General features: G+C 39.2%; 33 protein-coding genes (2 of these 33 running past the window's edge). 23 read left to right on the plus strand and 10 right to left on the minus strand.

Translation table 11 applies throughout. The features are described from left to right. The 22 genes from ACYQ3L_RS05250 to ACYQ3L_RS05355 form a co-directional block, all read left to right on the plus strand. Window positions 1–653, plus strand: partial view of a sialate O-acetylesterase gene (locus ACYQ3L_RS05250; RefSeq protein ID WP_379993800.1) — the 3' end only. Its footprint begins 787 nt before the window's first position; only the last 653 of its 1440 coding nucleotides appear in the window; the start codon falls outside the window, past its left edge; its stop codon occupies window positions 651–653. A gap of 30 nt (window positions 654–683) precedes the next feature. Continuing rightward, a complete protein-coding gene (locus ACYQ3L_RS05255; RefSeq protein ID WP_379993799.1) occupies window positions 684–2408 on the plus strand; it encodes a hypothetical protein in 1725 nt (574 codons plus the stop codon). Window positions 2409–2417: 9 nt separating this feature from the next. Beyond that, window positions 2418–4793, plus strand: a complete 2376-nt coding sequence (locus ACYQ3L_RS05260) for a hypothetical protein (RefSeq protein ID WP_379993798.1) — start codon at window positions 2418–2420, stop codon at window positions 4791–4793. A gap of 312 nt (window positions 4794–5105) precedes the next feature. After that, window positions 5106–7655 (plus strand): Kelch repeat-containing protein, encoded by a 2550-nt coding sequence (locus ACYQ3L_RS05265; RefSeq protein WP_379993797.1) that lies wholly within the window; start codon window positions 5106–5108, stop codon window positions 7653–7655. Window positions 7656–8222: 567 nt separating this feature from the next. Beyond that, window positions 8223–11375, plus strand: coding sequence for a SusC/RagA family TonB-linked outer membrane protein (locus tag ACYQ3L_RS05270; RefSeq protein ID WP_379993796.1), 3153 nt, complete (start codon window positions 8223–8225; stop codon window positions 11373–11375). A gap of 18 nt (window positions 11376–11393) precedes the next feature. Further along, on the plus strand, window positions 11394–13529 hold the full coding sequence (locus tag ACYQ3L_RS05275) for a RagB/SusD family nutrient uptake outer membrane protein (protein ID WP_379993795.1): 2136 nt from the start codon (window positions 11394–11396) through the stop codon (window positions 13527–13529). 17 nt (window positions 13530–13546) lie between these two features. Further along, entirely contained in the window at window positions 13547–14317 is a 771-nt protein-coding gene (locus ACYQ3L_RS05280; protein WP_379993793.1) for a DUF3823 domain-containing protein, read from the plus strand. A 101-nt stretch (window positions 14318–14418) separates the two neighbouring features. Further along, complete coding sequence (locus ACYQ3L_RS05285; protein WP_379993792.1) at window positions 14419–16185, plus strand: hypothetical protein; 1767 nt, start codon at window positions 14419–14421, stop codon at window positions 16183–16185. 166 nt (window positions 16186–16351) lie between these two features. Next, the gene (locus tag ACYQ3L_RS05290) at window positions 16352–20560 is read left to right on the plus strand and encodes a GH92 family glycosyl hydrolase (RefSeq protein WP_379993791.1); all 4209 of its coding nucleotides are present in this window, start codon (window positions 16352–16354) and stop codon (window positions 20558–20560) included. A 57-nt stretch (window positions 20561–20617) separates the two neighbouring features. Beyond that, window positions 20618–22510, plus strand: a complete 1893-nt coding sequence (locus ACYQ3L_RS05295; RefSeq protein WP_379993790.1) for an MGH1-like glycoside hydrolase domain-containing protein — start codon at window positions 20618–20620, stop codon at window positions 22508–22510. A gap of 204 nt (window positions 22511–22714) precedes the next feature. Further along, a complete protein-coding gene (locus ACYQ3L_RS05300) occupies window positions 22715–26296 on the plus strand; it encodes a glycoside hydrolase family 2 protein (protein WP_459952359.1) in 3582 nt (1193 codons plus the stop codon). A 66-nt stretch (window positions 26297–26362) separates the two neighbouring features. Then, window positions 26363–28687, plus strand: a complete 2325-nt coding sequence (locus tag ACYQ3L_RS05305) for a glycoside hydrolase family 31 protein (RefSeq protein ID WP_379993788.1) — start codon at window positions 26363–26365, stop codon at window positions 28685–28687. Window positions 28688–28691: 4 nt separating this feature from the next. Next, entirely contained in the window at window positions 28692–30980 is a 2289-nt protein-coding gene (locus ACYQ3L_RS05310; RefSeq protein ID WP_379993787.1) for a GH92 family glycosyl hydrolase, read from the plus strand. A gap of 13 nt (window positions 30981–30993) precedes the next feature. Then, window positions 30994–31962, plus strand: coding sequence for a family 43 glycosylhydrolase (locus tag ACYQ3L_RS05315; RefSeq protein WP_379993786.1), 969 nt, complete (start codon window positions 30994–30996; stop codon window positions 31960–31962). Between the two features lie 393 nt (window positions 31963–32355). Then, window positions 32356–33354 carry a malate dehydrogenase gene (locus tag ACYQ3L_RS05320; protein WP_379993785.1) on the plus strand — a complete coding sequence of 333 codons (999 nt, stop codon included), beginning with the start codon at window positions 32356–32358 and terminating at the stop codon, window positions 33352–33354. 114 nt (window positions 33355–33468) lie between these two features. Next, entirely contained in the window at window positions 33469–33621 is a 153-nt protein-coding gene (locus ACYQ3L_RS05325) for a hypothetical protein (protein ID WP_379993784.1), read from the plus strand. Window positions 33622–33661: 40 nt separating this feature from the next. Then, complete coding sequence (locus ACYQ3L_RS05330) at window positions 33662–34024, plus strand: DUF1304 domain-containing protein (RefSeq protein WP_379993783.1); 363 nt, start codon at window positions 33662–33664, stop codon at window positions 34022–34024. Between the two features lie 103 nt (window positions 34025–34127). Then, complete coding sequence (locus ACYQ3L_RS05335) at window positions 34128–34607, plus strand: glutathione peroxidase (RefSeq protein ID WP_379993782.1); 480 nt, start codon at window positions 34128–34130, stop codon at window positions 34605–34607. A 3-nt stretch (window positions 34608–34610) separates the two neighbouring features. Beyond that, a complete protein-coding gene (locus ACYQ3L_RS05340) occupies window positions 34611–35042 on the plus strand; it encodes a pyrimidine dimer DNA glycosylase/endonuclease V (protein ID WP_379993781.1) in 432 nt (143 codons plus the stop codon). A 25-nt stretch (window positions 35043–35067) separates the two neighbouring features. Then, entirely contained in the window at window positions 35068–35532 is a 465-nt protein-coding gene (locus tag ACYQ3L_RS05345; RefSeq protein ID WP_379993780.1) for a TspO/MBR family protein, read from the plus strand. 116 nt (window positions 35533–35648) lie between these two features. Continuing rightward, complete coding sequence (locus ACYQ3L_RS05350; protein WP_379993779.1) at window positions 35649–36413, plus strand: SDR family oxidoreductase; 765 nt, start codon at window positions 35649–35651, stop codon at window positions 36411–36413. 31 nt (window positions 36414–36444) lie between these two features. Further along, entirely contained in the window at window positions 36445–37353 is a 909-nt protein-coding gene (locus ACYQ3L_RS05355; protein WP_379993778.1) for a helix-turn-helix domain-containing protein, read from the plus strand. 341 nt (window positions 37354–37694) lie between these two features. On the opposite strand, the gene ACYQ3L_RS05360 is transcribed toward ACYQ3L_RS05355, so the two are convergent. The 8 genes from ACYQ3L_RS05360 to ACYQ3L_RS05395 all read right to left on the minus strand — a co-directional run bounded on the left by ACYQ3L_RS05360 (window position 37695) and on the right by ACYQ3L_RS05395 (window position 53378). Beyond that, window positions 37695–38222 carry a ParB N-terminal domain-containing protein gene (locus ACYQ3L_RS05360; protein ID WP_379993808.1) on the minus strand — a complete coding sequence of 176 codons (528 nt, stop codon included), beginning with the start codon at window positions 38220–38222 and terminating at the stop codon, window positions 37695–37697. Window positions 38223–38359: 137 nt separating this feature from the next. Then, window positions 38360–39664, minus strand: coding sequence for a DUF3440 domain-containing protein (locus ACYQ3L_RS05365; RefSeq protein WP_379993777.1), 1305 nt, complete (start codon window positions 39662–39664; stop codon window positions 38360–38362). Beyond that, entirely contained in the window at window positions 39661–40062 is a 402-nt protein-coding gene (locus tag ACYQ3L_RS05370; protein ID WP_379993776.1) for a phospholipase D-like domain-containing protein, read from the minus strand. The genes ACYQ3L_RS05365 and ACYQ3L_RS05370 overlap by 4 nt, the downstream gene beginning before the upstream one ends. A 9-nt stretch (window positions 40063–40071) precedes the next feature. Further along, entirely contained in the window at window positions 40072–41655 is a 1584-nt protein-coding gene (locus ACYQ3L_RS05375) for a DEAD/DEAH box helicase family protein (RefSeq protein ID WP_379993775.1), read from the minus strand. 281 nt (window positions 41656–41936) lie between these two features. Continuing rightward, on the minus strand, window positions 41937–43136 hold the full coding sequence (locus tag ACYQ3L_RS05380; RefSeq protein WP_379993774.1) for a cation:dicarboxylate symporter family transporter: 1200 nt from the start codon (window positions 43134–43136) through the stop codon (window positions 41937–41939). A 64-nt stretch (window positions 43137–43200) separates the two neighbouring features. After that, on the minus strand, window positions 43201–44850 hold the full coding sequence (locus ACYQ3L_RS05385; RefSeq protein ID WP_379993773.1) for a RagB/SusD family nutrient uptake outer membrane protein: 1650 nt from the start codon (window positions 44848–44850) through the stop codon (window positions 43201–43203). Between the two features lie 41 nt (window positions 44851–44891). Next, the gene (locus tag ACYQ3L_RS05390; RefSeq protein WP_379993772.1) at window positions 44892–48014 is read right to left on the minus strand and encodes a SusC/RagA family TonB-linked outer membrane protein; all 3123 of its coding nucleotides are present in this window, start codon (window positions 48012–48014) and stop codon (window positions 44892–44894) included. Window positions 48015–48557: 543 nt separating this feature from the next. Further along, window positions 48558–53378: a RecQ family ATP-dependent DNA helicase gene (locus tag ACYQ3L_RS05395; RefSeq protein WP_379993771.1), complete on the minus strand. Its 4821-nt coding sequence runs from the start codon at window positions 53376–53378 to the stop codon at window positions 48558–48560. Window positions 53379–54626: 1248 nt separating this feature from the next. Between ACYQ3L_RS05395 and ACYQ3L_RS05400 the strand changes: the two genes are divergently transcribed. Beyond that, entirely contained in the window at window positions 54627–55988 is a 1362-nt protein-coding gene (locus ACYQ3L_RS05400) for a M28 family metallopeptidase (protein ID WP_379993770.1), read from the plus strand. Between the two features lie 130 nt (window positions 55989–56118). On the opposite strand, the gene ACYQ3L_RS05405 is transcribed toward ACYQ3L_RS05400, so the two are convergent. Together ACYQ3L_RS05405 and ACYQ3L_RS05410 are read right to left on the minus strand one after the other, a co-directional pair. Beyond that, window positions 56119–56871, minus strand: coding sequence for a LytR/AlgR family response regulator transcription factor (locus ACYQ3L_RS05405; RefSeq protein ID WP_379993769.1), 753 nt, complete (start codon window positions 56869–56871; stop codon window positions 56119–56121). 5 nt (window positions 56872–56876) lie between these two features. Then, window positions 56877–57671: the 3' portion of a sensor histidine kinase gene (locus ACYQ3L_RS05410; protein WP_379993768.1), read on the minus strand. It continues 183 nt past the right edge of the window; the window shows 795 of its 978 coding nt (coding positions 184–978); its start codon lies off the right edge, out of view; the stop codon is at window positions 56877–56879.

Genomic DNA, 57671 nt, shown 5'->3' on the forward strand with positions numbered 1-57671 from the left:
AAGGATTCCTTTGGTATCAGGGCGAAAGCAACCGGGATAACGCGACCCTTTATAAGAACCTGATGGCCGCTTTTGTAAACGACCTTCGTTCGAAATGGCAAGTCGGTGAGTTTCCTTTCTATTATGTGCAAATAGCCCCGTTCAATTACGAAGGAGCGAATGGAACATCGGCAGCCCGTTTAATGGAAGTACAGATGCAAAACCTTCAGGATATACCCAATTCAGGAATGGTAACCACTCTCGATATTGGGAATCCGGTATTTATACATCCGGTAGATAAGATAACAGTTGGTAAAAGGCTTGCACTATGGGCATTAGGCCAAACGTATAATAGAAAAGGCTTTGGCTATAAGCCTGCGATCTATAAATCTATGGAGATTGCCGGAGAGAAAATATACATTAATTTCGATAATTCACCAAGAGGGCTTTATCCTATGTGGACACAGATAAAAGGTTTTGAAATAGCTGGAGAAGACAGGGTATTCTATCCCGCAAAAGCAGAAATTGAGACTAAATCATGTCGTTTGGCTGTATCAAGTGAAAAGGTAACTTCACCGGTTGCTGTCAGATATGCTTACAGGAATTATGCGGAAGCGGGTGTTTTTGGTGTTGATGGTATTCCCGTTGCACCTTTCAGGACTGATGATTGGTAAGAATACAATATAAAAGAGAGCAATATTGAAATGATCATAAAGAAACTTCAGGCACTATGCTTGTTACCGGTACTGTTTTCCATAAACAGTCTGGCTATAGGCGATGGGGTAAGAGGATGGATTATCCTTTCTGATAATATGGATAATGCTGTCAAAACAATAAAGGCCGCTAAAGAGTATAATATCAATCAGCTTCAGCTTTCTCATCAGATTATTCATGATCTGAGGGAAGTCAAAGATAAAACAGTATGCGCCCGCGTCAATAATCTTGCCCGTATTGCACACTCCGAAAACATTGATGAGGTATTAGTCTGGGATCATAGCTTCTATGCTTTAAACTATTATCCCGATTGTTTCAAAACAGGGCCGGAAGGGACAATCGATCTTGATAATGCTGGATTCTGGGAATGGTACAAAGAGGATTATCGCCGGATGATGGACCTTGTACCCGAGATCGACGGGCTTGTTTTGACTTTTATTGAAACCGGGGCATATGCCGAAAGGCAATATTCTGTAAAAATGCCGACCCCGGAAGAAAAATTAGCTGCCGTGGTAAACGCTGTAGCCGATGTAGTGATCGGGGAAAAGGGGAAAAAACTATACATCCGTACATTTGCTTATTCAGAAGAAGAATATGCCGGGATCGTGGGGTGTATTAAGCATATCAAAAATGAAAAAGTCGCTTTAATGATAAAGGAAGTTCCCCATGACTTTTTTCTAACCCATCCGAACGATCCGTTTATAGGAAGGCTTGACAGACCTGCGATCGTAGAATTCGACACAGGTAATGAGTATAATGGGCAGGGAGTTATCGCGAATACATGGGCAGGGTATGTTATGAATCGGTGGAAAGATTTTATAAACCGGCCGAATGTTGCCGGATATGTTGCCAGGACCGACCGTTATGGAACTACAAAAATAGCAGGAACTCCCAATGAAATATTATTATATGCATTAAAGCGTACAACGGAAGACCGGTTTATCTCAGAGGATCAGGTCTATGATGAATTTATCAGATCAAGATATGGAGAAGAAGTTTTACAGCCGCTTAAGAGTGCTTTTAAGAAATCCTTTGATATCATAACGTCAATCCTTTATACTCTTGGGACTAATACTGCGGATCACTCTTCCCTGAATTATGAATTTAACAAATGGAGTTATAGCCGGCACGTATCGGGAAGGTGGATAGATCCCCCGCTTGTTTTCGTTAAACATGATGTTAACAAAGAATTCCATTATTGGAAAGATGTAATCAATCATATAGCTCCTTCGCGATACAAAACCATGGATTCTCCATTGTGTACCGAAGCAAAACATGTATTGGATCAGGGATGGATAATTTCTTCTGAACAAATGGACAGTACATATTACAACTATATACTGACTGAAAAACAATATGGGGTCAAACTTGCATCACAAGCATTGGCCGAGGTAGAAAAAACAAAAAATATATTGCCTTCAAAAGATTATGAAGAACTGTATCAACTTTTTAATCGGACCTATCTTACTGCCCGTCTGCATGAAGCTGTTTGCACGGCATACTATGGAAACAGGATTTTTAAGAGAGAAAAGGAGTATCATCCGATGAATTTAAAAGAACGGGTCATTTCCTCCCTTGATAGCATACAAAAGATATCGGAAGAAATGAGATTACTGAAAAATACCTATCCTGTAGGCCAATATGACTGGTTGGGAGATGCCGGTAAAGCGTTACAATATAGAGACTGGATTCAGGTGGAATTGTCGGATGAATAAATTATGTAAATGAAAAAGAATATATTGACTATCTTCTTATTTATATCCTGCTGTATGTCTGCCCAGAAAAATATTTATCCGGGAGCAGATGAAAAAAGCTTGTCTCGCGCGCAATATTTTACATGGATCAATAATACAAACGAAGGTCCGGCCGAAGGGCAGACTCTCATAAATCTGGATTTTTTCGAATGGCTAAGAAAAGAGTATGGAATGTCTTTAGATATATATGCGTTTGATGCAGGACTAATAGATGGGAAAAATTTTTATGGGACAATGGATTCTGATCGTTTCAGAAGAAATTTCCCGAACGGATTGACTCCCGTTTATGAAAAAGCCGGATTAAATGATATCCGTTTAGGACTCTGGGGTGGCCCCGACGGATTTGGTGATACTCCCGCAGAAACATCGAAAAGAAAAAATATGCTGATTTCATTATGCCGGGATTATAACTGGGCTTTATTTAAGTTCGATGCGGTATGCGGTCCGTTAAGGAAAGAGAAAGAAGACGACTTCATCGATATGATGGAACAGTGCAGGCTATATTCTCCCGACTTAATACTATTAAACCATCGTTTGGGGCTGGATAAGGCAAAACCATATGCTACCACTTTTCTCTGGGAAGGACGTGAATCATATATTGATGTGAATTCCAGGAACAATACAACGGCCATCCATAACCGGGTAGGTAATATGGAAAGGGGGCTTGTCCCCGGATTGAAAAGGCTGACTGAGGATCATGGGGTATGCCTTTCTTCCTGCCTTGATTATTGGGCCGATGACCTAATCTTACAAGCCTTTGGCCGCTCATTGATTTTGGCTCCGCAAATATATGGCAATCCGTGGTTACTGTCGGATAATGAATTTCCTAAGCTGGCAAGGATATATAATCTGCATAGGAAATTTTCTAAAATTCTGGTGAATGGGATAAAGCTTCCCGGCAGCTATGGAAAGGATGCGGTTTCGAGGGGTGATGAAAAGACAAGATTGATAACCCTGAAAAATTTAGGATGGACAGCCAAAGAGATTACTGTTACATTAAATGACGAAATAGGCTTAAGTAAAAGCCAGTGGGTAAAAGCCAGACTGTTCCATCCTGTAGAAAGTATCCTGGGTACATTCAACTATGGTGCTTCTTTAAAAGTATTGGTGCCGCCCTTTCGTTCATTGTTACTATTTGTATCGTCATGTAATGAATTTAGCGAACCGGGAATTTCCGGGGTCGATTTTGAAATTGTGAAAAATGTTCCGGGTCAGCCTCTTGTGATACGTCTTTTAGGATTTCCAGGATCGTCAGCCGATATAAAAATGAATAATATCGCCAAAGCAAAAAGGGCTGAAATTGAGGGTGAAGATGTTTCCTATATGAAAACAGGCAAATCAGTGAGAATTAAGTTCGATGGGGATAAACTGAAAAATCATTATCATAGAAAATTAGCGGATATGCAACCTCTTGATATTCCGTCAGATGTATCCCGTATGTATGAAACGGCTGTGTTTGCGGCTGATAATAATGCTATGGAGGTACGCTCGTTATATCGGTCGGGTCAGACGGGCATACCACAGGTAAAAGCCGCCCGTGACGCCTTTTTTAATCAATCAGCTTTCGTTAATCGTGGAATATGGGATAAACAGTTGTTCGATGGAGATATGAATACGGGCTTCTGGGCATCGGGACGACGCGGAGATATAAGGGTAAAGGGTGGTTGTTTCCGCTTGGATATGGGTGAATCCTTATTTGTTGACAGTATCGTTTTAAAAGTTAACAATGAATATGAACTGCAGCCATTCTTGGTTGATGAAGGGCAATTTGCATACATATCATCTGACCTCAACAAATGGAAATCGATCACATTTCTGGCAGGGACTACAATGAATATACAGATAGGGGAGGAAATGCGGTTCCTGAAAATGAGCCCTTTCCCTGATGCGATCTCTGAAATAGAGGTGTATAGCAATGGCCGGAAAATTTCATCTGAAAAATTCAGGGCGAGCAATCTTTTTGCTGATTCTAACGTAATGAAATGTGCAAAAGTCTGGCAGGCAAACTTCCGGTTGGATGAGATCGCAAAAAATAGCTATTTAGTTTTAGCTGTTAATGGGAAACATGGTGTAGAAGGAGCTTATGCTGTTCTGAAAATCGGTGATAATTATATTGGAGCGCCTTCCCGTGCTGTTTCTTTTCCTGCTAATCCTTGGGAAAATAAGGTATCAGAATCTGAATCGAATTATAGTTATTTTTTCCCTTTAACAAAAGATATGGTAAATAAACGGATTGAGGCTTTTGTTATGGGGTATAATACCAATGGGTTAGACCTTGTGCCGCAGATTTGGATAACATCTTATCCTGTCCCATATTCGGAAAAGACAATGGTTATTTATCGCTGATGCCGGATAAGTGTTAAAAGGGTGACTTCTCATAGAAGTTTCACTTCTGATGTGTAATTTTAGCAGTTGTAAGATGATAGCGTGTATCGGGGTGGAATCAGTTAACCAAAGAAAAAGGACAGAAAAACATGGTTTTATTGCAATGTCGTAGAATTCAGGTAGCAATACTCAAAATTTAATACCTTAAACTGCTGAGCATAATTGTATTATATGCTTCTTGTCTAATTTGGGTATAATATTCACCGGACCTTAAATATCCTAAAAAATAAAACATAAATAAAGATGCAGGAAATTATAAACATATATGTTTGTTTGAAAATTAGAATTATAGTGTTCTGCATATTTATCAGTCTTTTTGCTCCTGCTGTTTTCTCCCAGGAGCCTCAATATGGATTAAAATTCAATTCAAACACCTATGAGCCTGAAATGCGTACCGGCTTAAATCTCAGTCCGGATGATTATCTGTCTTTTTCTGATGGATTTTCTATGGCATTTAATGCGAAATTCCATTTCAAGGATATACACAACTATGGCTATATATTTAGAATAATTAATGAAAAAGGAAATAGCATAGACCTTATAATGGGAGATATTAATGTAGTTTTTTCCATGCTTTCGGGAGATATTGTATGTAGCAATACATTAGCTGAGGTGGATATGATTCCTGAACAATGGATGCCGATCCGGCTGAACATAGATATCGGGAATGAAGAATTGGAAATAAAGATAGGGAAATATGTAAAGAAATGGAATACGCCCGAAATCCGGAAGTTCTGTGATGTGAAAATCATGTTTGGAAAAACCGATTATCTGAAAAAACAGGCGATTGATGTGCCGGATATGACCATCAAGGATTTGGAAATAAGAGATATGTCAAAAAAACTACAATATTCATGGAAACTTTCTAAGCATACTTCCGGGGGAGTCTATGATGATGTAAAATATTATTTTGCTAAATGCGAAAATCCTAATTGGGTTTTGGATTATAATGGAACCTGGGAAAAAAGAATAACTTTTACAACAGGGATAAGTCCTTATTTGACATACGATTTTGATAAAAATATTGTGACCGTTGCTGATCAGCGTTCATTTTATATTTTTACTGTAAAAGATAATCTGTTCGAAAAACATACGGTAAATAAAAAACTTTCCTATAAAATGTCATCCAACCAGATGATCTACAATCCGCTGGACTCTGGTTTCTACGCGTATAATTTAATAAAAGAAGACAGTGCCAAAGAATTTGTCCGCTTCAATCTTGATAAAAGGGAATGGGGTGCAACTACGGTACATGAGCATACTACTGATTACAGGCACCATAACAGATACTTCTCTCCTAAATATAACCGTTTATATATATTTGGAGGATACGGGCATCTGAAATATAAAGGAGGCGTATTTATTTATGATGTCAAGGATAAAACCTGGTCCAAAACAGTACTGAAAGGAGATAGTATAGCACCCAGATATTTAGGCGGGATGGGCGAAATAGATGAAGACCATCTGTTGCTTTTTGGCGGTTATGGAAGTGAAACCGGAGATCAGGCTCTTCAACCCCAGTTTTATTATGATTCTTATATTATCAATTTGAAGACAATGGAGGCCAAAAAGATCTGGACATTGGAAAATCCTCTCGAAAATTTTGTTGTTTCAAACTCATTGGTTGTAGACTCTAAAAATAAATGTTTTTATGCTTTAGGTTTTCCCTCTATGAAATATAATTCTCATATTTCATTATATAAGTTTTCATTAGAGAAACCGGAATATGAGATTATGGCCGATCAGATTCCTATTAAATTTAAGGATGTATTTTCATATGTGGATTTATTTTATGACGTATCTGATAAAAAACTTATTGCGGCTACTGTTTCACCGATAGCTGATACTACCTCCAATATATCGATCTATTCATTGGCATTCCCTCCCTTGAAAAATTCAGATTTATATCAATCAGAAACGAAGGAAACGAACATATCTTTATTTATCTTGCCATTACTCTTCTTTATCTTTTTACTTTCCGCTTTGTATTTTGTGTGGAGAAAAAGGAAGAATATCAATACGGAACAGCATCAGATATTAGACGAAAAGACAGAATTTCCGGTGCCGCATACCGGAGTAAATATGGTGAGGATATTGCCCAAAAAGTCAATAATCCTGTTTGGCGGGTTTCAGGTGGTTGATAAGCAGGGAATTGATATAACGTCTGATTTTAAGCCTTTGTTGAAAAATCTCTTTTTACTTATATTTCTACATACAATCAAAAATGGTAAAGGGATTTCTTTCACAAGATTGAAAGATATCTTATGGTTTGATAAAAGTGAAGAGAGTGCCAATAACAATCGTGGCGTTGCATTAAGTAAAATCCGGCAGATATTGGATAATGTGGGGGTAATAAGCTTTAACAAAAAAGGGATATATTGGAGTGTCGAATTTGGAGATGATGTCTACTGCGATTATTATGAAGCGCTTATTCTGATGGAAAAAATAAAGGGAAATGATGTAACTATCAGTGATATCAAAAGACTTCTGTCAATTGTTTCAGCAGGAGAACTCCTCCCCAATCTGCAAACAGAATGGATAGATGCCTTCAAATCGGATTTTTCGAACGAATTGGTCGATCTGATCCTGCAGTTAATCCGGCAAAAGAATATAGTATTTTCAGATTCTCTTCTTATCGAAATGGCTAATGCTTTATTCATCCATGATCCGTTAAATGAGGATGCTTTAAAACTAAAATGCTCAGTGTCTGTAAAGATGGGCAAAAATGGATTGGCCAGAAATGCTTATAATGCTTTTGTCAAAGAATACGCTGTTCTGTTCGGAACGGAGTATAAATATTCTTTTGAGCAGGTAATAAGTTGAATAAAAATATATGACGTAACGTAGACCTTTCTTTTTTTAATATATATAGTTCCCCATAACTTCAAATAGTTGTTTCCTTCCGGCTTTTTTAGGGGTCTCATCTGATCCGGGAGGATATTCACCTTTCTTCCGGTATCCTCTCTATACAGATTTTTATATAATCTGTATATGGAATTATGGGCTTCCTTTCAAAATACATTGTGTATGTGATTGCTGTGTAATTTGTTGTATGTGCGAACTTTATATCGATAATTGATCCGGGATTATATCAATTAATTTAATAAAAAAATAAGATTTTTTTCAATTAATGATTAATTAAGGAAAACGGTAAAGGTTCAAATTCAAATTTGTATCTCCATCAGAATGTTTTTAAACGTTTAATTATACTATGAAAAAAATCTATTTTATTCTAACTCTGATAAGAATGCCATGCCTGATCCTCCTAGATGACAGTAAACCGAAATCTGTAAAATTCTATTTATTATTTGTTACCTTATAAAATTGTAATTTATGAATATTCATTTATCTAAAAAGTTAGTGAAGAACAAAGTCTCGTTTTTTAAAGATATGAGAACTTTACTTCGGGTTTTTATGATATTATTGCTATGCATTGGATGTATTCAAGTAGCAAGTGCACAAAACAATACCAGAAAAATCACGGGAAAAATTGTTGATGAGAGTGGGGAGCCTGTAATTGGAGCTACAATTACAGTAGTAGTATCCGGAAAATCGACCGGGACAATAACCGATGTAGACGGCCATTTTTCGTTGGATGCTACTCCTAATACTACTTTAACCGTTTCATATATAGGATATTTAACCAAAAAGGTTAATGTAGAAGAAAAGAATCACTATGAGATTGTGTTAAGTGAAGATACCCAGCGGTTGGATGAAGTAATCGTTGTTGGATACGGGACTCAGAAAAAAGCGACGTTAATGGGCTCGGTTGCTGCTGTCGACAATAAAGAGTTGATAACAACCAAAAGCACTAATATACAAAATATGTTAACCGGTAAATTACCGGGTGTTAGGAATATTCAGAAAACTTCCGAGCCGGGGCAATTTACCAATCAGTTTGATATCCGCGGACTCGGATCCCCTTTACTGGTTGTGGATGGTGTGCCCCGCGGAGATTTACCACGTATGGACCCTAATGATATAGAAAGTATCTCTGTTTTGAAAGATGCATCGGCCGCAATCTATGGTGTACGTGCGGCAAATGGGGTTATATTGGTCACTACGAAAAAAGGAGAGAAAGGAAAAGCAAAAATCGAGTATTCGGGATATTATGGCATACAGACTCCTGCCGAGAGATTGGTTCCGCTCAATTCCAGGGATCGGGCCATATTATATAATGAGACAACGATGCGTAATCTCACCAATCCCATATTGACTTATAATGATGAATATTTTGCGAAACTGGCAAAGGGAGAAATGCCTGATACCGATTGGTATAGTGCAATACTGAAAAATACGGCACCACAGCAGCAGCAAAATCTTTCCATTAGCGGGGGGGCCGAGAAAATGGATTACTATATCAATTTTGGCTATACCGATCAGGGTAGTTTCTTTAGAACCAATTCTGCCAGTTACAACCGTTACAACTTGAGGACAAATGTAAATGCACAGATAACCAAAGATCTCAAAGGCGGTGTCAAGTTAAATATGATCATGGACGAAACCAACCGGCAGAATATGTCGAGCTGGGAAGTTTTCAAAATGTTATGGCGTTCTCGTCCGACTGACCCGGTATATGCTAATGATACGGAACCATATTTCTATCATCCCGATGTGGAATTTAATCCGGCAGCGGTAATTCATCCGGAATTAGCAGGTTATGTAAAGGATAAAAAGAATATCTTCCAGTCCAATATGTATCTGGAATATACAGTTCCGTTTATCAAAGGTCTGTCGGCTCAGGCGATGTTCAGTTATGATAAAACCTTCAATGATAATGCCAATTTTAAGAAAGAGTATAACGAATATCGTTACAATGCCGTAACAGAAAAATATGAAGATGGTTGGTTACGAAACAGCAAAACCAATTTGACGCGTTCATATAGTACCAGCTATACAACCCTATGGAATGCGCGGCTTAATTACGATAACACATTTGCCGAAACACATCATGTAGGGGCCTTGTTGCTATATGAAGAAAATTATAGCCAGGGCTATGATTTCAGAGCATCCAGATATTTTGAAATACCTATTCCATACCTTTTCGCGGGTAATTCCGAGAATCAGGAAGGAACAGGGAGCGGCTTGTCCGAAAGTGCATTGAGGGCATTGGTCGGCAGGGTAAATTATGATTACAAAGGAAAGTATATGGCTGAATTCTCTTTCCGGTATGATGGTTCATCCAAATTTCCGAAAGGTAAACAATGGGGGTTCTTCCCGAGTGTGTTGCTGGCGTACCGTATTTCGGAAGAGCCTTTTATCAAGGATAATTTCCTCTTTTTACAAAACCTTAAGCTAAGGGGTACCTGGGGAAAACTTGGGGATGACGGAGCCTCTCAGTTCCAGTTTATAGAAGGTTATGATTATCCTCAATCATATCATAATAAGCAGAATCTTCCAAGAGGAACGGTGTTCGGCAATACTTTCGTTAATGCATTAGGGTTCCGGAGTGCGCCAAATCTGGACTTGACATGGTATACAGCTACAATGAAAAATATTGGGGTCGACGCCGACCTGTGGAATGGCTTGTTTGGGTTCTCTGTAGACCTGTTTCAACGCGATCGCGACGGCTTGTTGGATACGCCTCAAATAGTGGTTCCCAGTACATTTGGATCGGATATTTCCCAAGCCAATCTGAATTCTGACCGTACTAAGGGACTTGAACTGGAATTAAGGCATCGCAACAAGATAGGACAGTTCAGCTATAATGTGACCGGTACTATGCAGATAACACGAAGCATGTGGACTAAACGATTGCTCCCTGAATATGCGAACTCATATGATAACTGGCGTAATAATTATATAAACCGCTATAAGGATATTTGGTTTGGGAAAGGGTCGGCAGGAGTATATCAATCGTATAACGAGATCGCTAATTCCATCTATGCCGGTGCAGGCAGTCTTCCCGGTGATCCTATCTATGAGGATTGGAATGGCGATGGTGTGATTGACGATCAGGACAAATATCCGATTGCTACCACAACGAATTCAAACGACAATGGAGGGCTTCCGGGTACAAACCTGAACGATACGCGTAACTATCCCCTTATGAACTTTAGCTTTACACTGGGAGGGCAATGGAAATTTATCGATTTCAATATATTGTTCCAGGGTGCTGCTATGTCGTATATTGGCTATGGTGAACAATTGCTGAACCCGTTGTCGTGGGATGGAAATGCATTGGAAATGTTATTCGACAGATGGCATCCTGTTGATCCGAAGCAGGACCCGTACGCTCCTACAAATACATGGGTTTCAGGATATTATCCATATGGGAAAACCAGGGCAGAAGAAACTTCAAAATTTAACCTCCAGAGTGGTGCGTACTTACGTCTAAAAAGTGCGGAAATAGGCTTTACTATTCCTCAAAATATTGTTTCCGACAAATTAGGAGTTAAAAACCTGAGACTTTATGTAAATGCCTACAATCTGCTGACTATCACCGGGGTGAAAGGTCTTGATCCTGAAAAACCTTCAGAAACATATGGCTATCTATACCCGTTGAATCGGACATTTAACTTTGGCGGCTCAGTAACATTCTAAAATATAAAGATGATATATATGAAAAAGATACAGTTAATTACAGCTTTATTGGCAGTTTCATTGGGATGGCTGACATCCTGTGTGGATCTGGATATTACACCTACAACAATCATTACTTCTGAGGATATATATAATGAAAACGGGATTAAAGCTTACATGGCAGGAATGTATAACCATCTGCCCATGGAAGATTTCAAGTATGATGTCAATAGTGATGGTGTTGGTCAGGGTATAGGTGGCGGATACTTTGTCGGTAACGGATTAAGTGTTTGGACCTTTTGGAGTTCTACCGGAGAAATGGTTAACCGGAATAATACTGGTCTTGCGCTTCATCGTGCTGGTTATTGGAGTGGCGGATTTAAAATCATTCGTCAGGCAAACACATTGATCAACAATTTACCTAACTACCCGGAACTGGCTTCCCGGTCGAAAGCCTGGATAGCTGAAGCCAAGTTTATCCGTGCTTATGTTTATTTCCAATTGGCCAAACGTTTCGGCGGTTTGCCTAAAGTTTTTGAAGCTCAGGTATTAGATCCTAATGATGAATCGAAACTGTGGGTAACCCGCGAAAGTCATGCCGGTACTTATGACTTTATTCTAAAGGATTTAGACGAAGCTATTGCCGATATGCCGGATAAGAGCGAAGCGGGCCGTGCCAACAAATATGTCGCTGCGGCATTTAAGAGCCGTGTTGCTCTTCATGCTGCAACCACAGCTCGTTATGGATCAGAAAAATTCCCGGATTGGGAAGTCGATGGAGTATTGCTTCAGGGTATACCGTCGGGCCGAGCCAACGACTATTTCAAGCAAGCATGGGATGCGGCGAAATTAGTAGAGAACAGTACTTATTATGGACTCCACAGGGCGAATGCCAATAAAGCGGATAACTATGCCGAAGTATGGGAAAAATCTGACAATAACAAAGAATCCATATGGCTGCGTAAGTTTGATTTCAACATGTCAGTACATTCTTATAATTCTATGATGTGTCCACCTCGTATGGCAACTGAGGGTGGCGACCGTTTCAATCCGACTCTTGACTGGATAGAGCTATTCGATGGTTTGCCTCTTGATGCTAACGGCCATTTCAACGCTTTCGATGCAAATGGGAATTACATTGTATATGATAATTGCCAACAACTATGGGGAAATGTGGAACCGAGACTTAAGGCAAATATACTGATCCCCGGAAATCTCTATAAAGGAGGAATGAAACTTGATTTGCGTGCGGGTATTATCAAGGAAGCATATGATCCTGCCGTTGATAAGTTCAAGAAAATTACTGTGGATGATGGAGCTGCTGAAAGTAATCTCAATTCATCATCGATGTGGAATAAGGCTGCTTATCCGGACAAAAATCCTTTTCGCGAAAGAACTTTTCTCGACTGGTCCACATCTGCGTCAGCTGACCAGAGAGACCCGTATGTGCGATCGGATGGTGTGAAAATTTTCAAAAACGGATTGGATGGACCCAAAATTAACGGTACTTCCGGCACTAATACGATCTCTGGTTTCTTTGGTCGTAAATATCTGGATATTAGTTTACCAAAATCTGCTACCGTGCATCAAACCTCTACTCAGTCATGGATAGAGATAAGGTATGCCGAAGTGTTGCTCAACCGGGCTGAGGCTGCGATAGAGCTGGCTCAAAGTGGAGATGCAACATATAATGGGGCAAACATGTTGGACGATGCTTTCAACTGTATCAACGACATCCGCGATCGTGCCGGTGCTAAACTCCTGACAAGTACGGCTGAATTATCCACTGATCTGGCCTATACAAACTGGACAAATCCGGGTCCAAAAGGACAGGGTGGATTTGTGGAAGCTCCTAACAGGGCATTGCAGATTGTCCGTGTAGAAAGATATAAAGAACTGGCCTTCGAAAGTAAAATTTATTGGGATTTACTCCGGTGGTTTACTTACGATACTCAAATACGCCAGTATCGCAGGAGAGGACTATATTCGTTTATGTTCAGTAAGGGAGCAGTAGTGGACGATAACGGTATTCCTGACGGGAAGTATATATATGATGCTAAATCCTGTGAGGAAGGAAGCGGTAGGATTAGTTTCAATGTTAATAATTATTATGAAACTATCCCAAGTAATGAATTGAAAAATAATCCTTTACTGCAAAAGAACAGATTTCAGTAATTAAAAAAAGAGAAGATATGAACAGATTAAATTATTATATAGGATTGGTCTTATGCTGTGTATTGGCAGTGTCCTGCGAAATAGATAATTATGATATGCCGGATGCCACTATTGAAGGGGTACTTTACGATCATCACAATCAGCCTTTGCAAGTAAATCAGGGGTCAGGTTACATCCGCATGAGAGAAGTCAGTTGGTCGAAGCAAAATACGACTGTTTTTATAGGGAATCAGACGTTGAAAGTCCAACAGGATGGTACTTATCGCCATACCAAATGGTTTTCCGGGGAATATCGCATGTTACCGTATAGTGGAAACTTTTATCCGTATGATGATGAGAAGCTGGATGCGGATGATGCCGGTGAACTGGTGAAAATATCCGGTACTACTACCAGGGACTTTACAGTTACTCCTTATCTGACCATCGAATGGGTGAAAAAACCAACAGTTACGGCAGATAATTATGTTGAGTGTTCCGTTCGCTTCATTAGAAACCAAAAATCCGGCTATGAAATGCCTGATCTGAGAGAGGCTTATCTGCGTGTTTCACGATCTGTGAACGCTTCGGCTTTCGACAGCCAATTGTTTCCGACCAAAGTGGATTTAACCAATGATATGGAAGGAAAAGAAATTGCTTTTCGAACAAGCATCCCAGTTAAATATACAGGAATTGATTATTGGATAAGGATTTCCATGAATTGTAAGGCTGTTACCGGCAAACCGCAGACTAATTATCCGGGTATGGGGGCTGAGAATTTCTCAACTATTGAAAAGATACATGTTCCTTAAAAAGGAGTAATAAAAGGTTGTTGGTTCTCAAAACACAGTGTATTCTTCAAAATACACTGTGTTGTCTTTAAATATAAATTAATCCTCTTATACATAATGTCATGGATAAGAAAATATTAGTCGGAACAATTGTTTTCATATTATTGGTATTTTCACTAAATACTTATTCTCAGAAAAATGGCGGATATTGGAATAATAAGCTCCGGATCATGTCTTTTCGTATGCCTCCTCCCCCTGTAGATTATAATCCGTCGCTTATTGATCTTAACGGAGATGGAAGGCCTGATATAATTCGTTCCATGACCAGGGATAGTATCCCTGTCATGTGGATTGACGATGATCATGATATGACGTGGGCAGACATAGAAGGGGATACCAAAAATGATTGTTTACTGATTGACAGAAACAAGGATGGAATATACGGAGGTCAGGGTGATCTGATTATTGATTGGGTGGATACCGATAATGATGGAAAAGCCGATATGCAAATAGTCGTTGAATATCCGGCGAAAAGGACTGATGAAGTGTGGCCGAACGGACATTATATGATTGTTCTGGATCTTGACCACGATAATATATTTAATTATATTGACTGGAATACAATGCAGATAAAGAGTTGGGACAAAACGGGACTCTGCGATTTTTATACCGACTATAGCGGACAAACCGCATTCATGAAAATACATGCTTCTACATATAATATGCATGATGTGAGGCTAAACTGGGAAAATCCATTTCTTTTTTATGATAAGGATAATGACGGATTATCCGAAATGGCCATACGGGTTTTGGATTCAACAAAACGTACTGATGACAGCGCTCCGGGTAATAGCTATATAAACCAACAAGTGAGCGGCCAGGTTGATTGGGTATCTATAGCAATTGACATGGATAATGACAATGGGCCACAAAACGAGTTCGATTTTGACATGACAATCGGGTTTCAAGGTGAAGGCTTTAATTATATGGATCAGGTACACAAAATAAATAATCTCCGGGGACTACCGCAAACGGAGGCATTTTTCATTGATCCTCGGTGGCGGCAGTTGGACGAACTCATTTACCCCGATCACGAAGGTGCGTGGAATCTGATTTTTAACAGAGGAAAGTGGAATAGGGTAAACTTTGTCTGGGATGAAGATGGGGATTGTAAACGTTGGGAACGAGTTGAATTTTATGATCCCTTGGACCCGTTCAAAACAGGCTGGAAAGAAGGAGGAATTGATAATCACAAACAGTCGGATGCTTCAGGGGACCGCGGTGAATGGGATATGGATAATTCGGGTGGAGGTAAATTGTATGTAAGCAGATTCGATGGACGGGTTCATTTATACGGAGCAGAATGGGGCTGCTGGCGGATAGATCAGAATAATGATTTCTATCAGGGCTGGGATCGTTTATGGTTCGGACTGGATAAGAATCCCGAAAAATTTGCCACAGTGAAATACACAGATAACGATAATAACGGCTTCTTTGATTTAATTGAGTATGATATGGACGGTGATAAACAATTTGAGACGGTTATTAATCTCAAAAAATTAGGTATTGACGATCATTGTGTACTAATAAATATCTCCGGTTTTACATACGATGATTTTACTGCTCTTATGCGACAAATTTCCCACACTATGTGGAACAATGCGCTAAAAGCTTGTGAGGTAGCGGAACAGAACAATATAAATACGGCCTGGTATGCCTGGCTAAAACAAGTTTCGTCTTTAGAAGAAAAATATCAAAAAGGATATTGGTTGCAGTATTATTTGTATAAAGATCTGGAATATAGTTTTTTAAGGAGCCATGATGAGGAATCATTGGAAAAATTAAATAAAGCCTATTATTCCGGTAATTGGTCCGCAATGATAAAGTAATGTTGGTGCCTGTGTAGCGGATCTGTTCGTTTTGTTGCAGGATGCGGAATTTTTCTGCTTGATAGCCAATCTACCCGAAAATATCCGCCTAAAAGGTTTATTTGAAATTAAATAATAAGAAAATAAAATACGTATAGCGATGAGGTTAAGTAGAAGAATGTTTTTTATGTTTGTTTTCATACTTCAGCTTTTGCAAGTTGTTGCTCAAAAATATACGGATTACGTTGATCCCTATATAGGTGCAGGAGGCCATGGGCATGTTTTTGTAGGGGCGAGTGTTCCGTATGGGGCAGTTCAGGTAGGACCGTCTTGTTTCTTCAAAGGCTGGGACTGGTGCTCAGGGTATAACTATCAGGATAGCATGATTATCGGTTTTCCTCAATTACATCTGAGTGGAACAGGTATCGGAGATTTAGGCGATATACTCATTATGCCGTATATGGGTGATATAAAATTGAGTAAAGGGGAGGAAACCAGACGCTACAGTGGTTATGCCTCTAAATTTTCTCATGCAAACGAGAGTGTGCGCCCCGGCTATTACAGCGTAAAACTGGATGATTATGACATAGATGTGGAGCTTACTGCCACAGAACGTGTAGGGTTTCATAAATACACGTTCCATAAAGGAGAAAATGCCCGTATTATAATTGACCTGAAAGATGGAATAAATGACAGGTCGGTTGATACATATATTGAACAAGTTGACAAATACACTCTAAAGGGCTATCGGTCTTCGGAAGGCTGGGCAAAGAAGCAACAGGTATTTTTTGCCATTAAATCTTCTGTTCCGATCAGTCATTTCTCCGTTTATAACGACACTGAGTATATAAGTGGAAAAAAAGGCAAAGGGCCTTCTATAAAAGGGTTACTTAGTTTTGAAAAATCACCCGGAACCATTTCTCTGAAAGTTGGGATATCACCTGTTAGTTCAGACAACGCGCTAATGAATATCAAATCGGAGATTCCTGATTGGGATTTTGAAAAAGTAATCAGGCAGGCTGATGAAAAATGGAACAGGGAGTTATCAAAGATCAATGTAGAAACAAAAAATGAAGCAGATATGCGGATTTTTTATACAGCAATGTATCATCTGATGATACACCCCTCATTATTCAATGATTACAACGGAGATTATATGGGTTCAGATTGGAAAGTCTATAAAGGGTCCGGATTCGATAATTATACCATATTTTCTCTTTGGGACACCTACCGTGCCGCACATCCTTTATATTCGATTATAGACACAAAGCGCACAGCAGATTTTGTCAATAGTATGCTGGCTGTTTTCGATCAGACCGGCCAACTTCCTGTCTGGCACCTCTGGGGATATGATACCGGAACGATGGTAGGAATAAGCAGTTTTCAGGTAATAGCAGAAGCTTATTTGAAAGGAATTCGGGGGTTCGATGCTGAGAGAGCATTTAATGCTTTGAAAACAACTGCTATGAGCGATATCCGTGGGTTAGGATATGACCGGGATTTTATGTCGGTTCCCTCTGATATGATGACAAACCGTCCTGTGGCAATGGCTCTCGAATATGCTGTAGGAACAGCCGGTATTGCATTGATGGCTAAAAAAATGGGCAAGCCGGAGGATTATGAATATTTCAAAAAAAGAGCCGGAAATTATAAACTCTATTATGACAAGAATGTGGGATTCTTTCGTGGGAAAATGGCTGATGGAAGCTGGAACCCTGTTTTTGATCCAATAAAATCAAAAAGGCCGTGGGCAACGGATTACGCGGAAGGAAATCCTTGGCAATATCTGTGGCTTGTTCCCCAGGATGTAGAAGGCCTTATCGGGCTTATAGGCGGGGAAACAGCATTTGAAGACAGGTTAGATACATTCTTTTCTCTCAGTTCAGGAAATGATCCCGATGTATTAATCGACCTGACAGGCTGTATAGGGCAGTATGCACATGGCAATGAGCCGAGCCATCACATAGCATACTTATACGCTTATATCGGACAGCAGTGGAAAACATCCCGGCTCACACGCTATATAATGAGAAATTTTTATAGGGATGAACCAAACGGAATAATAGGAAACGAAGATTGTGGACAGATGTCTGCATGGTATATACTTTCCTCATTAGGATTCTATCCCGTATCTACTACTTCGGGTCAATATGTGCTTGGCAGTCCGTTGTTCGACAGGGCTACAATCAATATGGAAAACGGTAAGAAATTTACAATTGAGGCACTTAATAATTCACCCGAAAATATTTACATACAAGAAATAGAACTGAATGGAAAAAAATACGACTTCAGTTTTATTACACATGAAGATATTGTGCAGGGAGGAATATTGAAAATGAGAATGGGAAATACGCCAAACTATAATTTTGGAAAACATCCGGTAAATCGACCGCAAACAAATTCTCAAACTGTTTATCTGTCAAAACCATTTGTTCGCCCCGGTATGGCGCAAAACCGCGAGGATCTCGATTTTATGCGGGAAAAAGTATTAAAAGGAGAAGAGCCCTGGAAAACGGCTTTTGTTACTCTCAGAGAACAGGCTACGCTCGATTTTGTCCCCCAGCCTGTGTCTTTTGTATCAGAAGGGCCTTATGGACAAAACAGTGTAGGAGGCAGGGAATTTTCACGAAGTGCGACAGCGGCTTATAACCATGCATTAATGTGGTATATTACAAAAGAGAAAGTTTATGCCGAAAAAGCTGTTGAGATATTGAATGCATGGTCGTATAGACTAAGGAGTTTTGATGCAAACAATGCGAAACTGAATGTAGGGCTGAATGGATATTATTTTCTGAATGCAGCAGAGATTCTGAAATATTCATATCCGGAATGGAAGGAAAAAGATATAGAACAATTCCAGTGTATGGTATTGACGGTATTTTATCCGACTGTTGAGGATTTCTTTACTGAAGCTAATGGAAACTGGGATGCTTCGATGATAAGTACAATGCTTTGTATCGGTATTTTTGCCGAAGACCACGAGATATTTAATCGTGCTGTAGAGCGTTATTATTGGGGGATCGGGAATTCCGGAATAACCAAATACATCTACCCCGGTGGACAATCTCAGGAGGCAACAAGAGACTGGGATCATGTGCAGCTGGGAATAGGTGAATTTGCCAAAGCCGCTCAAACTGCATCAACACAGGGGTTGGATTTCTATAGTGTGGCACAGGACAGGTTGGCATATGGTTACGAACAAACTTCGAAAATGATGCTGGGAAATGACATCGATGTGTATGGGGTGTTGTCAAAGAGGCGTATGGATAAATTCAAAGATGTGTACGAATCAATTTATGCTTATTATAAGAACATGAAAAATATTGAACTGCCTTATACTAAGGAAGTCTTATCGAAACATACACGTCCTGTTTTCCCGGTTGGAGTCTTAACCGGGATAAAAAAATATCCACCCTCATCAAATGAATCAGTGAAAGTATTGCCTGAACTCGATTTTCTGGGGCCGTCTGTAACAGGGGCACAGGGTAATTCAACGAATGTGATACCGGGTAATTCTGTTATTGTCAATCCGGGAGAATCAGTTCAGGATGCTATTGATAAAAGTAAAGGAACAGGAAAGACAGTAGTATTGTCGAGGGGTGTGCATATTCTTAAAGCACCTCTGAAAGTATATAGTAATATCACTCTTGCCGGATATGGCAGAGAATCGATACTATTTCTAAGCCCAGAGATGAGAACTGAAACAATTGTAAATGGAGAAGAACATATAAACAACCTTACAATAAGGGATATACTGGTAGAAGGAGCTATAAGTATAAACGAGAATGAAGATCCTAATCATGACCGGAGAACCCGCTCCTATATGAGCGCTCCCAGTCGTGAGGGAATTATTATACGGTCAGAAACAGGCGCTGAAATTAAAAATCTGCTTTTTGAGAATATTACAATACAAAATTTCACCAAGAATGGCCTGCTGGTCGTTGGTGCATCTGATGTAAAAATCAATCGATGTAATTTTAGTGATAATGGGTCGAGCGTAGTTCCCGGAGCCGGATTTCACCACAATTTGAATCTATCCTATGTGACGGGTTGTGAAGTAATAAATAGCCGGTTCGATACTTCCCCGTGGGGAAACGGTATCTATATTTCTTTTGGTAAAAATATTACGGTCTCGGGAAGTGAGATGTGCAGAAATAAATTATCCGGTATTTATTGTGCGGAAAGTGAACATATCGTTATCTCAAATAACCTAACGGAAGGTAATGACAGGGATGGTATAACAATCGATGAAATGCTATCCGGATGTAAAATCGTTACTATCCGGAACAATCATTCACAGAATAATGGGCGGTATGGAATTATGGCGAAAAATGCGACTGAATTGAAAAAAACTGATAACCTTATTTTATTCAATGCTAAAAAACTAGACGAATAAGAATCCCGGCAGACTCTTAAAAACAATTCGTTTCTAACATAATTTCATAATATCACCATGAAGCTAAAAAGAATATTACTGATACTCATATTTATTCCTGTTTATATGAATATTTATGCCAGGGCAACACCAGAAGAAGAATATAAAAAAATACAAAAGCAATTGGCTTCCGGTTGGAATACATGGGATACAAGAAGCGTCCTGACACATGTACTGCTTCCATACGGTGCTGCTATCGATTTGAATCTTACCGATAATGACGGGAAGAGAATAAACACATTCAGAATAGGTGGAAATCCATTAATGCATCCGCGCCATCACGCCTACGATGGCAGTTATACGGATGTATCATTGGAATGGAACGGGCACAGGCTCCGGGTACAGAGTGCGTCGGATGGTTTGAATAATATTATATTAATAAGCCCTTTAGAAGGAAATAGAAAAAATGGGCAACTGATTGTTATTCCTAAATCACTTTGGCAAAGAGCTAACAAAATCACAATACAAGGAAACAGGTTTTCCATTGCCCCTTACGGCTTTGATATAAATATTCCGGTTATAATACAGGGCACTTATATAAGGACAGATGAAAAAGAAATTAAAATGTCTGTTGATGAGCCTGTTGCCATTTGTTGCGGACAAGATATGACTGTCGGTGAAGCGCAAAAATACATTGAGCAAAGGGCCAATATGTTTGTTGAAAAAAATAAAGAAAGATATAAAGACAAATATGAATCGTATAACGCGATGCAAAGTGTATTGGCTTGGGATAATATATACGATCCTTCAATAAAGAAAGTAATTACGCCTGTTAGCCGAAATTGGAATGTAAACTGGAGCCATCATCCGGAATTTGGAGGTTTTGTTTTATTTTGCTGGGATACTTATTTCGCGGGAATGATGCTTGCATTGGACAATAAAGATCTGGCCTATGCGAATGTGGCCGAAATTACAAATTCGATAACAGAAGCAGGATTTGTCCCGAATTTTTATACAGGTAATGATCTTAAATCAAGAGACAGATCTCAGCCGCCGGTAGGTTCTTTAGCAGTATGGAGTATTTATAAGAAGTACAAGGAAAAATGGTTTTTAGAACTGCTCTATGATAAGTTATTAACATGGAACAGGTGGTGGGATAAAAACAGGAATATAAACGGATTATTATGTTGGGGCAGTAATCCGTATGAGAAGGTAACATATCATGCCCGGGAAAGCGGAGGAATAAATGAATTATATTGCGCCGGATTGGAATCGGGTTTGGACAATTCTCCAATGTATGATAATATAAAATATGATAAAGCCCGTCATATGATGCTTCTCAATGATGTCGGATTATCTTCTTTGTATATTATGGATTGTGATTACCTTGCAAACATAGCGGAGGAATTAAACCGGAGTGAAGATGCAAAAGGGTTACGGGCAAAAGGGAAAAGCTACCGGAAAATGCTGCAATCCCTTTGGGATAATGAAAATGGACTGTATTATAATAAACACACAGATACAGGATTGCTTAACGGGAGAATCTCTCCGACTAATTTTTACCCCTTACTGGCCAGTGTCCCCGATCAAAAACAAGCGGAAAGAATGATAAATGAACATTTACTTAACCCGGATGAATTCTGGGGAGAGTATGTAATTCCTGCGACTCCGAAAAACGATCCGGCTTTCAAAGATAATATTTATTGGCGCGGTAGAATTTGGGCACCGTTGAATTTTCTGGTATACTTAGGTTTAAGAAATTACGATTTTGTGGACGTTAGAAAATCATTAGCGGAAAAATCTGAAAAACTTCTAATGAAAAGCTGGATATCGAACGGGTATGTATTTGAAAACTACAATGCAACAACCGGACAAGGCGACGACACTCAGAGAAGTGACAAGTTCTATCATTGGGGTGCACTGCTGGGATTTATCGGACTTATTGAAGACGGTTATTTTATGAATGAGTGACCATACTGTTCAAATATCATCCCTCCGGAAACTTGTAAAAATACCTCATTTTTAGATTTATTTTTTCAGTTAATGAATAATTAATGCCCAAAGTAAGGCTACATACAGATATTTGCAGGACTATGGACCATTCGGCAGTAAATAAATTTTTGATTTAACCTATATATGAAACAACTTGTAATGAGGATAACAGCTATTTTTTTTATGAATTTGATAGCATTAACGTCTTTTGCTCAATCATACTTTAGTAATTTTAATCAGCCGGAGCAATTTAAAGAAATAGGACGTGGAAAATGCGAAATTTCTAACGGAGTTTTTAAAAGTCGTGATTCGTATGGCTGTTTTGGATACCCTGAAGGAAAGAATTATGAGATAAAGTTTCGGGCAAGAAGTCCACTAAATGCAGAACAAGTTCAAATCTGGGCTGGTTTTCATGCATACAACCGGAGTGACAGATATATTGTCGGCTTAAAAGGAGGGTTGTCTGACGATCTTTTTCTCGCACGTCTTGGTTATATGGGGACAGACGAGTTTTTAGCTTTAAGATCTTTAGATTTTCATCCCGGACCCGGGAAATGGTATGATTTTCATATTGTTGTTTCTGATAACCGGATACAAATATATTTAAATAATGAAAAGCAGCCTCGTATAGATGTCGTTGATAAAAATATGAATCTAGCCCCTTCAGGCTCTGTTACTCTTGGAGGTGCGTGGATAGAAACAGAGTTTGATGATTTATCCATATCATCTGTACCTGATGGTTATTTAAAAGATGTTCCTGTAAATGAATATGCTGTAAAGGTGACCTCTCGGCAAAAGGAAGACAAGAGAAGGTCGGAACGCGCAGCCTACAACCCTATTATTGTCAGTGAATTATCTCCGGATAGAACGATTGTGGATTTAAACGGAGGTTGGCTTTTTATGCCTGAATATCAGCTCGAAGATAAAATTAAAGCAGTTTCTCCCGCAACAACCGATAATGAGTGGCATATAATGAATGTCCCTGATTTCTGGAATCCTATTCGTATCTGGTTGCATGGGGAAACATTCGGTCAGCATGCTAAAGGTGTTTCCGATAACTATTACCAGCAAGAAACTTCACGTTGCGAAAATTACACATTCGATTACAAGAAAACAAAAGCTGCATGGTATCGTCAATGGATAGAACTTCCCGGGGAGATCAAAGACAAAAACCTGACATTGACCTTTGATGCTGTATCCAAAGTCGCAGAAGTTTATATCAACGGACAGTTGGCAGGGAATCATGTAGGTATGTTCGGTGAAATAAAGATTGACGGGACAAAGTATTTTAAGCCCGGTAAGAATTTAGTCGCAGTACATGTTGTACGTGATTTTGTGAAAAATATTCAGGATGCGGATAAAGTGATCGATGTTGCCGTAACAGTTCCGGTGACTAACAAAATGATAAAAGATATTGCACATGGTTTTTATCAGGATGAGCCAGCCGGCATATGGCAACCTGTGAAACTGGAAATCTCCGGTCTGATGAAAATAGAAGATGTATTTATTATTCCGTCATTAACCGGGGCAACATTTAAAGTAACCGTAAAAAATTATACAAATAAGAGACATCGTTTTTCTCTTTCTACACTCATCGTAGACAATCAGGATAAGAGCAGGTTATTTAATGGGAATTCTCTTGAGAATATATCAATGAATCCTGGGGAAGAAAGAGTGTTGACATATTCAATAAATAGTCTGCAACCTAAATTATGGACACCCAATCACCCAAATCTGTATGATTTTACTTTTACCCTTTCGGGAGAGAAAACTCTTTCGGATGAAATGGTTATAACATCAGGATTTCGCACATTCGAATCAAAAAATGGCTTTCTGGAGTTGAATGGCAGCCGCTATTGGCTAAGGGGAGGAAATCATACTCCTTTTGCTTTGGCTCCTAATAATCTGGCTTTGGCAAATACGTTTTATCAGATAATGAAAAAAGGTAATATAGATATCACGCGTACGCATACAACGCCATATAATAAACTTTGGATAGAAGCTGCCGATCATAATGGTATAGGTATCAGCCATGAAGGAACATGGCCGTGGCTGATGATAAATGCTACTATGCCCGATGAAAAAGTAATTCAATTGTGGGCTGATGAATATATCAGTTTGCTGAAAAAATACAGGAACCATCCTTCTATATTATTTTGGACAATAAATAATGAAATGAAATTCTATGATAACGAACCTGACCTTGAAAAAGCAAAATATAAAATGCATATTATATCGGATGTTGTAAAACGCATGCGGGAAATTGATCCTACACGTCCTATCTGTTTCGATTCGAATTATCGTAGAAAAGAAAATAAATTTGGGAAAGAGTTTTTCAATACCGTTGACGATGGAGATATAGATGATATTCATTCATATATAAACTGGTATGACCATACGGTTTTTAAACAGTTCAACGGTGAATTCCAGCGAGACAATATGAACCCGGAACGCCCTTTGATTAGTCAGGAAATGTCGACAGGATATCCTAACAGTGAAACAGGCCACCCTACACGTTTTTATACTTTTGTTCACCAAAACCCGCAAGTTTTGGTCGGTAATCAGGCTTATGAATTCGGTGATCCGAAATACTTTCTGGAAGCGCAGTCATTCATTACAGGTGAATTGGCGGAAGCTTTGCGCCGCTCGAACGATCAGGCTTCAGGAATATTACATTTTGCCTTGTTAACATGGTTCAGGAATGTGTACGATCCTCAAAAAATTGAACCTTATCCGACATATGATGCTCTTTCAAGAGCATTGTCGCAAGTGTTGGTCAGTGCCGAAATATGGGGACGACATTTTTACTCGGGAACAAAGTTACCAATAAGAATATGTATTGCAAACGATCTGGAAAATGGCATGGATTTACCCGTATCCGATTTGAGTTGGAAAATACTGGACGAGGGAAAAGTGATAGCCTTCGGAAGCCAGATAATACCAACTATCCGGCATTATTCCCGTTGGTGGCTCGAACCGGAGATTATTCTTCCTGCAAAACTTTCTTCCGGACGAACGGACGCTAAGTTAGTGTTTACATTGAACAATAATGGAAAACAAATTGCGGAAAATGAATATAAAATCATGATAGCAACCAAAGAATGGGCTGAATCACCGGTAAATGGGACAAAAAACATTACGTTGGTTGATTCTGAAAATATAAAAGAATCATTTGATTTTTTAGGAATTAAATATAAATCATGCCGAACCGTATCAGAAGCTTTGAAGATGAAAACTGATTTGTTTGTGTTTGCAGGTTTGGATGTTACCAAAAATTGTACTGAAGAGGATTTGCTTCACATTCGTGATATTATTTCGAAAGGAGGCAGAGTGTTGATGATTAATGGAAAAGAAGCAGCCAAATCAATATACCCTGAGCATATAACCGGCTGGATTATACCTACCGAAGGGGATATTGTTAATCTGGAAATACCGGAGTCTCCTGTATTTGATGCTCTCAGATGGATGGATTTAAGGTACTTCAATAACAATAAAAGAGAAGTGCCTGCTGTTTGCCACGCATCGCTGAAAGTAAACAGAAGCTCAAAGGTTGAAGAATTAACCTCGCAGACAAAAATTCACGGATATATAAACGGCAATATGGCTGAGCGTTCCGAATATGTAAAAAATATAAGAGGTACAACTATTGTAAAGATCAATGACAACGGAACGTTACTCTTATCTACGATGTCTTTGGAAAAGGCTGTGACAGATCCGATAGCCGGACGTTTATTATCGAATATGGTTAGCTCAATGTTAAAATAAGCAGGACGGTAATATTATTTTCATAGAAATCATAGTACATCATATCAGTTTAACCATAAATATGTAATGAAAAAAAAAATTATTTTATTAATTCCTCTTTTTATCTTAAGTATAAGCATACCTATAGTTGCCAACACTCTGGATGAACCTTATATTCCTGCCTGGGATATTTATGTAAATTCATGGGAAAGAAAGAATAATATTCTTACAATAGAAACCGTCGAAGGAACATTAACCGTGAAACCGTATGATTTCGGAGCTTTACATTTTCATCTTACTCCTTTAAACCAGAACAAAGATAAAAGTAGTTATGCGGTAATTGAAGACTTTCCTTCCGCTGATTTTGAGGTCGAAGAAGACGATAATGATTTGATTTTGATTACTGATAAATATAAGTTCGTACTGCATAAGTTTACTGGGAATTATAGCTTTTATAATTCGGAAGGCAAGTTATTACTAAAGGAAGCGAGTAATAAAAGAGAGCCTGTCAAAGAAGATTCGATAGCTCCCCGTTGTTTATTCAAAATGATGCCGGATGAAGCTCTCTATGGTTTGGGACAATTCAGGGATAACGCTTTGAATCTACGTGGGAAAAAACGGGAATTAGTACAATTCAACACTCAGGCTGCCGTACCTGTTATTTACTCGACCGCCGGGTGGGGCTTATTTTGGGATAATCCGTCACGTACTGTTTTTGAGGACAATGCGAAGGGGATGAGCTTCGTTTCCGATTTTGGGAATAAACTGGATTATTACCTGTTTACCGGAAATACTCTTGATAAGCTTATTTCATCCTATCGCCAATTGACAGGTAAAGCTCCGATGATTCCTTATTGGTCTCTCGGCTATCATCAGAGTCGCAATAAATATGCGACACAGGACGAGGTGCTGAATATTGCTGAAAAAATGAATCATGAAGATATACAGATGAGTTCTATCTTTATCGATTATTTTTACTGGCAGAGATATGGCACAGGTTCACATAAATTTGATGAAACGATTTTTCCCGACCCAGGGGGTATGTTAAAGATATTACATGATAAATATCAGACCAAAGCAGTCATAACAGTTTGGCCGGCATTCAAGAAAGGGACTGCCCATTATGATGAATTAGAATCGAAAGGGATGTTGCTGGATGGTGCCAGAGCTTTGGATGGAATGATCTATGATGTATTTAACCCTGAAGCAAGACAGATTTATTGGAAACAGATTCTTCCGCTTGTAAAAACAGGACTGGACGGCTGGTTTCTTGACGGGCCGGAGCCTGATCATGTCAGTTCATTTCTTCCCGTTAATACATTTGCAGGCCCGGCGGTAACTGTAAGAAATTTATATCCGTTGTTACATGTCGAAAATTTTTATAATAACTTACTGGAGTTATATCCAAACACGCGTCCATACATTCTTACACGTTGCGCGTGGGCGTCCCAGCAAAGAACCGGAGCAGCTATCTGGTCTGGGGATATACCGACGACTTTTGATGAATTGCAAAAACAGATTACAGCAGGCCTAAATTTTGTTGCTACCGGCATACCCTATTGGACAACTGATATCGGGGGGTATTCGGGCGGAGATCCCGGAGAGGAAGAATATCGGGAATTATTTATGCGCTGGTTCGAATATGGAACCTTTTGTCCTGTATTTAGAAGCCATGGACGCCGTTATCCGGGTGATACTAAAGCTCCGAACGAACTATGGGCCTATGGAAAAGAAGTGCAGGATATTTGTACCCGGTACATTAATCTGAGATACACTCTTATGCCTTATATATACACCCTTACAGGAGATGTTACTCACAAAGACTATACACCGATGCGATTGTTGGCATTTGATTTTCCCGGAGATAAAAATATACAGGACTGTAAAGATCAGTTTATGTACGGACCGTCATTTCTTGTGTGTCCTGTATTGAGTGCCGGGGTTGCCTCCAGAGATGTTTATTTGCCAGGAGGTAATAAATGGATAGACTTCTGGACTGGGGAAATTTACAACGGAGGACAAAATATCGTTGCCGCTGCATCGAAAGACAAAATACCTCTTTATATAAAATCAGGAGCAATTGTCCCGGTTTATAAGGATAGTGACAAAACGAATACCCCCGATGATATAATTAAAATTCTTATCTATAAAGGAAGTGACGGTAAATTCGAACTTTATAAGGATGATGGTAAATCATACGAATACAAGAACAACAGTTATGCCTATATACCTTTTTATTGGGATGATAAGATGAATGAGTTGGTCATAGATACTCAGAAAGGTAATTATAACAAGGGAAAATCTCAAGAGTTTCAACTGGTTCTTATTGATGGTGAGTATGAAAATATACATTCGGTACCTGTGAAAAAAGTTGTAAAATACACCGGGTTCAAGCAAACATTAAAATTGTAATATTATGATAAAACAAATCAAAATATCAGGTATATTGGCCTTGATATCTCTTTTCTCCTCATGTATCGCGTCGATTGGAGATTACGATAATGAAAAAACTCCGGTTGATTATGTCAACGTATATATGGGGAATATAAGTCATATGTTAGTGCCGACTTTTCCCACAGTACATCTGCCTAATAGTATGCTGAGAGTATATCCCGAGAGGAGGGATTATACTTCCAATGTGATTACCGGATTGCCCGTAATAGTTACAAGTCATAGAGGGAGTTCCGCATTCAATATCAGTCCTGTATCGGTCGGAGACAGATCTTCCCATTTCGCTCCGGTGATAAATTACACATATGATAATGAGAAAATAACGCCTTACCGTTATTCTGTCTATTTAGATGAAGAGAAAATACAAGTAGATTATGCACCGTCTCACCAGTCTGGAGTATATAATTTTACTTTTCAGGAAGAGGGTTTGAATAAATTAATTATTAATACCCGCAACGGACAACTAAAGGCAAATGGGAGTGGTCTTGAGGGATGGCAATTGATCGGGGCTGGTCCCACAAAAGTATATTTATACATGGAGACAGAACGGCCTGTAAAAAATATCGGGACATTCGACAAACAATTATCTGCAATTAATTATAACCGGACATTTGTTGAAGGGGAAAATGAGGCTATAGCTTTAGAATTTCCCGGGAAGCAAATTAATCTGCGTTATGGTATCTCTTTTATAAGCATAGAGCAGGCAAAAAAAAGTTTGCGGAGAGAAATAAATACCTATAATGTAGGTGAAATAGCAGAAATTGGCCGTAATATATGGAACAAAGCCTTGAATAAAATAGAGGTTAAAGGCGGATCAGACAATGATAAATCCGTGTTTTACACTTCGCTTTACCGTGTTTATGAAAGGATGATTAATATATCAGAAGACGGATATTATTATAGTGCGACGGATAATAAAGTACACAGTGACGAAGGGGTTCCTTTTTATACCGATGACTGGATTTGGGATACTTACCGTGCGGCGCATCCTTTACGCATTCTGATTGAGCCTGATGCAGAGGTAAATATGATAAATTCGTATGTGCGGATGGCCCAGCAAGCCCCAAACGGATGGATGCCTACGTTTCCCGAAATAACGGGTGATAGTCATCGCATGAATGGAAATCACGCTGTGGCTGTAGTATGGGACGCTTATTGTAAAGGATTGCGGGGGTTTAATTTGGAAGCGGCTTATAATGCATGTAAAAGCGCTCTGACGGAAAAATCGCTATTGCCATGGACCAAGCAGGCTAATACCGTGTTGGATTCGTTTTATCAGGAAAAAGGATATTTCCCGGCTTTACAGGAAGGAGAGGATGAATATGTAAAAGAAGTAAATCCGAGAGAAAAGCGCCAATCTGTTGCTGTAACCCTGGGAGCATGTTATGATGGCTGGTGTTTATCGCAAATAGCCAAAGAACTCGGGAAAGACGATGACTATCGCGATTTCCTGAAATGCTCCTATAATTATCATAATCTTTATAATAAAGAAACAGGTTTTTTCCATCCCAAGGATAAAAATGGGAATTTCATAATGCCATTTGACTATCGTTTTTCCGGCGGACAAGGAGCCCGGGATTACTACGATGAGAATAATGGATGGACATATAGATGGGATGTTCCTCATAACCCGGCGGATTTAATGGAACTGATGGGGTCGGCTGAAAAATTTATTCACAATCTGGATCAGACTTTCCGGGAACCGTTAGGTAAAAGTAAATTTCAGTTCTACGCTCAGCTCCCAGATCAAACCGGGAATGTCGGACAATTCTCAATGGCAAATGAACCTTCTTTACATATACCATATCTCTATAACTATGCAGGACAACCCTGGAAGACTCAGAAACGTATACGGAATCTGTTAGATCAGTGGTTCAGAAATGATTTGATGGGAGTTCCTGGAGATGAAGATGGTGGAGGACTATCTGCATTCGTGGTCTTCTCGCAAATGGGTTTTTATCCGTTTACCCCGGGTTCTCCGACTTATAATATAGGTTCCCCTGTTTTCGAAAATGTGAAGATTAATATCGGAAATGGAAAAGTCTTTGAAATAGAGGCCAAAAACTGCACTCGGGATAATAAATATATACAGTCTGCCATACTAAATGGCAAAGATTGGGACAAGCCCTGGTTTAGCCACAAAGATATAGAAAACGGCGGGAAGCTCGTTCTTGTAATGGGAGATAAGGCCAATACTGCCTGGGGGGCTTCTATGGATAATGTTCCCCCTTCAGCTGAAAAGATTATACCGTAAAATAAATATGAAAATGAGAAAAACCGTTGTTTTAATAAACCTGTTCATAGCTTCTCTGTTTTGTGTTGCACAGGATAATCCATTCATCCGGCATATGTATACGGCAGATCCGTCAGCGCATGTTTGGAAAGATGGCAGACTTTATGTATATGCTTCACATGATATAGCTCCTCCCAGAGGATGTGATTTAATGGATCAGTACCATGTTTTTTCAACTGACGATATGATAAGCTGGATAGATCATGGTGAGATCCTTCGTGCATCGCAAGTCTCCTGGGGGAGACCCGAAGGAGGTTTTATGTGGGCCCCCGACTGTGCATATAAGAATGGGGTATATTATTTCTATTTTCCTCATCCTAGTGGAACGGAGTGGAACAAAACATGGAAAGTTGGCATAGCTACCAGTAAGAATCCAGCCAGCGGCTTTAGTGTAAAAGGATATCTTAATCTGGGTGATGATAACTATGCGATGATTGATCCGTGTGTTTTCGTAGACGATGATGGGCAGGGCTATTTTTATTATGGAGGTGGTGGACGTTGTGCAGGAGCAAAGCTGAAAGACAACATGATAGCGTTGGAGGATTCATTGGTATTTATGGAAGGACTGGATGATTTTCATGAAGCGGCATGGGTTTTCAAAAGAAATGGGATTTATTATCTTGCTTATTCCGATAATAACAGAGAAAATGGAAAAGGTGCAAACCGTCTGAACTATGCAACGAGTAATAATCCGTTGGGTCCATGGACTTATCAGGGTGTTTATCTATATCCTACAGGTTGTGATACCAGCCATGGCTCTGTTGTAGAATATAAAGGTCAATGGTATGCTTTTTACCATAATAGTATATTGTCGGGAAGAGGAAATCTCCGGTCAGTTTGTTTTGATAAACTTTATTTTAATCAAGATGGAACAATACAAAAGGTGGTACAGACTCTTGGCGAAAAATTTTTACCTGAAAAAGCACAGGAGTCTGCCCGATGACCCCATTTTTTTAGTGAGTATTTTTATTGTTTATCTATATCCGGTATTTTAATTTATTTATTACCTTATCTTTCTCCTATTCTGCGAAATCTTTAAGTATAGGGATGATAGCGAACTGTCAGGGTCGATACTCTATGGATAATAATAGGTTGATGTTAAATATTTGAATGTCAATCTAATGCCCAACATCACATATCCTCAAGGACAGTCAGATGGATTAATTGACAAATTCATTGAGTTTTGTTTGAACAATAAGATAGATAATCCCATATTTTACTTCATCTCTATTATGATATATAACGCTATGACTTTTTATTATAACCTATAAATGTTTTAAAGGATGAGGGATCTTGAAAAATCAGGTATATTTGTAACAACAAAATAATAAATAATATGAAAACTCTTACATCTGAAAAACTGACAATAGTCGGTGCTGCCGGAATGATTGGTTCGAATATGGCTCAGTCAGCTATCCTTATGGGCCTATCTTCTAACATCTGTTTATACGACCCATATGCCAAAGGCTTGGAAGGCGTAGCGGAAGAACTGCTACAATGTGGGTTGAAGGGTATAGACATTACTTATACAAGTAATATCCGCGAAGCTTTAGAAGACAGCAAATATATTATTACATCGGGAGGAGCGGCGCGGAAAGAAGGTATGACACGCGAAGACCTGTTGAAAGGAAATGCGGAAGTTGCGATACAATTTGGAAAAGACATTAAGCAATACTGTCCGGATGTAAAACATGTTGTGGTCATATTTAATCCGGCAGATATAACAGGGCTGCTGGTTTTATTATATTCGGGACTAAAGCCCTCACAAGTATCTACTCTTGCAGCTTTGGATAGTACCAGGTTGCGGAATGAATTAGCCAAACATTTTAATATTCATCCTGATAAGGTCGTCAATTGTAGAACTTACGGAGGACACGGGGAGCAAATGGCTGTATTTTCATCTACGGCAACTGTTAACTCAGAGCCTCTGAATAGTTTAATCGGAACATCTGTTTTGACCAGTAATGAGTGGAGTGATATCAAAGAGAAAGTCATTCAGGGAGGCAAAAGAATAATAGAATTAAGAGGGCGTTCCTCATTTCAAAGTCCGGCATACCTGTCACTGGAAATGATACAGGCCGTTATGGGAGGTGAGAAATTTGACTGGCCTGTGGGCGTATATGTTTCAAATGGCGAATTTTCCAATATTATGATGGCTATGGAAACTAAGCTTGATACAAATGGTGTACATTACCAACCGGTGGGAGGTACGCCCGGAGAGCATAAAGCCTTACAGCAAAGCTATGGACATTTGTGCAGCCTGAGAGATGAACTCATTAGATCGGGGGTGATTCCTGCAATTGATAAATGGAGCTCTATAAATTCTAATTTATAGCCAATAATATTATAAAAGCACTCCGACATCCAAAGGCAGCATCTGCATATCATTTCATTACGGATAGATGAAACAGGTAAAAAGATAAACGACAGTTATGAAGTAGCAAGGTCGATGAAAATCTGTAAGGAACTGGAGCGGGAATTCAACCTGATTCCATTAAAGAAAGGTCAGCGGGAAACTTTGCCTGTGAGAAAGAGAGGGAAGAAGAAATCCGACGCAAAAAACAAAAAAGACGAAGAATGTAATAATTATCTTGAAAAATAAATCTTTACTTCGTAGGGTAATATTCTTTAAAGAAAAACAGATGGAAATATTATCTAAAATATTAATAGGGCTTGTGGCTCTTGAGCATATTTATATCCTTTGGCTTGAAATGTTTGCATGGACAACAAAAGGGCGAAAGACTTTCAAAAGTATACCGGATGAATTATTCGAGAAAACTAAAGGACTGGCTGCTAATCAAGGTTTATATAATGGTTTTCTGGCAGCCGGGCTTATCTGGTCTCTGCTGATTGACAGTCCGGACTGGAGCCAGAATACAGCATTGTTCTTTCTTAGCTGTGTCGCTATTGCAGGAATTTATGGAGTTATCACTGCTCAGAAATCAATCTTCTTTAAGCAGGCTTTACCTGCTCTGATTGCAATTGTTGTCTTATTCTTGAAATGATGAAAGTTTATACATGAAACGAATAAAGGATATTTCAATAAAAATTATCACAATCTAATCTAAAATCGTTTGAGATTGTTGTATATGGTAAAACAAGTATATTATGAGTATATATGATTTTACCGTAAAGGATAGCAAAGGCAATGATGTTCCGTTATCCAACTATAAAGGAAAGGTGCTGCTGATTGTTAATACTGCTACCGCATGTGGTTTTACCCCTCAGTATAAAGATTTACAGGATCTATATCTTAAATATAAGGATCAGGGCTTTGAGATATTGGATTTTCCGTGCAATCAGTTTGGAAAACAGGCTCCCGGAACCAATGATGAAATTACCTCTTTCTGCGGAATGAAGTATAAAACTACATTTACCACATTTGGCAAGATTGAGGTAAACGGAGATAATGCAGATCCTCTTTATAAATACCTGAAGCAAAATAGCAAAGGAATCCTAGGCGATTCTATAAAATGGAACTTTACGAAGTTCCTGATCGACAGAGAAGGAAATGTCATTGACCGATATGCTCCGATAACTAACCCGTCAAAGATTGCCGGGACTATCGAAAAACTCTTAGCAAAATAATACATGCGGTTATGGTCTTTACATCCTCAGTATCTTGATTCGGCTGGGCTTAATGCCTCCTGGCGTGAAGGGTTATTGGCTAAGAATGTGCTCTTGGGTAATACAAAGGGATATGCGAATCATCCTCAGCTGATTCGTTTTAAGAATAGCCCTGATCCAAATCTTTACATTGATGCTTTCCTTACCGAAATATACAAAGAAGCTGTGAGAAGGAACTTTTCATACAATAAAGAAAAGATTCGTGTGATTGAAAATATTCCTTCAATTCCCGTTACGAAAGGGCAATTGGAATATGAGTATGAACATCTGAGGCGAAAACTCCAGAAACGAAGTCCGGAATTTTTAGTGAAGTTACCAGTATTAACTGAGCTAAAACCACATCCTCTATTCGAAACGATAGAAGGAGAAGTCGAGGATTGGGAGATCATAACATAATAGCAATAACAAGAATTAATATTCTATGAGAAAATTTTTATACATATTACTTCCTGTAATAATTTGTTTTTTAGTCGGATTCACAGCCAGTTATTTTCAATCGGAATCTATACAAACATGGTATCCGACATTGAATAAACCGGAAATAACTCCTCCCAATATAGCTTTTCCTATTGCTTGGAGTATAATATACCTATGTATGGGTATTTCTATTGGTTTGATATTAAATTCAAAAGGACGGAACAAGAAATTTCTGACTTCATTATTTGCTGTTCAGTTGTTCCTTAATTTTACATGGAGCATTTCATTCTTCTATCTGCAAAATCTTCTTTTAGGTTTTATCAATATTATCTTGTTGGATCTGGCTGTTTTATACTATGCTCTCAAATGTTGTCCCACAAACAGAATTAGTGGAATATTGTTTGTTCCTTATATCCTTTGTTTGTCTTTAGCAACATATCTAAATGCTTATATTCTGATATACAACTAACGTCTTTTATAGAGAGGTTAATGAATTATTTGATTTTTACCATAAGCGGATTGAATCATACAGTATCAATGAGCTATATACCAGTATCTTTGTGTTGTAATTAAAACTATTGAATTATGTCACAACAATCAAAAATCGCATTAGTAACAGGCGGTAGCCGTGGACTAGGCAAGAATATGGCTTTAAATATAGCCCGAAAAGGACTGGATGTAGTCCTTACCTACAACAGTAAAAAAGAAAGTGCTTTGGAGACAATCGCAGAGATAGAGCAACTCGGACAGAAAGCCATTGCTCTCCAACTCAATACTGCCGATGTAAAAAGCTTCGATTCTTTTTTCGAATTACTTAAGCAGGAATTGTCTGTAAAGTTTGGTATTCAGAAAATAAACTATTTGGTAAATAACGCAGGCATCGGAATTAATTCAGCTTTTGCCGAAACAACCGAAGTGGATTTCGACAGTCTTTTTAATATCCATTTCAAAGGTGTTTATTTCTTTACTCAAAAAGCATTGAACATACTCGAAGACGGTGGCGGTATCATCAATATCTCAACCGGTCTGGCACGTTTCTCCCGGCCCGGATATTCCGCTTATGCATCTATGAAAGGAGCTATTGAGGTATTAACAAGATATCAGGCAAAAGAACTTGGAGCCAGAGGTATTCGGTCTAATGCCGTTGCTCCTGGTGCTATAGCCACCGATTTTGGCGGAGGTATTGTCAGAGACAACGAGGAAGTCAATAAAATAACCGCTAGTACCATCCCACTAGGAAGAGTCGGTTTGCCCGAGGATATTGGCGGAGTAGTTGCATTTTTATGTACTGATGACGCACGATGGGTGAATGCCCAGCGGATCGAGGTTTCCGGAGGTCAAAATATTTGAAAAGAAAAAGAATACTTAAGCTTATATTATAATGGAGAAGGCATTGTCATTAGCAGACTTTTATCGCATTAAATTAGGGATCTTACCTAGTGAGATTATCGGGAAGATAGGCCAGTTCAATGTCTTTTCTCTGGATGATTATATACAGCCTGATCATACTATCCCATACAGCCGCAAAGACTACTATAAGATAAGCCTGATATCCGGTAGCAATACTGTTCATTATGCCGACAAAACGCTGGTTGTAGAAAATAATATGCTGTTGTTTGCAAATCCTCAGGTTCCCTATAACTGGGAACCTTTGAGTCTGGATAAGACAGGCGCATTTTGTGTTTTCACGGAAGACTTTTTCAAAGGATATGGCGATTTTAAAGCCTATCCTTTGTTTCAGCCTCATGGAATACCTATCTTGGATCTGAATGATGAAGAGTTCAGGCAAGTACGGATAATTTATAACAAGATGTTCTCGGAGATTAATTCCGATTATATCTATAAATACGATGTCCTTCGAAATCTGGTTACAGAAATTATTCACACCGCTTTGAAGATGCGGCCTGCTATAATGCGTCCTGTTGGGCACAAAGAGTTTCACGCATCTGACAGAATCACATCTTTATTCCTCGAACTACTGGAAAGGCAGTTTCCGATAGAATCAACAATACAAAGTATCCGGCTTCATTCTCCCGGTGACTATGCACAGCAGCTAAATATCCATGTCAATCATCTGAATAAGGTACTGAAAGAAGTCACAGGAAAAACAACAAAGCTATTGATCTCAGAACGGATTGCCTTGGAAGCAAGAGCCTTACTGAAACATACCAACTGGACGATCAATGAGATAGCTTTCTGTTTGGGATTCGAAGATCCGTCACATTTTATTAAGTTCTTCAAAAAGAGTGAGCAGGCTACTCCGAAGGTATTTAGAAAGAATGAAGTATAAACTATTTTCTCATTTGCTGCCAGATCAAGTTTATGAAAGAAATTTCCCTCCTTCCGTCGAAACCCTTCGTGGTTTTATGAAAGGGCATTCGTCAAAAGGAGAAAAATTTTATTGTGGGTTTAGGTTCGATTTCGGGTTGCTTTCTCGAATAGATTGATCTTTTGGATTGTGCCTTTACTCCTTATAAAATCCCGTATCTCAGATGCCGATAGTAGATTTTAGCTTTTACCCTAAAGAAGGGAAGGCTGCCATCGTCCCGGTACTGTTGCAAAGTGCAGTTTGACACCTTAAGCAGGAAACACAAGTCCTGATTATCTAATATCTTTAAATTATCCGGTCATTTACTCTCTATCCGGCTTTCCGTCTATTGTCCTTACCGAAAACTCCCGGTCTTTAAACAGTTCCGCAATACCGGTCAATTGCTTTAACCGCAGGATTTCATCCATGTCCATCCCGATATGTTTCGATATCCATGTGCCGGATTTCCCTATAGAGATCAGTTCCCTTACTATTTCCGACATCAGGGTTATGTCATGGGTGCCCCTGGCCCGGTTATGACGTATGGTTGAAGCCATCCTTTCACTTAATTCCCGCCTGGACTCACGGATATAAGTTACAGGAAGCCTGCCCTGTGTACTTTGGGATATCTTCCGGGACTTGCGCTCAGCCTTCCTGCGGTGAAACCCGTCCACGATCCGGATGATATCCTTTTCCGGACTGCCGACAACAGGCATGGTATAGCCGTCTTCCTCGATGGACGTAACCAGCAAGGCCATTTCCGGCGGGGCAACACTGTTCGGGTTATAGTCGTTGCCTTCTATGTTTTCCGATCTTTCCCATGCGACGAAGTCTACCGGATGGTGTTTCATCGGGCTCACTTCGTGCAACATTGAGCGGACATAATTCAGGGTGTCTATTTTTTCATCCGTATCTTTCATGTCTTTTATATACCGGCATATAGATGCAGTCATTTGTTGAAAAACATAATTTTCTTCATTTTGATTTTTCATAGCATTTCTTCGTATTTCCGGATTAATTCCTGTTGCCTTAATATCTGCTTCTTTGTCATCGAGAAAGACAGTGTCCTGCACGTAATATCATTTTTAAGGATAGCCATGCACATACGTTTCCACGAGAGGAAATCCGTTTTGTTATCCAGGCCGGGCAATGCATCCGGTATGGTTTTGAAACGCACGACATATTTGTCACCCTTTCCCCGTTTACTGTACTGCCGGGTATTGACGATCATATCCGGGTCCAGTTCGAGGATGTCTTCCTCGCTGACGGGAGAACCGGTCCTGTTCCAGTAACGGATAAACTTTATGAATTTGGCCGTATATATCCTGCGGGTTTCTCCGGGAAGTGTTCTCAGCAGGAACTTACAGTAGCTTTTCCATGTATGCCCCTGAGGAAGGCTTATCCTCCCGGCTCCCGTCGCTTTGGTCCCGCAATAGATATTCCCGAAGTTGGCTCCGCTGACACGGTCTACTACTCTTACCCATGTTTCGGGCTCCAATACTTTGAAAAGGTTTAGCCCGGCTTTTTGCTCATCCCCGTAAGGCTCGCATATCCGCATCCCGGACAAAGGCACTCCCGCCATATAAAACAAATCGTAGATACTGTTATAGGGCTTGCGGTACCTGCCGTTGTATGTCCAGATATCTTCTGTGCGCCAGTCACAGATAGGGTAAAAGTTATAGGTATTGTCCGATATCCGGGTTGAATAGCTTTTATCCTTATAGGAAAGCTTATCCTTCCGGGAGACGGCATGATAACGGTTCAGGCTTTCGTCCGCCCGGATACCTATCAGGCAGGCGGTCTTTTTATCCCCGTGCTGCCGGGCATACCAATCGCCGAACAGGGGAGTGAACTCTTCGAAAGTCATATTCTCCCTGTAAAAATCAAAGGGATGGTTATCCTTATTGATAATAAAGTCATGTTCCGGCATCGGACGTACCCATTTATCTTTTTTAGCCGGGTCCCAGAATATCCAGAACGGCTCATACATGGAAACCGCATTGGTAGTCGTCATCGGAAGGCATACCCAATAGGGCTCGATAAGGTCAAGGTTATCGAGGTACATCCGTTCAATAAAACGGGCGGTTCTTTTATAGGAAGCCTCCACATCCATGTACAGCACGCCGATTTTACGCTTTATCCCGTGCCGGCGCATATAGTCGAGGACAATATTGAGCATCACCCCGCTGTCTTTGCCTCCTGAGAAAGCCAGGTATATATTCTCAAATTCCGAGAATATATATCCGGTACGTTCCAGGGTAACCTCATAAACATTCTTTTCACAGCCGCTCATATGATCTTTACCATTTTAAAATACTTCGTCCACTGCTTTTCTACAGAGAAGCCCATTTCTTCGAGGAGAGGCCGGTCCGAATTGTCGGCAACGAAAGTAACGGGCGTCCCTTTCTCTACATCCATCAAGGCGCGTTCTATCAATATCCGTAATAAGTCCTTATCCTGCCAGGTAAAGTCGTTGCACAGGTGGTCGTTCACAATGGAAATGAATCCGGTAACCATATTCTTCCCTTTGACGGAAATATACCAAAGGTGGTCTTCTGTGTTTTTGAAAGGATAGCCTCCGTTCAGGCGGATAACTTCCGGATTCATCACAAAAGGAGCGATCAGTTCATACAGCCGGTTATCCGTACCCCATACTTTTTCTATCCTTATTTCATCATGAGTGTGTGTCATATGTATAGTTTATAAGCTTTCTGCAAATTCTCTCAGTTTCTGCCGGTCTGTAAACAGCCGGTTGACCTGATTCGCCAGTTTTTCCTTGCGGGACAGGGCCTCCACGATCTTCCTGTCAATCCCGCTGTTGGTTATAAAGCGTTTTACCGGGGTATCCCGGTCCGTGTCATTTTCCCTGATATAAGCGAGTTCCCTCCTGTAATTCCTGTACCTGAAAGAGAGGCTGAAGAAAATGATTTCGCATTGTGCCCCGACTCCTTCCAGGCATGTTTCCTGTATGCCCAATGTGGAAATAAGATACTGTTTATTATTCCGCATGAACTGTGTCCTTTCGGTTCTCCTGTCGCTTCTGTTCCTGCCACAGAAAACAGCGCAGGATTTCCTCCCCCAGAAGCTTGTCAGCAGGTCCACTTCAAAGAGGTACTTGCAAAATATAACATACCTGCATTCCTTGCATGCGTGTTTTTTCAGCAAAAGCAATTTATTGGTATTGTAATAATGATCCTTTTTATGGCCTGTGGAAATATAACCGCACGCGATCCGTTCCATTTCCCCCATGATCCTGAAAATATCATATACCTGTATTTCGTATTTTTCAATGAGTAAGAGCAGTTCATTCTTTTTTCTCCTGTAAGATTCTTTTTGAGTAGGAGTCAGTTCACAGATGTAGGTCCTGACATCCGGCTCGGCTTCCGGGGCTCCTTTCTCATCGACCGGGTAAGTATAGGGTTCTGCCAGTCCAACCAGATACGGCAGGTTTTTATATCCTAATATCTGCTTACCATCCACCCCTCCGTAAATAATATGCTTCCGGGAAAAATCGTCCCACCGGTAATATCCGAGTATATCCTTATTCAGTATCCGGTACTGCATATAAATATCATGGATGTTATTCACAATCAATGATTCGGTCATCAACAGTTTATAATTGCACTGGTCGGCGATATCCATCATGCGCCGGGAGCGTATGGCGTCGGGTGATTTGAACAGATGGCAGTCATCGATCACAAGCATAGTCCGGGCATCTACTGACTTTAATAAGCTTTCATAAGCCTGTATGTTAAAACTTAAACTTTCTACCGGGATAAGATATACGGGAAGGGTTATCCCCGGCCACTGCCTCTCCATCTCTTTTTTCAAAAGGGGAACCTGTACATTCGGTAAGAATAAGTATAATTTGTCGATCCGGTTATTCCGGTAACGTATCCAGGCAAGGGATAGCGACAGGAACCATTTATCCTGCCATCTTCCTGTCAGTAAAACGGATACTTTCATGCTGCACAGGAACCGGAGGGCGTTTCCATAATAGGGGATAAGGTTTTCTACGGCAGGGATGAGTTCATCCCGCAGGCGGGTAGCCAGGGGGATATTCCGGTGTATCAACTCACAATCGAATATGATCTCATGGAATTGCTCTTCAAGTATCTGTTTAATCCGTGTAGCCTCCTGCCTGCACCAGGAAGGGGTATAATCATTCGAAGAAACATCCACATTGAGCCTCAATCTGTCGTTTACAACCTCGAAGCAGGCTTTTATCCTTACCCTGAATGGAGAATAATTCAGCGTATAAGGGATATATACACGACAATCCATACAGGTATTATGATAAAGTTTTGAACCCTTTATCCGATCAGATAATTCTATGAGAGATTGTGGTACAACCATTAGTTTATGAGTTGTATGATTACGAACAATCAAATTTACGGGATTTTTTATTAAAACACCGTTTGTTAAAATGAATATTTTATCGAATATTTATTTTTATTGACATTCTAGTAAACCTCTATTCACCCACCATTTTATTATCATATATTTGTTAAATAGTCTCTCTCATAATGTAAAATATAGTTGTGTAATTATCCTTTAACAGTCTGTTAGTCCTGTTCTTCAATATTTAAACTCTCTTCATGCCTATCCGCATAGGAGCTAAGAATCAATGTCAGAGCTCCGTCACTGGTTATATTATGAGTCGTTCCAAAACTATCAAGGAGAGCAAAAATGCTGATCATTAATGCCGTTCCTGCTTCATCGATTCCCAAAACAGCATGAATTAGTCCCAGTGATGTTATGAGAGTTCCTCCCGGCAATCCCGGTGCAGCAATAGCGAATATCCCCAAGAGAGGAATAAAAATAAGCATCTTATCCAATCCCGGCATTGTTCCATACAATAATTGGGATACGGCAAGGGACAAAAACACAACGTCCAGGATTGATCCTACAAAATGGATATTCCCAAATAAAGGAATTGCAAAATTCCTGATATCATTCCGTAGTACAGGACTCTTTTTTATTTGTTCTATGGCTACACCCAAACTTGCTGCTGAAGACTGCGTTCCTAAAGCAGTGAGAACCACCGGCCCATAATACTTCAACACATGCCACGGATTTTTACGTGAATATATTCCAGCCGAACTATAGAGTATAGTCATCCACGTGATATGACAAAGAACGGTAACAATCAGTATTGCAAAAAAGACAGGCAATCTTGAAGCTAAAGCCCCTTCATATGCCAGTACACTAAAATTTGCAGCAATAAACAATGGTAATATCGGTAGAAGAAACCTTTTCACCATTATAAATACCAGATTCTGAAACTCATATAATGCACTCTCTATCTTATCCGACTTCGTCCATATAATAGAAAGTCCCAGCATGAATGAAAGGACTAAAGCCGAAAGGACAGACATAAGAGGAGGTATATCCAACCGGAATATCATTTCAGGGATCTCTTTCAAAGACTCTGTCGCAGGTACAATGTCAAAAAGTGGAATCAACTTATAGCCGACAACAGCAGCCAGCGTTGCGCTTCCGATACATGAAGCATAGGCTAGTATCAGGGAAACACTTAATAGTTTCGATGCATTTCTTTTCAGCTTGGTTATTGATGGTGTGATAAAGCCAAAAATAAGCAGGGGTATCAGAAAAAATATGATCTGTCCCAATACATGTTTTATGGGGAGTATAACGCTTATTACGGTTTCATTAGCAAACATGCCGATCAGCATACCGATAACTACGGACAAAAGCAGCCTGAAAGTTGTATTCGATATTATTTTTAGAATTATAGTTTTCATTTATAAAAGAATTAAACCTGTGCTATCAATAGACGATAACACAGGTTTGTTTTTAGAAATATTTTTAGTAGCCCGGATTCTGAGGAGTAATACCTAAGCTGGTATAATCCTCACTCAGCGGTATAGGGAAACGATAGAATTTTCCATGTAAGTTATCTACTTTAGCGTGTAGGTGGCTATGTACACGGGCATAGAATGCGGCATTTATCTTATTTGCTATTTCTGGGAACGCAGCCTTGATAGTTGTAGCCGACTGATATTCAGGTTTGTAATATTCATAATTAGGCACGGTGTTCTTCACCTGAGATAGCAATGTTCTCCAGCGTACTAAATTCAGCCAGTGCTTTTGCTCAAAAGCAAATTCATAATCCCATTCGTTGTACAAGTCTTCTTTTGTGAGAGCCGATAATTTTCCTCCATGCTCATAATGACCTCCAAATGCTCTTTTTCTGATTTCATTTACAACAGGTAAAGCTTCAGATGCTTTATTAGAGAAAAATAGTGCCTCTGCTTTTATAAGCAGTACCTCTGCATAACGGAAGTCGATATGGTCAATATTATTCGGCTGTTCATCCAGAGCTTTAGTTCCGTCAGTTGTCCTATGTATCCATTTGCCTGGACGGACAATACTTACCGGCCAGGTCAATGTATCTACTACAGCATCGGTATATTCTATACGTGTTGCATATGAGAAGAGTTTACGTATATCGTTATTGTCGGGAATACGGTTTTCGAGTGTAATGTCGGCATAGCTGATATGCGGATCGGTTCTTGCACTCTTAGGCCATGTGAATCCGCAATGTGTCTGATGATTCCCTTGTGCATCGATTCCATCTCCATCATGATGAATAGAGAAGATGACTTCAGCATTATTCTCGTTAGCCACACCCCATATACCATTGTAGTTATCTAATAATTGATATCTACCGCTGTTTATCACTTTATTTGCATATTCCACAGCCTTTTGCAGCTTTTCCGTATCGGGAGCCGGTTTTGTGGGATCGGTCGTACCAGAAATTGCAGAAACCTCAGATTGCGAAAGAGGCTTTTGCCCCCATGTTAAATACACCTTTGCCAGAATTGTGTTTGCAGCTCCTTGTGAAGGATTGGATTTATTACTGTCGAATTCAGGCAGATTAGGTAAAGCATCTGTCAGGTCTTTAACAATCTGATCATACACTACATCAATAGATGCACGCGTTCTTTCTGTACTGTTAGATGTCAGTACCAGGGGTACTTCTCCGAAAAGTTGTACCAACTGGAAATAGTTATAACCACGGATAAATTTGGAACGCGCTACCAACAGGGTTTTATCTGTTTCTGTCAGATTCGAGCTGGTACTTGCTGCGCCAATTTCCTCTATTGCCAGATTTGCTGCGCCAATACTTTTATACAAACGGTTAAAAACCTTGATTGGGTACCAGTTGCTCGGTGTTGTTTCAAATACACTCACTTGAGGCCCATCTTTGGAATCGTCTACCTCTTCAAATGAGATAGTAGTTTCTGTAGCTGATTCCAACAGGAATGAATAAGACGAAGATAATGTTTGTAGCGGGCCATATACCGCATTGGCAAGAGCCTCGGCTTCTGCTTTGGTTTTCACTGAAGAAGAATTTTCTCCTCCATCGTCAGGATCATTATTATCACTGCAAGAAAACAATGCAATGGAAAAGAGTGCAAACAGCACTATTGAAAAAAACAGATTCTTTTTCATTTTAGCAATCAATTTGGGTTTATAATAACAAGATTTTCTATTCAAAAAGTGAGGCTTACTCCAGCCATAAAACTTTTAGAAGAAGGGTAAATTCCAAGATCTACACCACTGGCTACTTCCGGGTCGTAGCCTTTATATCTAGTAATCGTAAGAAGGTTTCGTGCAGAAGCGAAAACACGCACTTTCGCTGAAGAGGAATTTACTTTGATTGGGATTGTATAGCCGAGCGTCACATTTCTTAATTTCAGGAATGAGGCATTTTCTACATACCGGCTATCCAGTTCTGTCGCACGCGTACTACCGAGATAAGGAATTGTGTTGGATGGATTGGTCTCCGTCCAGCTATTTAGTAATGCCGCCGACATGTTATAAGAATCATTCGGACGCTCAAGGTAACGTCTTAGCAGATTGTAAACCTGATTGCCTTGTGAACCCTGCAACAGAATATAAAAGTCGAAGCTGCCATAAGAGGCTGAAGAGGAAAAACCATAGGTAAAATCAGGTTGAATATTGCCTAAAACTACCCGGTCGGATTCGGGTGTCACCCTGCCATCGGGACTTCCATCAGAACTACTTATGTCGGCAAATTTAGCATCTCCGGGTTGCGGAGTCCGCCCTCCTATTGTAGGCAGTTTTGAAATATCCTCATCAGATTGCACTACTCCTAAAAAACGGTAGCCATAGAAAGAACCGACCGACTCACCTACACGTAAAATTTGTTCCTGATCGTTTCCTTCGGTCAATCCATCATATTCGCCCAGGCTTGTGATGCGGTTTATATTACGGGCAATATTAGCCGAAGCAGACCATGAAAAGTTTTTTCGCTCTACTAATTTCGCATTCAAGGTGAACTCAAATCCTTTATTAATAACATTTCCAATGTTGGCAATCTGCTTTTCGCTGGTACCCGAACCTAAAGGAGCAGGTATCCGGAGTAGTAAATCATGTGTCTTTTTATAATAAACATCAGCTGTCAGGGTAAATCTGTCATTCAAAAATCCGGCGTCTATTCCGGCATTGTATTCCGTCGTTGTCTCCCATTTAAGATTAGAATTACCCAGATTTTTCATGTCGTAAGCCGGAGCGCCATTATATCTTCCGGTATTGAAATATTGTTCGTATTCGTCGAAATCTATTTCCTGATTGCCCGCTTTCCCATAAGTCAAACGAAGTTTTAATGTGCTTAATGCCGGGGAAAGAGGCTTTGCGAATTCTTCTTCGTTTACATTCCATGAGAATCCTATAGAAGGGAAATAGCCCCATTCATGACCTTTCGAGAAACGTGAAGATTTGTCAGCACGATATGTTGCTGTCAGGTTATACCGCTCCAGCAATATATAATTTGCTCTGCCCAGAAATGAGTTGAATGAAGCTTTTTGCTTACGCGAAATAGGAGGAAGCTCATTTCCTGTAGCCAGATTATCGAAAGATTCGAGATGATTGGCCTTGCTTACAGAAAAGTCCGTTTTCGTATTCTGATAAGTATATCCGGCTAGCAAGTCTATAAAGTGAACCGGGTTTAGCTGTTTTGTATATGAGAGTAAAAACTCATATTGAGTAACATCAGTACGCCTGTTTCCAATGGCTCCCATCCCCCGGATATCCTGATTGAGTCCCAGTGCCGTATAGGGTGGGGCAAAATAGTTTTGTGTAATATAATCAGTATTTGCTCCTGCGTTAACCTTTGCCTTCAGTTCTTTAAGGATATTGTATTCGACAAAGAAATTACCCAACAACGATGTGCTTATGGTTTGCCCAATGCTGTTCTTTAAGTCCGAGACGGGATTTGCAGCCTGACCATAATAACTCAGATAGCTATATTCGAACGGATTCTTGTAATTATAGCTTCCATCGGCATTGTAGATGGATAATACTGGAGGCATATATAAAGCATAAGTAAGTGAATTGGCTATCCCGTGAGAATAAGGCGAATCGTTATAATTGGCTCCTTCAAAAGTAGTGAGCGCATCCTGCGTGCTTCTGTTTACCGTGGCGGTAAGTCCAACTTTCAGATTCTGATATAGTTCTTTATCTAGATTCAACCGCCCGCTAAACCGTTTGAAGCCTGAATTAAGGATAATGCCCTTTTGATCCGTATAATTACCTGAAATAAGGTAGCGGGTTTTCTCATCCCCTCCGCTGACCGATAATTCATGGGTTTGTGAAATTCCGGTCTGCAATACTGCATTTTGCCAGTCAGTCCCTTTATCAAATTGAGCAAGCTCTTCCTGGCTATAATACAGGCTGGGCTTATCGTTGAAATATTCTTTCTGGATTGAGAGCCATTGTTTAGCTGTCAACAGATCAAGCTTTTTCGCTGATTTATCTACGCCTATGGTATATTGGTAGCGAATGGTATTCCCTCCCCGTTTACCTTTTTTTGTAGTCACAAGAATTACTCCGTTTGCTCCCCGGGAACCATAGATGGCTTTTGCCGATACGTCTTTTAAAACTTCTATCGATTCTATGTCTGAAGGATTAATCGCCGCCAAAGGATCGAGACTTCCATCAATATTACCTACACCTGCCTGAGTCGCATTTTTTTCGCTAAAGAATATGAAGCCATCTATCACATATAACGGCTCATTGCTTGCATAAATCGAATTCCCGCCACGGATACGGATAGCCGACCCCGTTCCGGGCTGCCCTGAATTTTGGGAGACGTTCAGTCCCGCGATACTCCCTCCCAGAAGTTCGTTTACCGAAGTAGCCGGTTGTTCCAGAGTTGCTTTGGAAACGGATGCTACAGCTCCGGTTAGTTCTTTTCTTCGTTGTGTTCCATAGCCGACAACGACAACCTCGTTGAGAGCATTTATATCTTCGGTAAGATGTATGCTAACAGGGTCTGTTGCGTTCTTTACAATGACCTCCCGGCCTTTATATCCAATCAAACGGATTGACAGTTTAAGTGGAAACCTGCCGGATACTTTCAGTTCAAATCGGCCGTCGGCATCCGTACTGCTCCCGTTGGTTGTAGCTTGTTCAACGATAGTAGCTCCGGTTACCGGCTCTTTTGTTTTTTCATCAAGGACATATCCTGTCAGTGCTGTCTGGGCATGAATGACCAGTGGACACACGAATAGGACCAGGAAAATGCAGGTGCATTTTTTGACAGAAAAGGAAGAAGTATAACTTCCTTTAAAGAAATTAGTTATCTTTACCATGGATAAATGAATGTTTATCAAGAGCACTTCCAAAGCCATTTGCCGTCGGATAAGGAAGTGTTCGTTTTTTATATACGGATATATCTATTCCATATAGCTGACAGACAAGCTACCAACCATATAAAACCGAACAGTTTAATTGATAAGTCCAGATTTTATGTTGCTATTAACAGCAACACATTCGCATTCGGAAAGAAGAAAAGTTTTCGAAGCCGGAAAGGGCTGGGCAAAAGAATGTGCCGGAATTAGTGCTCTCCTGAAAAGAAAGGGTCGATTGTTTAGAAAATGATTTCATTTTTGCCGTACTTATATTATCATAGTGATTTCGATACAAATTAACATACATTTAATAAAATGTAAAATACCGCATATATGGTATTTTGCTCGCATGATTATGGTATAAATGGATTTTGTGCACATGCATCAAACATATATATAAGAGAAGTAGCTTTAAATTCGTCCTAATATTTCTGGGATTTATATCTTCATCTATATTATAAAATTTTCAGTTTATTATTCTATAATGTTATTTTCGAGCGCAGATTACTTATCTTTTTCAAAATAAAGTTCGGGCAAAACAATTTTAATCTCCTGCTCTTCCTTTTCTTTCTGCCAATAAACAATAAAATTCACCTTTGCACTTTTCAATTCATAATTTTTCTCCTTCATATTTTCTATTTGTCTGATAAATTGTTGTGAGAATTTTAAAACTGATTGGCCTTTGGAATTTAAACATTCATTTCCATTAAGAACCAAGACATCACCACTTATGAGGGGGGAAATTGCATATTGCTTGTTTATGAAATAGTCAAGCCATACATTTTTATAAGTCAAGTGCATAGCAATTTCATTTGGCGAAGAATGTATTTCTAAGTTTTCCGTTCTTTCCAAATTTTCTACGGAAATATCATCGAGAAAGTTTGAATTCAGATGAATTGTCAAGTTCTGTTTAGCTCTTGTCATTGCAACATACAATTGTCGCTTAGCTTCACTTGTAGCTATATTGAAATTTTCAAGTAATAAAAAGACATTATCAAACTCTTTGCCTTTCGCTTTGTGAATTGTTGAAACAAAAATGGTTTCTCCATTCTCGTTGAAAAAGTCCTCTAACTTAGATTCATATAAGAAAACCTCTAAATCAGATTTATATTTCTTCTTCGGGTTAGTTGCTTCAAAATCTTTGATGATGTTGGCGCATAGTTCTAATTTATTGCTATTACGGAACTTATTTACTAACTCCCGTTTCGCATTTTCCCAATTATCATCGTTAATGATGAAAATATCATCTCTTAAGTCTAATTTACTCAAAAAAAATCTAATCTCAGAAAGATTGTACAGGTTGAAACCATCATTTGTTTGAATTAATCTTGCTTGTATTCCGTTTTTCAAAAGCAAGCCCGTTATCTGCAATGCTTCATCATTTGTTTTTGTTAGTACACAAGTGGTTCCTGTAAGCTCGGTTGCGAGGATGTCTTGTACAAGTGGATTGATAAGGTTATCACTTTGATAACGAACTAGTTTTATCTTTCCATTATAGGTTTGCTTAGCAATAATTGGCGTTTCTTTTAATCGGTGAGGAATTCGTTTTACAAATTGATTGGTAAACTCTACGAGATTGCATTTACTTCTGTAATTTTCAATTAATTCATGTTTTACAGCGTTGTTAGATAAAATAAACTGTGTGAGATATTTCGAACTTGCTCCTCTGAATTCATAAATATTTTGGTCGTCATCACCCACTGCAATTACCCTCATTTCCTCGTTTTGTTCCATCAAAGTATTTATCAGGTTGAACTCATTGATATCCATATCCTGAGCTTCGTCAATTACCAAAACCGTTTTAGTGATTCGGTTTGCTTCAACTTCTCCGTTCTTAATTTTTTCAATGGTATTTGTTAGAATTGAATCTGACTTTTCTAAATTTCCAATTTTACCCAACAAATCAAAGCAATAAGAGTGAAATGTCTTTATTTCTATATAATTAGCTGCATTACCAATCAGCTTGATTAACCTCTTCTTGAACTCTGTAGCCGCAGCCCTTGAAAAGGTGACCATCAGCAATTGCTCATGCTTTACATCTTCCATTAAAAGAAGAGAAGCGAGTTTGTGAACTAATACTTTTGTCTTACCGCTACCTGGTCCGGCTGCAACCACAATATGCTTTGTTTCGTTGTCGTTTATGATTTTTAGTTGTGTCGGAGAAAGTTCCCCAAAAAGCTGCCTAAATTTAGTAGGCGTTAAATTTCGCTTGATTTCATTTTGTCTGCTGCCTTTAAAATATTTATTGAGAAAAGATGTGTAGTTTAATTGAAAATAATCATCTACAAATTGTAAAGCATTCTGGTAGTCGGTAATCATTTTTTTTGCATATTCGCCAACAATATGAATTTGCTGAACTTTATTTTCGTAAAATTGATTTAACTTCTGATAGTCATCTTTTGTATAACGCTTTTTATTGTCCTGTTCGGTTCGTTCTATGGTTAATCGATTATATGTAACCAAAAAACCACCTTCAATTTTTATTGCCTCAATTCTTGACAAGTAAAATAGTGTATCTTCTATATCATCAATATCAATGTTTAGTTTAAAGAGATTGGAACTATTCTCATACGCTGCTTTCAATTCATGAATGGAGAATTCGACCAACACTTCCTCTTTTCCTACATCATCTTTCGAGGAATTTAGGTTGCTCTTTTCGTAAAGAAATTCAACTATAAATTGTGCCAATTCATATCGTTTCTCCAATTTTTCTTTCAATACCTCTTTAGACTGTAGGCAAAGTACCACAACATGATTCTTTGAATATTCCAGATTCTGTCTCTTAATCCAATTCTTGATTGCCCAGAAGTTGAGGATGGTTTTTATTTTAGACGTATTTACATTTTCATAACCATTTTTTTCTGCTTCTTCGTTGAGTTGTTTGATATGAAATTCCTTTTCCTGTTCCTCGAATAATGGAAGTAAAAAGTTTTCAATTTTATTGAATGTTTCTACAATATGAAGTGAACGGTTCTTGTTTTCACCTTTTTTAATGAATGCTGTTAAATCTTTTGCATCAGCTAAAATTTTTTCCTCGCGAAGAAGGTTTACAATATTTATGACCTCCTCCTTCACAATTCCCAAATGATCACTGATATAGTCAATTCTTGATTCCGCCACTTCTTCGCTTGATTGTTTCCGGCTTTTACTTGAAAAAAGTTTCTTTATAATCCGGATTCCTTTTTCTTTCTGTCTTTCTCCAAACCTATCAGATGAATTGATTTTGTCAATCGCTTCTTGTGCATTTTTGGACAGAATGCTATTGGCAAAAATTCGTGGCATATTTTGTCCGCGCTTCAAATATCCCGCATCTTCCAATGTGGCAATAGCTGTTGTAACTCGTGTTTCAATCTCTACCACATTGTCGTCCCATCCCGCTTTTCTTGCAATTTCTAATGCAGAATTTGAAACTTTTGAGCGAAACCGGGTTATTTCTTTAATGGCTTTCCAAACTTGTTGAATTTCTTTAATGGAAAGCTTGGTTTGGTTCAATAAGATAAAATGCTTATTGAGATCTTCTTCATTAAACAGTACAAAACAATCCGCAACAATGTGTTCATCTCGTCCGGCCCTACCTGCCTCTTGAATATAATTTTCGAGCGAGTCTGAAATTTCATAGTGAATGACCATGCCTATATCTTTTTTGTCCACCCCCATTCCAAAAGCAGAGGTTGCAACCATGATTTGAGTTTCACCGTTAATGAATGAGTCTTGATTTTCAGACTTTTCCTGCTTATCCATCTTCCCATGATACGGTTTTGCGTTAAAACCATCTTTAGTCAGTCTTTCTGCAAGCAAATAGGCTTTTCTTGTTCTTGAGACATAAATAATTGTCGGACAATTTTTCTCTTCAATCAAGTCTCTTGCTGCTTGATATTTTTCTTCTTCATCTCCTTTTTCAAAAACTTTGTATTGAAGATTTGTTCTTGAGGCTTTTGATGTATACAGTTCAAGATCGATAGAAAGTTTTTCTTTAAAATAATCCCGAATATTCTCAATCACTTTTTGTTTTGCTGTTGCCGTAAAACACGAAACAGGAATTCCGTCCTCAAGATTTTTCTTTTCTTGAACTGACTTAATGAAATCGCCGATGTACAAATAATCAACCCGAAAATCCTGCCCCCATGAAGAAAAACAGTGAGCTTCATCAATTACAATACGAGCTATCTTTCTTCCTAAAATCAATCTTTCTATGGTCTTTGAACGCAATGATTCGGGTGATATATAGAGAATGGATGCAGAACCATCCTCCACTCTTTCAAAAGATTTAGCTCTTTCAATCGGATCAAGTAATCCATTTATGGTAACTGCCTCAGTAATTCCAAGTTTTTCAAGATTGTCGACTTGATCTTTCATCAACGACTGTAAAGGGGAAATTACTACTGTAAGACCTTTTGAACTCTCTCCACTCATTAAAGCCGGAACCTGGAATGTGATTGATTTTCCCCCTCCTGTCGGGAAAACAGCAAGCAATGATTTGTTATCGATTGCAGCTTTAACTGCTTTCTCTTGTAGCGGTTCACCTCCATAAGTCCTAAACGAATTAAATCCAAAGAACCTTTTTAAACCTTTGCGAACATCTAAAGCATTGTTGCAGTATGCACAGCCACTTATACAAGGCTTGTTTCGCAAACGAAACATTATTCGTTCAACTTCCGGATAGTTCTTTAGTACCCAAGGAGGAGTAATTGAATGAATCTTTTTGTGAAGAATGAATGAGTGAATCAACGATAAACAGTAAGCAAGTTCAATTGGAGATTCTTCTATAATTTTTGTTAAATCAACTTGTTCACAAATCTCATCTTTAAACTTTAGCCGAATCAGCTTTTTAATATCCGAATCTATACTTGTATATACGATGAAATCAAAGAAAGCATAAAATTCTTTTTTCGCCTTCAACAGTAAATAAAAAATTTGTTTAAGAGTTTCCTCTGTTTGATTAAAAGCGGTAACCTCATCATAGAATAAGTCTTTTGCTTTTATGGAATCATTCAAAGGATTGTTGATGTCTTCTGTTTGAAGTTTGTCATCTTTTAATAAAGCATGATATGGATTTGTCGGAAAAAGCAATGGAGAAAGAAACAGTGTATCAATGATATTTTTAGGATTGATTCCGGAATCGGTTATTGCTGTTCCAATATATTTAATGTCATGATTGAAAATATTATGTCCACAAATATATTTTGTTCCGTTAAGAAACTGAGTAAATTCTACGACAGAAGTTTTATGAAAAGAATTTCCATTATCCTTAATAGCTCCAATATCAAGAATATTCCTACTTTTTGGGTCAATTTCAGTGTCAACGAATGCTATGAGACGATTCATAAATGTATTTTCTTATGTTCATATCTTTATAGTTGCTTCATTTCATTTTGAACCTTTACTTTATATTTAATCAGGCATTATTCCGCAAGTGAATTAAAAAAAATCTCAAACCACAAAATCTTCTCACTATCTGCTTTATTGAAAAGTAGGTGCTTAAAATCTTTTTACTTCTTTTTCAGATCAACCGTTTTCAGTAGTCCTGTTGTTGTTTACTTAAACTCTTGCAAATTATTCACTCCGCAACGCTTTAAACTTATAAGTTATCCCAGATGTTCCAATTATAAGAAAGCATAAAACATCAACTTTTTTCCTTTTTTTAATTCTTCCAAATAGGTTCTTATTTGTTGTTCTCAATTATCATAGTGATAAAACCTTCTTGACATAATTTTATTGGTTAAAACGGTCTGTTTGTCTTTTGTTTCATTTCACTCATAATCGCTAGCCTTAAATATGTATATCAGTCCGTATTGAAATAAAAAAAGAGTCGATAAACAAAGGGATATTCTGACTTATGCCGATATCAATAAAATCTAACTTTGTTTGATTTTTATTGAGCCTAAATATTTGACTTATTTTCATGGCTTACAGATATTTTCGTTCGTAGCAAAGATACTTGGATTTAAGCAAATAAGGTAAATAAATAATTATTTTCTAGGTACAAATACGAATTTTATATTATAAAAAGCATTGCGGCTTTCATATAATCATTAACCGACAAAGGCTATTGTCGGAGGGTTATTCTACGAGGTACCGCCCTCCAAAAGGTAGAGTGGCCTCTTTTTTCTCTCCATTCTTTTATAAATAAATTCTCCAATACTTTAATATCTTTTTGATAAATTGTTTTTTTCTAGTCCCGAAATAAAATATCTTTTCCGAAGGTTGATTTCCTTCCCATACCAATTTTATTTTATCAGACTCTATAACCTCTTTGCATAAGAAATCGGGTACAACAGAAAATCCTTTACCATTACTCAGGCAACGAATAATAGGACTAAAATCCAGATACTCTTTAAAATGTTTTTTCCAAAAGTTAAATAAATGCTGCCATATTTTTTATGCGAAAGTTTAGATTTAGATATAATTCCGCCAATGCCTTTCTTGTTATCCGGTCTTTAATAATCGAAGAAAAGATACAGGCATGCCCGGTGTAGAAATATCCGACATACATTAAGGAACGCAAAAGGAGTAAATAATACGGAAATAAACTGTATTTTTGTTGTAGTTCATTATAACGTAACTACTTATCGTATGAAAACACCACGCTATTTATACTTCCTCATGGGACTGTTCCTGTATGCGAACGGTCTTTATGCTCAAACAACCATTAAAAATAGAGATGCCATTATCGAATCGGCAGTGAATAGTATCTCCGTTGATACAATGAAGGCATTGATACAAGATATGGTTGGATTCCACAACCGGAATAACCTCAGTAGCATGACACATCCTACTCAGGGAATAGGTGCCGCCACCGAATACCTGTACCGGCGGGTAAATACATACATCCCTGCTTCGGGTGGACGGCTCAGTGTGGAAAAGGAGTTCTATACGATTGGAGGAGCGGAAACCCGCCTCAAACGGGAAGTGCCCTTGTGTAACGTGATAGCCACCGTACAGGGAAGTAATCCGGACGACGACAGAGTAATTGTCCTGCTCGCTCACTTCGACAATAGGAATGGGAACGGAAATGACTCCATAGGATATGCTCCCGGAGCCAATGATAACGGTAGCGGCGTGGCTTGCCTGATGGAGATCATCCGTCTGCTTTCGCAGGTCGATCTGCCTGTTACATTGAAGATCATGTTTCTCTCCGGCGAAGAACACGGACTTTACGGGGCACAGCACATGGCCGAAATGGCCCGCCGTGAAAACTGGAACCTGATAGCCGTAGTCAATAACGATATGATAGGAAATGGCCCGGCCAGCGAAACAGATACGCACAACAATACCCTGCTCCGTGTCTTCTCTGAAAATATCCCCCTTACCGAAACCGACGAAATGAGGCGCGAACGAGTGTACAACTCTGCCGAGAACGATAGCCCTTCGCGACAATTGGCACGCTACATTAAAGAAACCGGTGAGCGTTATGTGGATAATATAACTGTAAAGCTGATCTACCGCAACGACCGCTTCGGACGGGGTGGCGATCATACGCCCTTCAGCCGGAAAGGATATGCCGCTGTGCGCATCTGCGAAATGCACGAGAATTATAACCGAACCCATCAATATGCCCGGAGCGAAAACGGAGTGGAATACGGAGATGAAATAGAAGGAATCGACTTTGAATACCTCCGTAAAAACACGGGTGTAAACCTGTCTGCTGTAGCGAATCTGGCTTTGGCCCCTTCAGCTCCCGTGAATGTGAGGCAGGAGGTCTCTGAACTTACCAACTATTCCACTCTCCATTGGGAGGCTCCTAAACAAGGAAAGAAACCGGCAGGCTATTACATCTTGATTCGTGAAACCGACCAATCGCAATGGCAAATGAAAATACGTATAAATGGAACAGAAGCACATTTGCCTTACAGCAAGGATAATTATTTCTTTGCAGTACAAAGTATTGATGCAGAAGGACACGAAAGTCTTGCCGTATTTGCCAGAGGTAAGTAAAAACAAGAATAAACAAAAGATTAAGAGCCAGTTAAAATTTCATCAAAAGTTGGAATGTGACTTATCCGGAAATAATATTAAGAACGGAAACAGCTAAAAGGCGGATATCACGAAAAAAAGTCATATGTGATTAATCAGCCAGCCATTGTTTGAATTCAGCGGCTTTGTTTTTGCTAACATATAGGTCTTCAGGTAATTCTACATCGAGGACAATCAATAAACGGTTATCAAACCAGATTGTTATATTATTAACGCTGTCTTTGGAGATGATATATTGTTTATTGGCACGGAAAAACAGATGGGGATCTAATGACTGACTGATATATTCCAGGCTTTTTTTATATGGAATGGAAGTCCCATCTTTGAGAATGACAACCGTTTTTACCTCTGATGAATAAAAACAAGAGATATTGGTAACAGCCACCGGGAGTATTTTATCATTGAAGGGAATGAGAATTTTTTCCGGATACTTATCCCGTTGTACCAGACGTGGTAATAAATCTAAGTATTTGCGGATATCCTGTTTGGCCAGTTTCCTGTATTTTTCTATCGCGCGTGCCACTTCACCCGGTTCAATCGGTTTTAACAGGTAGTCTATGCTATTTACCTTGAATGCTTCAATCGCATATTGGTCATATGCTGTTGTAAAGATGACGGGAATTTCCACGTCGACGATTTCGAATATCTTAAAAGCGGAGCCATCAGAGAGATGAATATCCATAAAGATCAGGTCGATCGTATCCTGGGATTCCTCTAACCATTTGGCTGTGCGGATCACGCTCTCTGTATTACCCACTACTTCAACACCTAAGTTAAGGTCATGTAACATTCTTTTGAGATTCGTATATGCTACTGTTTCATCTTCTACAATCAAGACTTTCATACTTATCAATTTAAAAGAGGTAAATAAACAGTAAAAAGACCCTTCTCATTTTCTACTTTAATATTTTTACCGGTCAGCAGTTCGAAACGTTTGGACAGGTTTTCCAGCCCGACCCCGCTGCTTTCCCCGGCATCCAGCTTTTCATGAATCGGGTTAACGATGACCAATTCATCGTGTACACTGGTAGACAATGTGACCTCCATCGGGTTATAACTGTCAATGACATTGTGTTTCACGATGTTTTCAATCACAGGAAGCAGTGACAGCACCGGTAGTTTCATGTCACGCTTTTTGTCATCAATATGGAAATGAAATTTCAGTTTGCTTTCATATCTTACCTCCAGCGTATAACGGAAGGCTTCCACAAAGCTTAGTTCTTCATTTAAGGAAGTAAGTCCGATTCTGTTGCTACTATGGAGGATATAACGGAATACCCCGGAGAGTTTGTTGATATATTCGAGTGTTTTTTCTTTTTCGCCTTCGCGGACAAGGGCGGAAACACTATTGAGCGAATTGAAGAAGAAGTGGGGATTGATCTGGTTTACCAGTGCATTGCACATGCTTTGCAGGTTTTCAGCTTTTAGCCTCTCGATCCGCTTTTCTTTTTCATTACTTTCGGTATACATGATGAAAAAATAACCGATGAAAGTGCACAATAGACAGGTAATCACAAACTGAAACAACAGCATACCTGTAAAACAATCCACATGCTTACTTACGGCCAGTGAAAACAGGACGTACATTGCGTAACCGATCAAAGTGATCCAAAGCGAATTGATGAGTCTTTTTCCAAAAGACAG

The sequence above is a fragment of the Dysgonomonas termitidis genome (assembly GCF_054657735.1).

Coding starts and splice junctions, on each gene's coding strand:
- ACYQ3L_RS05255 (WP_379993799.1), top strand. CDS start 684: ATGATCATAAAGAAACTTCAGGCACTATGCTTGTTACCGGTACTGTTT.
- ACYQ3L_RS05260 (WP_379993798.1), top strand. CDS start 2,418: ATGAAAAAGAATATATTGACTATCTTCTTATTTATATCCTGCTGTATG.
- ACYQ3L_RS05270 (WP_379993796.1), top strand. CDS start 8,223: ATGAGAACTTTACTTCGGGTTTTTATGATATTATTGCTATGCATTGGA.
- ACYQ3L_RS05275 (WP_379993795.1), top strand. CDS start 11,394: ATGAAAAAGATACAGTTAATTACAGCTTTATTGGCAGTTTCATTGGGA.
- ACYQ3L_RS05280 (WP_379993793.1), top strand. CDS start 13,547: ATGAACAGATTAAATTATTATATAGGATTGGTCTTATGCTGTGTATTG.
- ACYQ3L_RS05285 (WP_379993792.1), top strand. CDS start 14,419: ATGGATAAGAAAATATTAGTCGGAACAATTGTTTTCATATTATTGGTA.
- ACYQ3L_RS05290 (WP_379993791.1), top strand. CDS start 16,352: ATGTTTGTTTTCATACTTCAGCTTTTGCAAGTTGTTGCTCAAAAATAT.
- ACYQ3L_RS05295 (WP_379993790.1), top strand. CDS start 20,618: ATGAAGCTAAAAAGAATATTACTGATACTCATATTTATTCCTGTTTAT.
- ACYQ3L_RS05300 (WP_459952359.1), top strand. CDS start 22,715: ATGAATTTGATAGCATTAACGTCTTTTGCTCAATCATACTTTAGTAAT.
- ACYQ3L_RS05305 (WP_379993788.1), top strand. CDS start 26,363: ATGAAAAAAAAAATTATTTTATTAATTCCTCTTTTTATCTTAAGTATA.
- ACYQ3L_RS05310 (WP_379993787.1), top strand. CDS start 28,692: ATGATAAAACAAATCAAAATATCAGGTATATTGGCCTTGATATCTCTT.
- ACYQ3L_RS05315 (WP_379993786.1), top strand. CDS start 30,994: ATGAGAAAAACCGTTGTTTTAATAAACCTGTTCATAGCTTCTCTGTTT.
- ACYQ3L_RS05320 (WP_379993785.1), top strand. CDS start 32,356: ATGAAAACTCTTACATCTGAAAAACTGACAATAGTCGGTGCTGCCGGA.
- ACYQ3L_RS05325 (WP_379993784.1), top strand. CDS start 33,469: ATGAAAATCTGTAAGGAACTGGAGCGGGAATTCAACCTGATTCCATTA.
- ACYQ3L_RS05330 (WP_379993783.1), top strand. CDS start 33,662: ATGGAAATATTATCTAAAATATTAATAGGGCTTGTGGCTCTTGAGCAT.
- ACYQ3L_RS05335 (WP_379993782.1), top strand. CDS start 34,128: ATGAGTATATATGATTTTACCGTAAAGGATAGCAAAGGCAATGATGTT.
- ACYQ3L_RS05340 (WP_379993781.1), top strand. CDS start 34,611: ATGCGGTTATGGTCTTTACATCCTCAGTATCTTGATTCGGCTGGGCTT.
- ACYQ3L_RS05345 (WP_379993780.1), top strand. CDS start 35,068: ATGAGAAAATTTTTATACATATTACTTCCTGTAATAATTTGTTTTTTA.
- ACYQ3L_RS05350 (WP_379993779.1), top strand. CDS start 35,649: ATGTCACAACAATCAAAAATCGCATTAGTAACAGGCGGTAGCCGTGGA.
- ACYQ3L_RS05355 (WP_379993778.1), top strand. CDS start 36,445: ATGGAGAAGGCATTGTCATTAGCAGACTTTTATCGCATTAAATTAGGG.
- ACYQ3L_RS05360 (WP_379993808.1), bottom strand. CDS start 38,222: ATGAAACACCATCCGGTAGACTTCGTCGCATGGGAAAGATCGGAAAAC.
- ACYQ3L_RS05365 (WP_379993777.1), bottom strand. CDS start 39,664: ATGAGCGGCTGTGAAAAGAATGTTTATGAGGTTACCCTGGAACGTACC.
- ACYQ3L_RS05370 (WP_379993776.1), bottom strand. CDS start 40,062: ATGACACACACTCATGATGAAATAAGGATAGAAAAAGTATGGGGTACG.
- ACYQ3L_RS05375 (WP_379993775.1), bottom strand. CDS start 41,655: ATGGATTGTCGTGTATATATCCCTTATACGCTGAATTATTCTCCATTC.
- ACYQ3L_RS05380 (WP_379993774.1), bottom strand. CDS start 43,136: ATGAAAACTATAATTCTAAAAATAATATCGAATACAACTTTCAGGCTG.
- ACYQ3L_RS05385 (WP_379993773.1), bottom strand. CDS start 44,850: ATGAAAAAGAATCTGTTTTTTTCAATAGTGCTGTTTGCACTCTTTTCC.
- ACYQ3L_RS05390 (WP_379993772.1), bottom strand. CDS start 48,014: ATGGTAAAGATAACTAATTTCTTTAAAGGAAGTTATACTTCTTCCTTT.
- ACYQ3L_RS05395 (WP_379993771.1), bottom strand. CDS start 53,378: ATGAATCGTCTCATAGCATTCGTTGACACTGAAATTGACCCAAAAAGT.
- ACYQ3L_RS05400 (WP_379993770.1), top strand. CDS start 54,627: ATGAAAACACCACGCTATTTATACTTCCTCATGGGACTGTTCCTGTAT.
- ACYQ3L_RS05405 (WP_379993769.1), bottom strand. CDS start 56,871: ATGAAAGTCTTGATTGTAGAAGATGAAACAGTAGCATATACGAATCTC.